The sequence below is a fragment of the Bacillus sp. BB081 genome, from assembly GCF_008368895.1.
GTDB classification, from domain to species: domain Bacteria; phylum Bacillota; class Bacilli; order Bacillales; family Bacillaceae_G; genus Bacillus_A; species Bacillus_A wiedmannii.
In genome coordinates this window covers 1-55,748 of the sequence record NZ_QOZX01000075.1, presented here as the reverse complement: position 1 = coordinate 55,748, position 55,748 = coordinate 1, and the positions used below count along the sequence as shown (strand labels likewise).

Annotated in this window: 61 protein-coding genes and 3 pseudogenes; 46 read left to right on the top strand and 18 right to left on the bottom strand. The window is 34.3% G+C overall.

Translation table 11 applies throughout. From position 1 onward, the window contains the following. The coding region (locus DN394_RS24245; protein ID WP_141545421.1) for a UDP-glucose--hexose-1-phosphate uridylyltransferase at positions 1 to 1,361 on the top strand (1,361 nt) is incomplete at its 5' end. Positions 1,362 to 1,649: 288 nt separating this feature from the next. Here the strand turns inward: DN394_RS24245 and DN394_RS24240 are convergent. Continuing rightward, positions 1,650 to 1,889, bottom strand: a pseudogene (locus DN394_RS24240) (ArsR/SmtB family transcription factor); the annotation flags it as partial. 108 nt (positions 1,890 to 1,997) lie between these two features. Between DN394_RS24240 and DN394_RS24235 the strand changes: the two are divergent. The 4 genes and pseudogenes from DN394_RS24235 to DN394_RS24220 all read left to right on the top strand — a co-directional run bounded on the left by DN394_RS24235 (position 1,998) and on the right by DN394_RS24220 (position 4,920). Next, complete coding sequence (locus tag DN394_RS24235) at positions 1,998 to 2,933, top strand: aldo/keto reductase (protein ID WP_149294324.1); 936 nt, start codon at positions 1,998 to 2,000, stop codon at positions 2,931 to 2,933. Positions 2,934 to 2,982: 49 nt separating this feature from the next. Beyond that, positions 2,983 to 4,158, top strand: coding sequence for an MFS transporter (locus tag DN394_RS24230; RefSeq protein WP_098705010.1), 1,176 nt, complete (start codon positions 2,983 to 2,985; stop codon positions 4,156 to 4,158). 48 nt (positions 4,159 to 4,206) lie between these two features. Continuing rightward, positions 4,207 to 4,414: pseudogene (locus tag DN394_RS29875) on the top strand (hypothetical protein). A 143-nt stretch (positions 4,415 to 4,557) separates the two neighbouring features. Beyond that, positions 4,558 to 4,920 (top strand): DUF805 domain-containing protein, encoded by a 363-nt coding sequence (locus DN394_RS24220; protein ID WP_001198797.1) that lies wholly within the window; start codon positions 4,558 to 4,560, stop codon positions 4,918 to 4,920. A 164-nt stretch (positions 4,921 to 5,084) separates the two neighbouring features. Here the strand turns inward: DN394_RS24220 and DN394_RS24215 are convergent, their stop codons facing one another. Together DN394_RS24215 and DN394_RS24210 are read right to left on the bottom strand one after the other, a co-directional pair. Continuing rightward, the gene (locus tag DN394_RS24215) at positions 5,085 to 5,309 is read right to left on the bottom strand and encodes a hypothetical protein (protein WP_000162604.1); all 225 of its coding nucleotides are present in this window, start codon (positions 5,307 to 5,309) and stop codon (positions 5,085 to 5,087) included. 84 nt (positions 5,310 to 5,393) lie between these two features. Continuing rightward, positions 5,394 to 5,741 (bottom strand): DUF4257 domain-containing protein, encoded by a 348-nt coding sequence (locus tag DN394_RS24210; RefSeq protein ID WP_000426318.1) that lies wholly within the window; start codon positions 5,739 to 5,741, stop codon positions 5,394 to 5,396. A gap of 171 nt (positions 5,742 to 5,912) precedes the next feature. Between DN394_RS24210 and DN394_RS24205 the strand changes: the two are divergent. The 5 genes and pseudogenes from DN394_RS24205 to DN394_RS24185 all read left to right on the top strand — a co-directional run bounded on the left by DN394_RS24205 (position 5,913) and on the right by DN394_RS24185 (position 11,027). After that, positions 5,913 to 6,440, top strand: a pseudogene (locus DN394_RS24205) (DinB family protein). A 182-nt stretch (positions 6,441 to 6,622) separates the two neighbouring features. After that, complete coding sequence (gene rsgA, locus DN394_RS24200; RefSeq protein ID WP_097916138.1) at positions 6,623 to 7,672, top strand: ribosome small subunit-dependent GTPase A; 1,050 nt, start codon at positions 6,623 to 6,625, stop codon at positions 7,670 to 7,672. A 206-nt stretch (positions 7,673 to 7,878) separates the two neighbouring features. Beyond that, the gene (locus DN394_RS24195) at positions 7,879 to 9,861 is read left to right on the top strand and encodes a HAMP domain-containing methyl-accepting chemotaxis protein (RefSeq protein WP_098705011.1); all 1,983 of its coding nucleotides are present in this window, start codon (positions 7,879 to 7,881) and stop codon (positions 9,859 to 9,861) included. Positions 9,862 to 10,056: 195 nt separating this feature from the next. Continuing rightward, complete coding sequence (locus tag DN394_RS24190) at positions 10,057 to 10,362, top strand: hypothetical protein (protein ID WP_000539573.1); 306 nt, start codon at positions 10,057 to 10,059, stop codon at positions 10,360 to 10,362. A gap of 296 nt (positions 10,363 to 10,658) precedes the next feature. After that, the gene (locus DN394_RS24185) at positions 10,659 to 11,027 is read left to right on the top strand and encodes a DUF3979 family protein (protein WP_000965083.1); all 369 of its coding nucleotides are present in this window, start codon (positions 10,659 to 10,661) and stop codon (positions 11,025 to 11,027) included. Between the two features lie 36 nt (positions 11,028 to 11,063). Here DN394_RS24185 and DN394_RS24180 read toward each other — a convergent pair whose 3' ends face one another. Next, a complete protein-coding gene (locus DN394_RS24180; protein ID WP_000370199.1) occupies positions 11,064 to 12,104 on the bottom strand; it encodes a YkvI family membrane protein in 1,041 nt (346 codons plus the stop codon). Positions 12,105 to 12,345: 241 nt separating this feature from the next. On the opposite strand from DN394_RS24180, the gene DN394_RS24175 reads away from it, so the two are divergent. From DN394_RS24175 to DN394_RS24165, 3 genes are all read left to right on the top strand, one after another. Further along, entirely contained in the window at positions 12,346 to 12,789 is a 444-nt protein-coding gene (locus tag DN394_RS24175; protein ID WP_000105195.1) for a Dps family protein, read from the top strand. 107 nt (positions 12,790 to 12,896) lie between these two features. Then, positions 12,897 to 13,352: a DUF3939 domain-containing protein gene (locus DN394_RS24170; RefSeq protein ID WP_000488201.1), complete on the top strand. Its 456-nt coding sequence runs from the start codon at positions 12,897 to 12,899 to the stop codon at positions 13,350 to 13,352. A 207-nt stretch (positions 13,353 to 13,559) separates the two neighbouring features. Next, positions 13,560 to 14,504 (top strand): alpha/beta hydrolase, encoded by a 945-nt coding sequence (locus tag DN394_RS24165; protein ID WP_097916140.1) that lies wholly within the window; start codon positions 13,560 to 13,562, stop codon positions 14,502 to 14,504. A gap of 44 nt (positions 14,505 to 14,548) precedes the next feature. Here DN394_RS24165 and DN394_RS24160 read toward each other — a convergent pair whose 3' ends face one another. Together DN394_RS24160 and DN394_RS24155 are read right to left on the bottom strand one after the other, a co-directional pair. Beyond that, positions 14,549 to 15,550, bottom strand: coding sequence for an LLM class flavin-dependent oxidoreductase (locus DN394_RS24160; RefSeq protein WP_000594033.1), 1,002 nt, complete (start codon positions 15,548 to 15,550; stop codon positions 14,549 to 14,551). A 105-nt stretch (positions 15,551 to 15,655) separates the two neighbouring features. Then, positions 15,656 to 15,847 (bottom strand): DUF3896 family protein, encoded by a 192-nt coding sequence (locus DN394_RS24155; RefSeq protein WP_046954965.1) that lies wholly within the window; start codon positions 15,845 to 15,847, stop codon positions 15,656 to 15,658. A gap of 324 nt (positions 15,848 to 16,171) precedes the next feature. Here DN394_RS24155 and DN394_RS24145 point away from each other — a divergent pair, with 324 nt between their 5' ends. Together DN394_RS24145 and DN394_RS24140 are read left to right on the top strand one after the other, a co-directional pair. Continuing rightward, complete coding sequence (locus DN394_RS24145) at positions 16,172 to 17,635, top strand: flavin monoamine oxidase family protein (protein ID WP_149294323.1); 1,464 nt, start codon at positions 16,172 to 16,174, stop codon at positions 17,633 to 17,635. An 84-nt stretch (positions 17,636 to 17,719) separates the two neighbouring features. Further along, positions 17,720 to 18,304: a GNAT family N-acetyltransferase gene (locus tag DN394_RS24140; protein ID WP_001068733.1), complete on the top strand. Its 585-nt coding sequence runs from the start codon at positions 17,720 to 17,722 to the stop codon at positions 18,302 to 18,304. Positions 18,305 to 18,328: 24 nt separating this feature from the next. On the opposite strand, the gene DN394_RS24135 is transcribed toward DN394_RS24140, so the two are convergent. Continuing rightward, positions 18,329 to 19,231, bottom strand: coding sequence for an aldo/keto reductase (locus DN394_RS24135; protein WP_098705014.1), 903 nt, complete (start codon positions 19,229 to 19,231; stop codon positions 18,329 to 18,331). A 165-nt stretch (positions 19,232 to 19,396) separates the two neighbouring features. Here DN394_RS24135 and DN394_RS24130 point away from each other — a divergent pair, with 165 nt between their 5' ends. Continuing rightward, a complete protein-coding gene (locus DN394_RS24130; protein ID WP_000613417.1) occupies positions 19,397 to 20,347 on the top strand; it encodes a CobW family GTP-binding protein in 951 nt (316 codons plus the stop codon). A 94-nt stretch (positions 20,348 to 20,441) separates the two neighbouring features. On the opposite strand, the gene DN394_RS24125 is transcribed toward DN394_RS24130, so the two are convergent. Both DN394_RS24125 and DN394_RS24120 read right to left on the bottom strand, forming a co-directional pair. Continuing rightward, entirely contained in the window at positions 20,442 to 20,912 is a 471-nt protein-coding gene (locus DN394_RS24125) for a GNAT family N-acetyltransferase (protein ID WP_000172417.1), read from the bottom strand. Positions 20,913 to 21,047: 135 nt separating this feature from the next. Further along, positions 21,048 to 21,998 carry a metal ABC transporter substrate-binding protein gene (locus tag DN394_RS24120; protein WP_097916146.1) on the bottom strand — a complete coding sequence of 317 codons (951 nt, stop codon included), beginning with the start codon at positions 21,996 to 21,998 and terminating at the stop codon, positions 21,048 to 21,050. Positions 21,999 to 22,265: 267 nt separating this feature from the next. Between DN394_RS24120 and DN394_RS29095 the strand changes: the two genes are divergently transcribed. From DN394_RS29095 to DN394_RS24110, 3 genes are all read left to right on the top strand, one after another. Beyond that, complete coding sequence (locus tag DN394_RS29095) at positions 22,266 to 22,415, top strand: hypothetical protein (RefSeq protein WP_000540925.1); 150 nt, start codon at positions 22,266 to 22,268, stop codon at positions 22,413 to 22,415. A 115-nt stretch (positions 22,416 to 22,530) separates the two neighbouring features. Next, complete coding sequence (locus tag DN394_RS24115) at positions 22,531 to 23,190, top strand: oxidoreductase (protein ID WP_001042750.1); 660 nt, start codon at positions 22,531 to 22,533, stop codon at positions 23,188 to 23,190. Between the two features lie 509 nt (positions 23,191 to 23,699). Then, entirely contained in the window at positions 23,700 to 24,191 is a 492-nt protein-coding gene (locus tag DN394_RS24110) for a DinB family protein (protein ID WP_098705015.1), read from the top strand. A 287-nt stretch (positions 24,192 to 24,478) separates the two neighbouring features. Here DN394_RS24110 and namA read toward each other — a convergent pair whose 3' ends face one another. Next, on the bottom strand, positions 24,479 to 25,516 hold the full coding sequence (gene namA / locus DN394_RS24105; RefSeq protein WP_149294322.1) for an NADPH dehydrogenase NamA: 1,038 nt from the start codon (positions 25,514 to 25,516) through the stop codon (positions 24,479 to 24,481). A gap of 133 nt (positions 25,517 to 25,649) precedes the next feature. On the opposite strand from namA, the gene DN394_RS24100 reads away from it, so the two are divergent. The 6 genes from DN394_RS24100 (at position 25,650) to DN394_RS24075 (ending at position 30,518) form a co-directional block, all read left to right on the top strand. Continuing rightward, complete coding sequence (locus tag DN394_RS24100) at positions 25,650 to 26,102, top strand: methylated-DNA--[protein]-cysteine S-methyltransferase (RefSeq protein WP_098705016.1); 453 nt, start codon at positions 25,650 to 25,652, stop codon at positions 26,100 to 26,102. 7 nt (positions 26,103 to 26,109) lie between these two features. Further along, the gene (locus DN394_RS24095; RefSeq protein ID WP_080345457.1) at positions 26,110 to 27,114 is read left to right on the top strand and encodes a DUF2628 domain-containing protein; all 1,005 of its coding nucleotides are present in this window, start codon (positions 26,110 to 26,112) and stop codon (positions 27,112 to 27,114) included. An 84-nt stretch (positions 27,115 to 27,198) separates the two neighbouring features. Further along, entirely contained in the window at positions 27,199 to 28,860 is a 1,662-nt protein-coding gene (locus tag DN394_RS24090; protein WP_098705017.1) for a peptide ABC transporter substrate-binding protein, read from the top strand. A 58-nt stretch (positions 28,861 to 28,918) separates the two neighbouring features. Then, the gene (fosB, locus tag DN394_RS24085; protein ID WP_098705018.1) at positions 28,919 to 29,335 is read left to right on the top strand and encodes a FosBx1 family fosfomycin resistance bacillithiol transferase; all 417 of its coding nucleotides are present in this window, start codon (positions 28,919 to 28,921) and stop codon (positions 29,333 to 29,335) included. A 12-nt stretch (positions 29,336 to 29,347) separates the two neighbouring features. Then, positions 29,348 to 29,893 carry a short-chain dehydrogenase gene (locus DN394_RS24080; RefSeq protein ID WP_046959205.1) on the top strand — a complete coding sequence of 182 codons (546 nt, stop codon included), beginning with the start codon at positions 29,348 to 29,350 and terminating at the stop codon, positions 29,891 to 29,893. A 13-nt stretch (positions 29,894 to 29,906) separates the two neighbouring features. Further along, complete coding sequence (locus tag DN394_RS24075; RefSeq protein ID WP_046959206.1) at positions 29,907 to 30,518, top strand: phosphoserine phosphatase 1; 612 nt, start codon at positions 29,907 to 29,909, stop codon at positions 30,516 to 30,518. 44 nt (positions 30,519 to 30,562) lie between these two features. On the opposite strand, the gene exsB is transcribed toward DN394_RS24075, so the two are convergent. Continuing rightward, positions 30,563 to 31,141: an exosporium protein ExsB gene (gene exsB / locus DN394_RS24070; protein ID WP_046959207.1), complete on the bottom strand. Its 579-nt coding sequence runs from the start codon at positions 31,139 to 31,141 to the stop codon at positions 30,563 to 30,565. Positions 31,142 to 31,322: 181 nt separating this feature from the next. On the opposite strand from exsB, the gene cotH reads away from it, so the two are divergent. The 8 genes from cotH (at position 31,323) to DN394_RS24030 (ending at position 39,111) form a co-directional block, all read left to right on the top strand. Beyond that, the gene (gene cotH / locus DN394_RS24065) at positions 31,323 to 32,399 is read left to right on the top strand and encodes a spore coat protein CotH (protein ID WP_149294321.1); all 1,077 of its coding nucleotides are present in this window, start codon (positions 31,323 to 31,325) and stop codon (positions 32,397 to 32,399) included. A gap of 106 nt (positions 32,400 to 32,505) precedes the next feature. Then, positions 32,506 to 33,123 carry an NUDIX hydrolase N-terminal domain-containing protein gene (locus DN394_RS24060; RefSeq protein WP_046959209.1) on the top strand — a complete coding sequence of 206 codons (618 nt, stop codon included), beginning with the start codon at positions 32,506 to 32,508 and terminating at the stop codon, positions 33,121 to 33,123. 104 nt (positions 33,124 to 33,227) lie between these two features. Then, entirely contained in the window at positions 33,228 to 33,830 is a 603-nt protein-coding gene (gene uptA, locus DN394_RS24055) for an undecaprenyl phosphate transporter UptA (RefSeq protein WP_000881203.1), read from the top strand. A 96-nt stretch (positions 33,831 to 33,926) separates the two neighbouring features. Further along, positions 33,927 to 35,306, top strand: coding sequence for a putative polysaccharide biosynthesis protein (locus DN394_RS24050; protein WP_002071458.1), 1,380 nt, complete (start codon positions 33,927 to 33,929; stop codon positions 35,304 to 35,306). A 184-nt stretch (positions 35,307 to 35,490) separates the two neighbouring features. Continuing rightward, complete coding sequence (locus tag DN394_RS24045) at positions 35,491 to 36,432, top strand: magnesium transporter CorA family protein (protein ID WP_000932392.1); 942 nt, start codon at positions 35,491 to 35,493, stop codon at positions 36,430 to 36,432. A 198-nt stretch (positions 36,433 to 36,630) separates the two neighbouring features. Further along, positions 36,631 to 37,527 (top strand): permease, encoded by an 897-nt coding sequence (locus DN394_RS24040; RefSeq protein ID WP_000418724.1) that lies wholly within the window; start codon positions 36,631 to 36,633, stop codon positions 37,525 to 37,527. 3 nt (positions 37,528 to 37,530) lie between these two features. Next, on the top strand, positions 37,531 to 38,409 hold the full coding sequence (locus DN394_RS24035) for a TIGR03943 family putative permease subunit (RefSeq protein WP_098110538.1): 879 nt from the start codon (positions 37,531 to 37,533) through the stop codon (positions 38,407 to 38,409). 195 nt (positions 38,410 to 38,604) lie between these two features. Next, complete coding sequence (locus DN394_RS24030; RefSeq protein ID WP_000141167.1) at positions 38,605 to 39,111, top strand: acyl-CoA thioesterase; 507 nt, start codon at positions 38,605 to 38,607, stop codon at positions 39,109 to 39,111. Positions 39,112 to 39,237: 126 nt separating this feature from the next. Here the strand turns inward: DN394_RS24030 and DN394_RS24025 are convergent, their stop codons facing one another. Next, the gene (locus DN394_RS24025; protein ID WP_000505094.1) at positions 39,238 to 39,324 is read right to left on the bottom strand and encodes a YjcZ family sporulation protein; all 87 of its coding nucleotides are present in this window, start codon (positions 39,322 to 39,324) and stop codon (positions 39,238 to 39,240) included. Between the two features lie 160 nt (positions 39,325 to 39,484). Here DN394_RS24025 and cls point away from each other — a divergent pair, with 160 nt between their 5' ends. The 4 genes from cls (at position 39,485) to DN394_RS24005 (ending at position 42,390) form a co-directional block, all read left to right on the top strand. Next, positions 39,485 to 40,669 carry a cardiolipin synthase gene (cls, locus tag DN394_RS24020; protein WP_141545422.1) on the top strand — a complete coding sequence of 395 codons (1,185 nt, stop codon included), beginning with the start codon at positions 39,485 to 39,487 and terminating at the stop codon, positions 40,667 to 40,669. A gap of 31 nt (positions 40,670 to 40,700) precedes the next feature. After that, a complete protein-coding gene (locus DN394_RS24015; RefSeq protein WP_098705020.1) occupies positions 40,701 to 41,159 on the top strand; it encodes a spore coat protein in 459 nt (152 codons plus the stop codon). 187 nt (positions 41,160 to 41,346) lie between these two features. Beyond that, positions 41,347 to 41,526, top strand: coding sequence for a hypothetical protein (locus DN394_RS24010; protein WP_001045960.1), 180 nt, complete (start codon positions 41,347 to 41,349; stop codon positions 41,524 to 41,526). 243 nt (positions 41,527 to 41,769) lie between these two features. Next, entirely contained in the window at positions 41,770 to 42,390 is a 621-nt protein-coding gene (locus DN394_RS24005; protein WP_000861616.1) for an NAD(P)-dependent oxidoreductase, read from the top strand. 25 nt (positions 42,391 to 42,415) lie between these two features. On the opposite strand, the gene DN394_RS24000 is transcribed toward DN394_RS24005, so the two are convergent. The 3 genes from DN394_RS24000 to DN394_RS23990 form a co-directional block, all read right to left on the bottom strand. After that, positions 42,416 to 42,898, bottom strand: coding sequence for a DUF456 domain-containing protein (locus DN394_RS24000; protein WP_046959211.1), 483 nt, complete (start codon positions 42,896 to 42,898; stop codon positions 42,416 to 42,418). Position 42,899: 1 nt separating this feature from the next. Next, complete coding sequence (locus tag DN394_RS23995) at positions 42,900 to 44,207, bottom strand: hemolysin family protein (protein ID WP_000353742.1); 1,308 nt, start codon at positions 44,205 to 44,207, stop codon at positions 42,900 to 42,902. A 208-nt stretch (positions 44,208 to 44,415) separates the two neighbouring features. Continuing rightward, positions 44,416 to 45,285: a hypothetical protein gene (locus DN394_RS23990; protein ID WP_098208718.1), complete on the bottom strand. Its 870-nt coding sequence runs from the start codon at positions 45,283 to 45,285 to the stop codon at positions 44,416 to 44,418. A 244-nt stretch (positions 45,286 to 45,529) separates the two neighbouring features. Here DN394_RS23990 and cbpA point away from each other — a divergent pair, with 244 nt between their 5' ends. The 4 genes from cbpA to DN394_RS23970 all read left to right on the top strand — a co-directional run bounded on the left by cbpA (position 45,530) and on the right by DN394_RS23970 (position 48,894). Next, positions 45,530 to 46,177 carry a cyclic di-AMP binding protein CbpA gene (gene cbpA / locus DN394_RS23985; RefSeq protein ID WP_001220512.1) on the top strand — a complete coding sequence of 216 codons (648 nt, stop codon included), beginning with the start codon at positions 45,530 to 45,532 and terminating at the stop codon, positions 46,175 to 46,177. 436 nt (positions 46,178 to 46,613) lie between these two features. Then, positions 46,614 to 47,951 carry a branched-chain amino acid transport system II carrier protein BrnQ4 gene (gene brnQ4, locus DN394_RS23980; RefSeq protein WP_422851000.1) on the top strand — a complete coding sequence of 446 codons (1,338 nt, stop codon included), beginning with the start codon at positions 46,614 to 46,616 and terminating at the stop codon, positions 47,949 to 47,951. A 66-nt stretch (positions 47,952 to 48,017) separates the two neighbouring features. After that, positions 48,018 to 48,347 carry a chaperone CsaA gene (csaA, locus tag DN394_RS23975; RefSeq protein WP_097916166.1) on the top strand — a complete coding sequence of 110 codons (330 nt, stop codon included), beginning with the start codon at positions 48,018 to 48,020 and terminating at the stop codon, positions 48,345 to 48,347. A 19-nt stretch (positions 48,348 to 48,366) separates the two neighbouring features. Then, a complete protein-coding gene (locus DN394_RS23970) occupies positions 48,367 to 48,894 on the top strand; it encodes a DUF1572 domain-containing protein (protein WP_097916204.1) in 528 nt (175 codons plus the stop codon). On the opposite strand, the gene DN394_RS23965 is transcribed toward DN394_RS23970, so the two are convergent. Both DN394_RS23965 and DN394_RS23960 read right to left on the bottom strand, forming a co-directional pair. Further along, a complete protein-coding gene (locus tag DN394_RS23965) occupies positions 48,867 to 49,172 on the bottom strand; it encodes a hypothetical protein (protein WP_046959217.1) in 306 nt (101 codons plus the stop codon). The genes DN394_RS23970 and DN394_RS23965 overlap by 28 nt on opposite strands. Positions 49,173 to 49,176: 4 nt before the next feature. Next, positions 49,177 to 49,473, bottom strand: a complete 297-nt coding sequence (locus tag DN394_RS23960) for a hypothetical protein (RefSeq protein WP_046959218.1) — start codon at positions 49,471 to 49,473, stop codon at positions 49,177 to 49,179. An 89-nt stretch (positions 49,474 to 49,562) separates the two neighbouring features. Here DN394_RS23960 and spoIIP point away from each other — a divergent pair, with 89 nt between their 5' ends. The 5 genes from spoIIP to DN394_RS23935 all read left to right on the top strand — a co-directional run bounded on the left by spoIIP (position 49,563) and on the right by DN394_RS23935 (position 54,322). Further along, positions 49,563 to 50,717 (top strand): stage II sporulation protein SpoIIP, encoded by a 1,155-nt coding sequence (spoIIP, locus tag DN394_RS23955; protein ID WP_097916168.1) that lies wholly within the window; start codon positions 49,563 to 49,565, stop codon positions 50,715 to 50,717. Between the two features lie 223 nt (positions 50,718 to 50,940). Continuing rightward, positions 50,941 to 51,438, top strand: a complete 498-nt coding sequence (locus DN394_RS23950) for a GNAT family N-acetyltransferase (protein WP_141542903.1) — start codon at positions 50,941 to 50,943, stop codon at positions 51,436 to 51,438. An 11-nt stretch (positions 51,439 to 51,449) separates the two neighbouring features. Next, a complete protein-coding gene (locus DN394_RS23945; RefSeq protein WP_098208716.1) occupies positions 51,450 to 52,190 on the top strand; it encodes a M15 family metallopeptidase in 741 nt (246 codons plus the stop codon). Between the two features lie 23 nt (positions 52,191 to 52,213). Then, positions 52,214 to 52,660: an NUDIX hydrolase gene (locus DN394_RS23940; protein ID WP_098208715.1), complete on the top strand. Its 447-nt coding sequence runs from the start codon at positions 52,214 to 52,216 to the stop codon at positions 52,658 to 52,660. Between the two features lie 186 nt (positions 52,661 to 52,846). After that, positions 52,847 to 54,322 carry an amidase family protein gene (locus DN394_RS23935; protein WP_097916175.1) on the top strand — a complete coding sequence of 492 codons (1,476 nt, stop codon included), beginning with the start codon at positions 52,847 to 52,849 and terminating at the stop codon, positions 54,320 to 54,322. 45 nt (positions 54,323 to 54,367) lie between these two features. Here DN394_RS23935 and DN394_RS23930 read toward each other — a convergent pair whose 3' ends face one another. Then, a complete protein-coding gene (locus DN394_RS23930) occupies positions 54,368 to 55,585 on the bottom strand; it encodes an MFS transporter (RefSeq protein ID WP_141542902.1) in 1,218 nt (405 codons plus the stop codon). Between the last annotated feature and the right edge of the window lie 163 nt (positions 55,586 to 55,748).

Below are 55,748 nucleotides of genomic sequence, written 5' to 3'. Positions count from 1 at the left end.
CACCCGCACCCGCACCCGCAAAGAAAGCAATTTCGGAGTTATTGGAAGAGTTAATTGAATATGCTTGTATGCATAAAGTCATTGAGGCAGTAATGGACGAGAAGGAGATTTTAGCAAGTGCAATTATGGATGTTTTTATGTCCAAACCGTCCGTTATCAATTCTCTATTTTATGAAAAATACGAACAAAATCCGAAGGCTGCGACAAATTACTTTTATGAGTTAAGTAAAAACAGCAACTATATCCAAATGAAGCAAATTGCCAAAAATATAAATTATAAAGTAAATACGGAATATGGACCCATTGATATAACGATTAACTTATCAAAACCGGAAAAAGACCCGAAACAAATTGCTAGAGAGAGAGTATTGGAAAGTACAAATTATCCAAAATGTTTACTCTGTATTGAGAATGAAGGATATAGAGGCAGAATTGGACATCCAGCACGCTCGAATCATCGTATGATTCGTATGAATCTTACAGATGAAAGCTGGTTTCTACAGTATTCTCCGTATATATATTTTAATGAACACTGTATTGTATTGTCTTCAGAACACCGTGATATGAAAATTGACCGTCAAACATTTTTACGTTTGTTAAAATTTGTAGAAAAATTCCCGCATTATTTCCTTGGTTCTAATGCTGATTTGCCTATTGTAGGAGGATCTATTCTAACGCATGACCATTATCAAGGTGGAAATTATGAATTTGCTATGGCAAATGCATCAAACGACCTAATTTTTGAACTAACTAACTTTCCAGAAATGCAATGTTCTATTATTAAATGGCCAATGTCAGTTATTCGCTTAAGAAGTAAAGACATTGAACAAATAGTAAATGCAGGGGAGTACATATTAGAGAGGTGGAAGGGATACAGTGATCCTTCTGTTCATACATTTGCATTTACGAATGATGTTCCACATAATACGATTACGCCGATTGCCCGTTACCGGAATGGTATGTACGAATTGGACCTTGTTTTGCGAAACAATCGTACAAGTGAAGAACATTCGCTAGGTATTTTCCACCCTCATGCGGAAATACAACATATTAAAAAGGAAAATATCGGACTGATTGAAGTAATGGGGTTAGCAGTACTTCCGGCGCGTTTAAAAACAGAACTTCAGGAAGTGGAAAAATTCTTACTTAACATTCCAAGTGATATTCCAACGCTTCATATACGATGGGCAGAACAATTAAAAATCAAATATTACAATCGGATACATGAACAAAATGTACAGGAGATAGTAAGAGCAGAATTAGGACAGAAATTTATACAGGCGCTTGAAGATGCTGGTGTTTTTAAACGAGATGACGAAGGGATATCGGCATTTAAACGTTTTATTCAGACCTTAAATTAGGAATGGACTTAGTAGTTATAGTAATTATAAAATGACCTAATTATATGATAAGGGAGGTAATAATATGGAGGAGTGTGAGCATAAGCAACTACAGGAATTGAAACAGATAGGCGGCCCTATATTAATGATGTGTATAAAATGTAATCAAATAATTAAAGTGTCCAAAGGATCCAGTACAAAAATAAAGTGAAAAAGAATGAAGCGTATATATTTCTAGTGCGTGATGAACAAATTTCCTTCTGATTAAAGTTGCATTTTATTAAAAGAATAAAACCATACTAAAAAACATCTCATTGAAATGAAACGCTGTGTTCCTTCAATGCGTGTATACATAACACCGGATTCCCGTAAAACCTTGAAATGGTGAGATAAAGTTGATTTCGCAATTGGAATGTTTAACGCACCACAAGATTGTTCATGTTTCTCTAGTAGCATCGTTACAATTTGTAAACGAATTTGATCGCTAAGTGCGTATAAAACAGAAGAGAATTGAATTTCTTCTCGATTTGGATGATAGAGAGTACGCATTTTTTCACCTGCTTGTATAAGTTAATATAGTTTGCACTATAACATATAAAGTGGTATATTTCCATTGTTCGAATATAATCGAACAATGGAAATATAGGGGGAGAAAAAATGAAATATACCAAATTGCAAAAGGCAGGACTAAATATTTCAAAGTTAGGGCTAGGGACAAATGCTGTAGGGGGACATAATTTATATGCTGATGTGAATGAGGAGGAAGGAAAACGATTAATAGAAGAAGCTATCCAGCAAGGGATTACATTTTTTGATACAGCAGATTCATACGGTTTCGGTAGATCAGAGGAATTAGTAGGAGAAGTATTGAAAGGAAAACGCCACGAAGTTGTACTTGCTACAAAAGGTGGAATACAGCCGTTATTAAATGGAGAGGTTTATATTAATAATGAACGAAGCTATTTAAGAAATGCTGTGGAAAATAGCTTAAGAAGATTACAAACTGATTATATTGATTTATATTATTTACATTTTACAAATCCAGAAACAAGTTACATAGATTCAATTGGTGAGCTTACTCGCCTAAAAGAAGAAGGGAAAATTCGTTCAATTGGAATATCTAACGTAAACGTAGAGCAATTAAAAGAAGCGAATCAGCACGGACAAATAGATGTTGTACAATCACCTTATAATATGTTAGATCGTGCTGCAGGGGAAGAACTTTTTCCGTATTGTATAGAATCAGGTATTTCATTTATTCCGTACGGACCTCTTGCCTTTGGGATACTAGGCGGAAAATATACAGAAGATTTTAAATTAAACGAAGGTGATTGGCGTCAAAGTGTAAATCTATTTGAAGAAAATACATATAAGAGTAACTTTAAAAAAGTTGAGAAGTTAAAAGGTTTAGCTAAAGAAATGAATCTTGAAGTATCACATTTAGCTTTAGCATGGCTATTAAATAAAAAAGGAATTGATACTGTTATTCCTGGTGGGAAACGAGCGGAACAAATAAGAGAAAGTGTAAGAGCGGTGGAAGTTTCATTGAATCAGAAGGTGATGAAAGAGATTGAATCTATTTTAGAAGATTAGTTGAAAAGAGGGGTACTTCCCTCTTTTTATATAAAAGGAGAAGGTTTAAATGAAAAGAGTACTAGCTGTATTCTTTACGATAATGTTTATGATAGGTACAGATACTTTCTTAATTTCACCACTTTTACCGATATTACAACAGGTGTATCATGTTTCAACTGAGCTGTCAGGGTGGATGGTGAGTTCATATGCTTTAGGATACGCTGGATTTGCACTTATTGCTGGTCCTATATCAGATGGCTTAAACAGAAAAAAAGTGATGGTAATAGGAATGAGTTTTTTTGCGTTAAGTACGTTTTTATGTGGAATGGCACCGAGTTTTCTATGGATGCTAGCATTTAGATTTTTAGCAGGTGTAAGTGCAGCCTTTGTATCTCCACAAGTGTGGGCATCTATTCCGCTCCTTATAGAGAAGGAGCAAATTGTAAAGGCAATTGGAATTGCAACAGCAGGGTTAGCAATCTCTCAAATTTTAGGGTTGCCAGTTGGATCGTATTTGGCGATGATACACTATACAACACCATTCTTCGTCATTGGTATATTATCAACACTACTTGTAATTGTTATCTATGTAGTATTACCAGAAATACAACCGGTTCATATAGGTGGAAGTAAAACAAACATCTTAAAGCGCTATAAACAATTACTTACAGATTCAAAGGTTTCAATTTCTTATTTTGCATATTTTGTTTTTCAAACTGGTAATTTTGCTGCATTTTCATTTTTTGGTGTATGGCTTTCCATTCAATTTGGCTTACAAGTTCATGAAGTAGGTACAGCTATGCTTATATTAGGATTAGGGAATTTAACTGGTAATATTTTTGGCCCTAGAATCGTAAATAAAATTGGTTATAACCTTTCTTTCTATGGTGGAATTATATTTACAGCAGTGCTATATGTATTACTTCCTCATGTAAAGAACATTATATTGGTGGAGTTATTGTTCTTTGTTTTGTTTTTTGTGACAGGAATTTTGTTTGTATTAATGATGAGGCACTTACAAAACATGTCTAGTGTAGCAAGAGGAACAGGAGCCGCGCTTGCTAATGCTTCTATGTATATTGGTCAAATGATTGGAGCGGCAATAGCAGGACTGCTATTTGCAGCATCTCACAATTTTATACTTATAGGTAGTTTTACTGCGTTACTATATATAGGAGCTTTATTTTTGTTTAGAAAAAGTGAAAAGCTTAATGAAGATAGTGAAACAGGAATTGCATCATAAAGCCTGTATAAATATTTCGCAAATCAGAATTAATAAGAGTGTGAATACATGAATGTGCTTTTAATTACAGTGGTTACTAAAAGTATAGAAATAGTAGAAGAAATGTATTGTAACAAAGTTATAAGGAATTCAAAAATAAAAAATCCCTACAAAGATAGGGATTTATATATCGGCATATAGTTCCTTGGAAAAGGATATATGTAGTTTAACATATAGAACTACTTATATTTGTGAAATAGATGTGAAAGTAATGTGAAAAATGCTGAAAGAAAAAACTATTTAAATAGAGGATAATTTAGATTAGGATATGGATTTTACATAAATGCTGTGTTATATTTCTACTTATCTGTTAATAATTACATGTTTTAATTTTATTGGGGATAAAAGGGAGAGATTTAAATGCAATGGTATTTGAAAGCTCTAAAGAATTATGGGAATTTTAGTGGTAGAGCTACGCGAAAAGAGTACTGGACTTTTAGTTTATCGAATATCGTAATTTTTTGGTTGCTGTTATTTTTATCATCATTTTCAGAGGTGTTAGTTGCTATTATTGCGTTGCTATTTATGTTAGTAATGATTATACCAAGTTTTTCGGTTGGTGCACGACGATTGCATGATATTGGGAAAACAGGATGGTGGCAACTATTAAATTTCGTACCGTTTGGTAGCGTTGTTTTACTTGTATTTTTTATCATTGAAAGTGAAGAAAATGACAATCAATACGGACCAAATCCGCATTCAGATTTAAAAGAAGCGATTTAATAAACCAATTGTTAAAATGGTTTGCACGGGCTAATATTATTAAGTTGATCTCTAGGCCTATATGACTTTTGAAACTGTAAAAATGGGAAGAATAAAGGCAGAGAGAATATAGCATGGCAAGAAGAAAAAATTCTAAATAAAAAGCACTGTTTTAGCTAATGTAACTAAAACAGTGCTTTTCTTTTTGATTGAACTGTTGCTGCATTTTCATCATGTATGCCTGCATCTTTAATAATTCGTTGTTTTGCTTTATTTAATAGATGGTCTACTGCTTCACCAAAATAATTAGCTTCGCTTTTTGTGCGGGCTTCTCGTAAACATTTATAGTTTTCTAGCAGTTCCTCTTTTTCAGTGTTTGTTAAGAAATCTTCTATTTTCTTTTTTGTCATACGAAACACCCTTTCTTCTGACAAACGACGCAATAGAAAATATTTATTGTTTATTATAGCAATAATTTTTAAAGAAAGTATAGACTAACGTCGTAATAATTTGTCAATTTCTTGAATCTTCTCATCAGCTTTCCCAATTTGTTTATTTTTAGCCTGCTCACCACCAAGCGCTTGGTGCAGTAAGAAAGTCTGACCGGAAATAGCAGTCACAATGGATACTTTTATAATTTCTTTTATTAAGGTGACATCGAATAGAACGAGTCCAAGAAGTGCAGCTAAGCTACCAGTGAAAATATCAGTCAAAAACCCAAAGTGAAAAAAAGTTTTCAAACGGCGTGGAAGCAATAACTTGCCTTGGTTATTGATAAGATGGGAAACGAAACCAGTAATGCCACCAACGAGAACAGCAGTTAGCCATTGATACATTTCCATCGAATCCACTCCTTTTAGTGAATAAGATTCGATTCTTTTATATTGATTCCTTTTAATATTTCATAGAAGCATATTGAGAAAGTTTGTTTGGGTTTATTACGTATTCAATTTAAATATAACAGAAAAATCCGATATATTTTAGTCTATTATATGAAGCGGTTATTCCTTAATATGAATATAGATTATCGAATAAGAAGTGTAGATGGTTATACAAAAAATATAGGGGAATTAGTAAGCATGCTGAAGCATACGAGGGCTGTAACATTACAGGAAATAAACGATCTATCTGTTGAGCAATTAGATTTCATTATGACGAGTGGAGGGAATTCCATCGGAGCGTTACTAAAGCATATAGCAGCTATAGAAAAAGCCCATCAACTTATTTCATTTCAAGAGCGCGACTTTACAAAAGAAGAATTAGAAATATAGGAAGACGCACTGTATTTAGGGGAAGCGGGGAGAACAATCCGTGGTAATGAAATACAGTATTATGTACAACTTCTACAAAGTGTTCGAGAAGAATCTCTGAAGTATTTGAGTGAACAAAATGATCAATGGCTTATGTCAGCAAGAAAGTGGCCTAACGGTGTAGTGTATAACCAACACTATCTGTGGTTTCATGTGCTAGAAGATGAGGTTAGTCACCGTGGACAAATTAGAATGATGAAAAATAAAATATTTGAAAATTGCGTTAAATAAGGTAGCTTTTTAAATGAATATTCCATATAATGAGAGTAATTAAAATGAGAACGGAGTGATGTATTATGGCGAAAATAACGTATATGAATAATAAACCAAATACAAAGGTGGATGGAAAGGGCGAGACTGTATAAGTGAGCGCACGATCCTTCCGCTTAGCTTAAACTAGGGAGGATATCAATTTGAATCAAAATATTTTAGAATCATTCGGCTGGGATTCTTTTTTTAAAGAACAAGCTGTAGAGAACTTTGAAGTAGGGCGTATTTTACTAGAGCATAAACATATATATCGAATTATTTGTAATGATGGTGAATATATGGCAGAGCTGTCTGGAAAGTTTCGGCATGAAGCAGTAACGAAGGGAGATTATCCAGCGGTTGGTGATTGGGTGTATATAAAGAAAATAGAGAATGAAAAGAAAGCAATTATTCATCGTATTTTTCAAAGAAGAAGCTCTTTTTCTAGACAAGAGGCTGGTAATCGAACTGAAGAACAAGTAATAGCAGCAAATGTAGATTATCTATTTTTAGTAAATGCACTTAACCATGATTTTAACGTAAGAAGAATAGAACGTTATTTACTATTAGCGTATGAAAGTGGTGCAATGCCTGTTATTGTTTTAACAAAGAGTAGCTTATGTGAAGACGTGGAACAGAAAATTGTTGAAACGGAAGCTGTGGCAATTGGTGTTCCGATCTTCGTCGTTGATAGTTTAGAGCATACTGGTATTGAATCGTTGCAGCAATTTGTTTCTTCAGGAAAAACAATTGCTTTAGTCGGGTCATCGGGGGTTGGAAAATCCACTTTGTTAAATGCACTCATAGGACTTGAAGTAGCAAAAACGGGAGATATTCGTGAGGAAGATAGTAAAGGAAGGCATACGACAACTCATCGTGAATTGTTCCGATTACCGAGTGGTGGTTTAGTTATTGATACTCCGGGTATGAGGGAGCTACAGCTTTGGGAGGGAAGCGATGCAATTCAAACAACATTTTCTGATATTGAAGAATTAGCAAAAACGTGCCGTTTTAGGGATTGTAAACATGAAAATGAGCCAGGGTGCGCAGTGCATAATGCAATTGATAACGGAATTATTACGATAAATCGTTTGCAAAGCTATAAAAAATTACAAAGAGAACTGGCGTATTTTATGAGAAAACAAGATGCTATTCTTGCGAGAGCAGAGCGTGATAAGTGGAAAAAGATTTCTAAACAGCATAAAAAAATATGAAAAGCCAAAGGGTGGTTCCCTTTGGCTTTTTTTGCAATTGTAAATTTTATAATAATATTATTCAAATATATAGACAAAGGGAATTTAATTGTTTAAACTTTACAAAGTATTCATTGTAATAGCTTATGAAAATAATAATTTAGGGATGGGAAATGTTTACAACTCGCTAGATTTAACTATTGAAATTGAAAAGCAGGAGGTTTGTAATGGGTAGACTATTAAATTGGTTTCGTGATATGAAAGTAGCAAAAAAACTACTAATTTCGTTTTTTGTCATTTTAATTGCGGCTGTCTCTATTATTGGAGGCATGTCTTATCAAACAGCTAAAAAGAATTTTGAATCACAAATTACGAGCAGTGCTCACGACAATATAAAAATATTAGATAATTTAATCAATCAAATGATTGAGGCGAAATTTAATGATGTAAATAATTTTGCACGGGTGATTCAAGGTAATATGTATCAAGGGGATAATCAAGATGAATTAAGAAAAATGCTATCTCAATATATTAATTTGAATAAAGATGTTGAACAAGTATACGTTGCTGGGAATGATAAGAAATTTGTGCAAGAACCAAATATACAAATGGCAGCAGACTATGATCCAACAGAACGTTCTTGGTATAAAGATGCAGTGGCAAAACAAGGTGGTATTGTCGTTACTGAGCCATATAAGGCGCAAGGAAATGGACATATTGTCGTAACGATTGCAAAACAAGCAGAAGATAAAAACGGTGTTGTAGCAATAGATTTAAGTTTAGATAATTTATTAAAAACAACAAAGTTAATCAATATCGGTAAAAAGGGATATGCTTTCATTTTAGATGGAAAACAAAAAATAATTGCACATCCTCAAGAAAAATCTGGGGAAAAAGCAGCTGATTCTTGGGCGAAGAAAATTTATGAGGATAACCATGGTGCTTTTTCATATATGTATGATGGCAGCGAAAAACAAATGGTATTTGCTACAAATGTAAAAACAGGTTGGAAAATCGGTGGAACGATGTACTCAAATGAAATAATTGAAGCTGCGCAGCCTGTATTTTATAATATGTTAATTGTTATGTTTATTTCATTAGTTATAGGCGGAGCACTTATTTATTTTGTGACACTTTCTATAACGAGGCCATTAAAAAGATTAGTTGCCACTTCTAAAGAAATAAGTGAGGGAGATTTAACGCAAACAATCGAGATTCATTCTAATGATGAAATTGGCCAACTTGCAAAAGGATTCAATGAGATGACAGATGCATTGCGAACGTTAATTGGAAGAATTAATACTTCGGCTGGACATGTTGCAGCAGCATCAGAAGAACTAACGGCAAGTGTAAGACAAGCGAGTGAAGCGACTGAGCAAATTACAATGGCAATGGATGAAATATCAAGCGGGGCAACAACGCAAACAACGAGCGTAGAAAATGGTGCAATGTTATTATTTGATGTAACAGAAGGAATTCAGCATGTAGCAAAAAGTTCATCATCAATTAATACGGCTTCTGCTCATACTCGTGAAAAAGCAGAAGATGGCGGGAAACTAGTAGGAAAAACAGTAAATCAAATGCAGTCTATTGCGGAATCTGTTTCACAATCAGATGAAGTTATTCAGTTACTAAATAATAAATCAAAACAAATTGGTGACATACTAGAAGTAATTCAAAATATTGCAGATCAAACGAATCTTCTAGCTTTGAATGCGGCAATTGAAGCTGCAAGAGCAGGAGAGCACGGAAGAGGATTTGCAATTGTTGCAGATGAAGTACGTAAATTGGCGGAGAAGTCTAGTGTATCTTCTAGTGAAATTAGTAAATTAATATGTGAAATACAAGATGACATGAGTAAGACGGTAAAATCTATGGGGCATGTAAATGAAGAAGTTCAATCTGGACTTGTTATTGCGAATGAAACGAAGCAAAACTTTACTGAGATTTTACTATCTACAAATGAAATTGCAGATCAAATTAAAACGATGGTTGAAACGGCTAATGGGATGTCAAAAGGTGCAAATGAAGTGTCTATTTCAGTAGGTCAAATTGCAATGACAGCACAGAACAATGCGACGAGTACTCAAAACGTTGCAGCATCAGCAGAAGAACAACTAGCGTCCATTGAGGAGATTAGTTCGGCGGCTGGTACATTATCTCAAATGGCTGAAGAGTTACAAGGGTTAATTGAAAGATTTAAAGTTTAACAGAGGACAGACTATCTCCAAAATAGCAGTATGCTATTGGAGTAGTCTGTTTTTATTATGTAAAATGAAATGAGATTGAGAGTATCTTTATAATATTTATAGGTATATTTTGTATGATATTTGTCGAAAAATAGAGGTATTTGTTTGCTTTGTGTATAATTATAATCGTATAAAATGCAAATAAAGGAGATTACTATGGGAGTTTATTGGGGTACCAAAAGACATTCTTGGCTTAGTTATGTCTCATTTTGGTTAAGTATTTCATTTTTTATTGTCTTTCTAATTGAAGTGTTTATTTTAAAAACACTTTCGAATAGTTCGGTGCAAATTGTTAAATATTTTTATTTTATACTTGTACCAGTAAACATCTTTCTTAGTTTAAAGTTACTCTTTAAGAAGAATGAAAAGAAAGCATTACCTATTTTTAGTTTCATTGTATCATTATTATTTACAATTTTAATACTAGTATTAGCGTTAGTAGCTACGGGGAAATTCTTTTAAGGGGAGTGATAAAAGTCACTCTTCTTTTTTGTTATTGTAAGGAAATACTAAGCGGAGGATGGACAAAGAGTGCATTTACTTATGTTTGATATGATTGGAAAGCGTTAGAAGCATATTAAGAAATATAATGAGAGACAATTCATATAATAATGAAGAGAATCAGGTGTTTTACATGCAATTATGAAGCAAATGAATACGGTAAAAACGACGATATATGGTACAATACATATGGATAGTGATAGAGATAAAGGGTATATAAAATACTCATCGTTTTTTAGTAAGAGAGGGGTTATCTTATGCTATACGAGGATTTGATGACATTATTTCAAGCAGCTCCGAAAGAAGAAGGTAGAGGCGGCTGGAAATATATAATCCAGGAACGAAATGATAAATATGAAATTGTTGATGAACTGTTGAAAAATCAAATGAGTGTTGAATTGTATTTTAATGAATATGATGAGGTGAAAATCACTTTATATAAAGATGGAATGCCTATTTCTACTATGCAAAGAATTGCGATTTCAAAAGTTGAATTAGACGAAGAGGAAGAAGGAATTCAATTCGTTTTAGAACGTATGCCTAGTCGGATGATTCGGTTGCAATTAAAGCCATATTTAGCACTCGAAATGGGGCCGTACTGGGAAGTATGCGATGATTGTGAATGAACATAAAAGAAGCATCCAATAACATGGATGCTTCTTTTATGTTTTTTGAAGTTGTTTAAAAGCAATAATTGGCAGTAAAATGATGCTGACCCATCCAATTATAGGATATAGAATGTGGAGTAATTCACTGTAACCAATGTAACTAAAGCAATAACTAATTAGTAAAATGAAGAAAATAATATTGTTACTTTTCCATCCGGTGATGGATTGCATTTGTTTTGTCATTCCGAACACATTACCAACTAAAGTTGTGAACACTTCACCGAAAATGATAAGAACAAAGAAAAAGTGAAAAGTTGCATTGAATTTTCTTATGACTTCAGCCATTGGGATATTATATTGATAAAATTGATCGACTGATAAAATAGCTAAATGGCTACATAATAAAATTAAAGAAAGTCCTGCACCGCCTAAAATACCGCCCCATAAAATGGCCTTTCGATCTTTTACTTCACTGGCTAACGGGACGAGAACGCTTTGGGCGAGAGAAAGATTTAAGGCGACATATGTAATAGGACTAGTAATCCACTTCATATTCCAGCTTTCTGCAGGAATAGTGTCACTAATAGGAGTTGTACCGTGAAAAAAAGTTGTAATAGCAAGTCCGATAATAAAAATCATCATAATAGGTACGACAAGTGTATTAACTTCAAAAACCCCTTGTAATCCGCGACTACCTATAATGAGACAGGCGATCAATATAATGAAAATACCAAGTTGTCTTGGTAAACGAAGTTGCTCTTCAAATACCGCCCCAGCTCCTGATAACATAACGCTCGTTACACCAAATAATACGAGTAATAATAGTGTGTTTACAACATTGCCAAATACATCCCCAAATAAATATTTGTTAAATTCTTGCGCTGAAAATGCACCGATTTGTGATGAAAGTAACATCATCTTTGTGCCAAGCCAAATAAAAAAAAATCCACTTACACATATGCCAATTGTTCCATATAATCCGTTCACTGTAAAAAATTCAACAATTTCTCGTCCAGTAGCAAATCCAGCTCCAACGACTGTTCCAATATAAGTAGCAGCGACCTTCTTTGCTACTTGCCATTGTTGATTGTCCATGTTATCCCTCTTTCTACTACGATGAGCTTGATTTACTATTATGCATATGTATGAGCTTGGACAATTAGACGTATGAAGTGTTTGAAAACATACATGAATTAAAAGATATTAGGGAAGTATTAAAGGTGTTAAAACTTTGTTACATATGAGCCAATCGTTCGAAAGGATAGGAAATGTATGGTAACATGTAACTATGTTATTAAAAGATAAACATTATGAAATGATAAGAGGAGTGGATTGTATGAGTACGAAAACAAATGTTGTTGAAGTATTAAACAAGCAGGTAGCAAACTGGAATGTGTTATATGTGAAACTACATAATTATCACTGGTATGTGACAGGACCACACTTCTTTACGTTACATGAGAAATTTGAAGAGTTTTACAATGAAGCTGGAACAAATATTGATGAATTAGCAGAACGTATTTTAGCGCTGGAAGGTAAACCGCTAGCGACAATGAAAGAATATCTTGCAACATCTAGTGTGAGTGAAGGGACAAGCAAGGAATCTGCAGAAGAAATGGTGCAAACATTAGTGAATGATTACTCTGCACTTATTCAAGAATTAAAAGAAGGTATGGAAGTTGCTGGCGAAGCTGGTGATGAAACATCAGCAGACATGTTGTTAGCGATTCATACAACATTAGAACAACATGTATGGATGCTAAGTGCGTTCTTAAAATAAATATAAGTATATTAAGAAAAAAGTCATTGAAAAATTCGTTCAATGGCTTTTTTTGTCATTTTTCAGTTTTCTTTTATGCTATAATATAGTAAAAAGGAGGCGATGCAATGTTTCGCTTTTTCAGAACTGGAAAAGAAGAGCGTGAAATTACGAAAGATGAATTAGAACAAGCGATGGCTAAGTTTCTAGAAACGAATGCTAATATTGTTTATACAGTATTAGTAAATGATGATTATACAGTAAATTATGATTTGTTAAAGCCGTATTTACTTGCATTTCCAACAAATAGTTTTCTTATTACGAAGGAAACGCTTGAGGTATTTGAACATACAGAAGAAAATCTAAACCTAGTTAAAGAAATTGATATCGTACAAAAAGCAGTAGATCAGTACGTAACAGAAAAAGAAATGTTTCCACTTGTTGAAGGTAGTGAAGAGCGTCTTATATGCGGGATAAAATTAGGACCATATTTGAAGCGTATATTAAAAAGAGACTTATATATTTCAGAAAAACATTATTTAGTTTCAAGTAAACCGGACAGAAAAAAACAAAAGAGTGGGTAGATGTATTGAGAACAACAATAAATATATTGTTGTCTTTTTTTGTTTTCGAAAATATTGATTTTTCTGTTTATTAAACTTTATAATAAACTTATTGGACGAAGAGAAGTAATGATTAAGCATTGTTAGCGTGAGTTATATACAGTGATTACAGAATGATACAAAGGTTTGAGAAATAAATATTATAAAAGATTATGGGGGAATAGGTGTATGAAAAATAGTATGACTTACATTCAATTATTAAATGAAACGTTACATTGTTACGCAAATAAAGGGAGTTTGGAAGCGTACACTTATATAATGGAGCATGCTAAAGGTGTAGTGGGGAATAAAGCGCAAATATATAATTTTAAATATGCGTTAGCGAGTGCAGCAGGGCTTGAAGAAGAAGCGTTACAGTTAATGAAGGAAGCTATTATAGACAATGGATTTTGGTACGGAAATGAGTATTTAATTTCGGACGATGATTTAACACCACTACATAAATTTGAAGAGTTTCATAAAATGGTTCAATTATGTAAAGAAAGAGAAGAATTAGCAAAGAAAACAGAACGAGCAGACGTGAAATATTTAGACAGCAATAAAGAAGGAAAACTATTTATTGCAATGCACGGGGATCAAGAAAATATAGAAATAATAGAACCATATTGGAAATCTGTTTTGACACAAGGTTATACGTTAGCTTTACCACAATCTTCGCAAATTCAGTTTTCAGATGGATTTGTTTGGGACGATATACATAGAGGGAAAGAGGAGTTAAAAGAGCATTACGTTACGTTTATAGAAAATCATACAGTAGAAAGTGTAATAATTGGTGGTTTTTCTGCTGGCGCAAGAGTAGCTTTGTATACAATTTTACAAAAAGATATAGATGTAGATGGTTTTATTTTTGTGGCGCCGTGGCTTCCAGAGATTGAAGAATGGAATAAGTTGTTGGGAGTGCTACAGGATCAAAATATAAAGGGATATGTAGTGTGCGGGGATCAAGATGAAGATTGTTTCGAATGTACGCAGCAATTTGTACAATTATTAAGAGATAAGAATATAGAACATGAGTTTAAAGTTGTACCCCATTTAAATCATGATTATCCTAAGGATTTTGATGAACTATTAAAAGAAGCTATTGAATATATAGACGACAAAAATAATAAGTAGTAAAAAGGGAGATGCATCATAATTGATGTATCTCCCTTTTGTCATTATAAATGAAAAGCATTTGCTAGTAAGCGATAAGAATTCAATTTATCTTCAAATCGATGAGTAATTGTGACAATCATAAATTCATCAGTATTGTACGCTTTGCTTAAGTTTACGATTTGTTCTTTCACAGAAGATGGATCACCGACGATCATACGTTGACGATTTTCTTTTATACGGAATAAATCATAAGCGCTGTATGAATAATTTTGTGCAGTTTCGATAGAAGGAGTACCAGTTGTACGCTTTCCTTGTTCTAGTAATAAGATTGATAAATCTAAACTAGAAGCAATTTTTTCCGCCTCTTCATTCGTTTCTCCGCAAATAACAAAAATAGAGACGATTGATTTTGGTTTATCTCCTAAATAAGAAGGTTGGAACTGTTCTTGATAAGCATTCATTACTTCAGGGCCACCGTATCCGTTAATGAACTGTGCGAATGCAAAAGAAGCACCTTGTTTTGCGGCAATCATTGCACTCTCTCCGCTAGAACCAAGCATCCACATCTCGGGAGATGTTGGAATGACAGGAGTAGCCTTTAAATTTGCATAATGATGGTTTTCTGGTACTTGATCATGTAAGTACATTGCAACATCTGCAATTTGTTCTGGGTATTGATCAAGTGAGACCATTTTGCCTTCTTGAAGTGCGCGAGTTGCAATTGGCATACCACCAGGTGCTCTGCCGACACCAAGATCAATACGATTTGGATAAAGCGCTTCTAAAACGCGGAAATTCTCAGCAACTTTATAAGGGCTATAGTGCGGTAACATAACGCCACCTGAACCAACTCTCATACGATCCGTTTTTGCTGCAATATGAGAAATAAGTATTTCAGGGCTTGAACCAGCAAGGCTGATGGAATTATGATGCTCAGATACCCAAAAACGTGTGAATCCTAATTTTTCAACTTCTTGTGCAAGTGTAACTGTATGTGAAAAAGCTTGGGCTGCTGTACTACCATCTGAAATAGGGGATTGGTCTAACACACTTAATTTAATCATAGAATATACCTCGCAATCTTAATGTACATCCTATTATATATTTACTTACGAAAAATGCGTAATAAAATGCTCAAAATAAAAAGTGGATAAACCACCTATCCACTTTTAACGAGGAAAGCCTCGTTCATAATGATTCATTTCGGCTAAATTTAATATATATTCGTAGTTATCAATCTCAAGTTTTAGTTGTTCACGCTCTTTTTTAGATAGTTGTTTACTACTAAGTTTGTTGCATAGTTGTTGTTTCTTTCCTTCTAAATACTTCTTTGTAGCGTTGTAGTCGTAAGTTTGTTTCATTTTCAACCACTCCTTCTTTACCGTTGCTATATTATACGTAGCGTGATGAGGTGTGAAAGCTAACTCTTATGTACTTTTAGTGAATATTCCACTTGCTATGTTGTTATGTTTATAGGAATTTATGAATAAAATGCACTAAACCACTAATGCCCATTTTATCCCGCATTAACGGGCAGTAAAACTCCCACCTCAAAATTCGGCTGGAGCAAAGAAGTTAGGTGGGAGATTAACTGTCCATAAAAGCCCGATTGGTTCAACTAATAATCAGTGGGGGAAGTACCCCCACTGATTATAGTTTCACTTTATGAAGTAAGGGGTGGAATTGTGCAGAAAAATATAATGTATAACACTGAGATGGATGAAGTGTTGAAAGTTATAAATAAAGGATTAAAGAAGACGACGAACCCGAAGCAAATTATTGTAGTAGGCGCAGGCATGGCTGGGTTGGTTTCGGCATCTTTATTAAAAGATGCAGGACATGAAGTGAAGATTTTTGAAGCAAACAACCGGATAGGTGGCCGCATAGAAACAGTTAGAATGGAAGATACCGGATTATATTTAGATGTAGGAGCAATGAGAATTCCGTATTCGCACACATTAACGATGGCATATATAAGAAAATTTGGGCTACAGGTGAGCCCATTTATTAATAGGAATGAGACTGATATCATTTTCGTAAATGGCCGGAAAACGACATTAAAACAATACGAAAAAGATCCAAGTATATTAAAGTATCCTGTAGAAATGAATGAGGTCGGGAAAACGTCTGAGGAGCTATTATTGCTAGCGGTACAGCCCATTATAAATTTTATAAAAAAGAACCCAGAGAAAAATTGGGATGTTGTAGTAAAGGATTTTGGGAGGTACTCTACAGGACAATTTTTAAAGTATCATCCTTATCAATATAATACTTACTTTTCACCAGTAACGATTGAGATGATCGGTGTTCTATTAGATTTAGAAGGTTTTTTAGAAAGGTCATTTGTTGAGACGTTACGCTTTTTATATATTATGCAAGAGGAGAGTGGATTTTGTGAAATTGTAGGAGGAAATGATAGATTACCAAAGTCCTTTTTACCACAATTAGAAGGAAATATTATATATAATCAAAAATTAATGAAGCTACATCAGCATGATAATGGTGTGACAGCTTTTTATCGAAACGAGGAAACTTTTGAATATAGTAGTATTACAGGGGATTTAGTTATTATTACAATTCCATTTTCGACAATGCGCTTTGTGGAAGTAGATCCATTTGATTCTATATCTCATGAAAAATGGAAAGCAATTCGTGAATTGCATTATATGCCAGCGACAAAAATAGGAATTCAATTTAAAAGTCGATTTTGGGAAGAACAAGGACAGTTAGGTGGCAGGATTATAACGGATTTACCAATTCGTTACGCCTATTATCCAAGTCACGGAATTGGAGAAAAAGGACCTGCTATGATGTTAGGCAGCTATACATGGTCTTATGATGCGTTGTTATGGGGTGGGTTATCAAAAGGTGATCGTATTTATTACACACTACAAAATTTAGCGACAATATTAGGCGGTCAAGTATATGATGAGTTCATGTCTGGCATATCAAAAAGTTGGACATTGGATCCATATGCACTTGGAGGGTTTGCGCTATTTCAGGCAGGGCAAGAATCCGAGCTACAACCAGCGATTATAAAACCAGAGGGGAGATTATATTTTGCAGGTGATCATACAACGTTATATCACGGATGGATACAAGGTGCAATTGAATCTGGAGTTCGTGTAGCGGTAGAGGTAAATGATTAAAATGTGTAAAATTCAGAAATTTCTTTACTGTATGGTTTGAGATGGATATTATTATATATAAAAGAATTAAAAGGAGTGTTGAAAGTGAATCCGTTATTATTCGATTTTCCTTCTGAATTTTATACTGATAGGCTATTTATTCGAATGCCGAAACCGGGTGACGGTAAAGCTGTATACGATGCAATTCAAGCTTCTATGAAAGAATTAAAACCTTGGATGGTTTTTGCACAAAAAGAGCAAACAGAGGAAGAAGTAGAAGTGAGCATTAGAAAATCGCATATTCAATTTTTGCAGCGTGAGGATTTAAGATTACTAGTTTTTTCGAAAGAAACAGGTGAATTTATTGCATCAGCTGGATTGCATCGTATTAATTGGGATATACCTCAATTTGAAATTGGGTATTGGATTGATTCAAGGTTTAGTGGAAAGGGTTATATGGTAGAGGCTGCAAAGGGTATAACGGATTATGCTTTTTCTGAGCTGAAAGCAAACCGCGTAGAAATTCGATGTGATTCTTTAAATAAGAAGAGTAGAGCGATACCTGAGAAATTAGGATTTAAGTTAGAAGGTACATTGGAAAGTGCGAGTGTAGCGGTAGATGGAAATGGATTAAGGGATATGTGTGTATTTGCCATGACTAGAAATACATATGAAAAAGAAGAGCTGTAAAGAAACAGCTCTTCTTTTTGTGTATTATGGTACAGGATGTCCATTAGAGCTTTCGAAAATTGTAAACCATTGTTGACGATCTAAATTAACTTTTGTAGCAAGAGCGGCTGTTTTAACACGATCTAGTTTACCAGATCCAACGATTGGCATCATGTTAGCTGGATGAGCAAGCAGCCATGCATACATAACTGTATCGATGCTAGTAACATCTAGTTCAGTGGCAACCTTTTGTAACGTTTCACGTACACGTACGGCACGTTCTGATTGACCAGTAAAGATTTCTCCGCCAGCAAGAGGCGACCAAATCATAGGATTGATTCGCTTTTCTTGGCATAAATCAATTGTCCCTTTTTCGAAATGTTCAAGCTGCATCGCAGATACTTCAATTTGATTTGTAATGAGCGGAAAATCTAAATAAGAACTTAACATATTAAACTGTGAAGGTAAAAAGTTAGATACACCGAAGTGACGGACTTTTCCTTCTTGCTTTAAGCGTGAGAACGCTTCTGCTACTTCATTTGGATCCATAAATGGATCAGGGCGATGAATGAGCAGTACATCAATATAATCTGTATGTAAGTTTTGTAATGAGTCTTCCGCGCTTTTTATTATATGTTCAGCACTCGTATTGTAGTGCGCAACATATCGCTCTGGAAATTTTGGTGATGGGGGAGCGATTCCACATTTTGTGATAATTTGCATGTCTTCGCGTAAGGAAGGCTTGAGTTGTAATGCTTCTCCAAATAATCCTTCACACGTATATCCGCCATAAATATCAGCATGATCGAAAGTAGTAATTCCCATATCCATACAAGCTTCCATAAAAGAAAGTAACTCTTGCTTTGGCATATTCCATTCTGCTAAACGCCAAAAACCTTGAATAATACGAGAAAATTCTAGTGTTTCGGCCATTTGAACTCGTTCCATTATAAGTACCTCCTTGATGAATGAATCATTTTTTGAAAAGGCTTTCTTGCTACATATTATTATATAGTTACAGTGTCGTACATACAATAAATATGTTTTGCTACAAAAACGATTTTCTCTATATGCTATAATGTAAAAACATATAGCTATAAGGAGATGTACGAAATGATTCCAGTAACAATATTAACTGGTTTTCTTGGATCAGGGAAAACGACATTATTAAATCGCATTTTATCAGAAAATCACGGTCATAAATTAGCAGTGATTGTAAATGAAATAGGGCAAATTGGTATTGATAATCAGCTGATTATGAATGTCGAAGAAGAGATTATGGAGATGACGAATGGATGTTTATGTTGTACTGTACGTGAAGATTTACTAGTCGCTTTAAAACAATTACTGGACGTAAAAGCAGAAGGTAAAATGGAATTTGATGGATTAGTAATTGAAACGACTGGTCTTGCAAATCCAGGTCCAATTATTCAAACATTCTTTTTAGATCCTGTGATTCAATCTGCATACCAAATTAACGGCGTTGTAACAGTAGTAGATAGTTATCATATACATAAACATTTTGAAAAAGGACTAGAAGCAAAGGAACAAATTGCATTTGCTGATGTCGTTTTAGTAAATAAATTAGATTTAGTGGATGAAAGTGAAAAGGAAAATCTATTGCAGGAACTGCAAGGTATTAACCCTACTGCAAAGTTAATCGAGGCGACTAACTGTGATGTAGATATTCCATCGTTACTACAAATTCAAACGTTTAAAACGAAAGATACGTTACAAATTTATCCTCATAAAGAGCATAATCATCTAGAAGGCGTAAAGTCGTTTGTACTACGCGAAGAGCGACCGTTAGATTTACAAAAACTAAATGAGTGGATGTCAGCTGTCGTTCAAGAGCTAGGGGAGTATTTATATCGCTACAAAGGAATTTTATCGATTGATGGAGTAGATAAACGTATCGTTTTCCAAGGTGTGCATACACTGTTTGCTGCATCATATGATAGAGAGTGGCAAGAGGGCGAAGAACGAGTAAGTGAAGTTGTGTTTATCGGAAAAGATATTAATAAAGAATGGTTCCAAGAACATTTCGGGGAGTGTGTGAAATAAGTCTGCATATAGTGCAGGCTTATTTTTTTTTAACTAAGTATTTTGTAGAAAAATGCTAGATTGCAAAAAACGAAGGATAATAAAAAGCCTGTTTTCACAGGCTTGTATGTTCATCTAATAGTAACTCCATTACAACACCTACAACTGGACCTTCGTCATCAATATCACCATTTAAACGGAAACCAAATGACTCGTATAATCCCATTGCGAGTTTGTTGTCTGGATGTAAACTTAAATAAATTATTTTACATTTAAATTTATCTTGTAAGAATTGAATGAGTATGCGAAGGAAACGTTTTGCATATCCTTTTCCTTGATATTGCTCGTCAATCATAAAGCGATCTAACCACACACTTTTACGTTTTTCCCAATACCATCCATACATTGCGTACCCTACAAGTGTTTCTCCATCATATAAACCTACTGACGTTCCGTTTCCCTCATATAATGATTCTGCTAGAGAAAACGCATTGCTTTCAATAAATTGCTGCTGGTCTTTTGTGACGTTTAAAGCAGCTACCGAACGCCAATTTTTTGCTGTTACTTCACAAATGTGAAGAGTCATAATTCCAACTCACCTTCTAAATTAATATAGCTTAAAAGCTAATATGGATAATTTTACTTGTTATTTTGGTCAAGTCAAGTAAGTACAAATAAAAAAGAAGCTGAATGACATATTCAGCTTCTTTTAAAAATTTGATTAGTTAGTAGCTTCTTTTAATGTATTTACGTTTTCTTCCATTAAAGTGAAATAATCTTTATTGCTCTTCGCATCATCTTCAGAAATAGTAGCAAGATGATTTAAGCGTAAAATTTTTGTACCCGTCTCTTTTTGAATTACGGACGCTACCTTTGGTGTAGAGAATGTTTCAAATAAAATATATTGTAGATTATGTTCTTTTACTGTTTTTGTAATGTCAGCAAGCTGTTTTTGAGATGGTTCATCAGAAGCTGAAATACCAGCGATAGCAATTTGTTTCAGGCCATAGCGTTGTTCCCAGTATCCATAAGCCGCATGAGAAACTAAAATGTCTTTCGTTTTTGCATTCGCAACAGCTGCTTTAAATTGATCATCTAAATCAGTAAATTTTGTTTGAAGTGCTGCGAAGTTTTTTTCGAACTCTTGTTTATGATCAGGCTGTAATTCTACAAGTGCATTTTTAATTTTTTCTGCCTGTTTCATTGCTAGAGTAGGGTCTAACCAAATGTGTGGGTCTTTATCGTGATGATGTTCATCCTCTTTATGGCCGTCTCCGTGTTCATGATGCTCTTCTTCAGTAGAAGTACGCAGTTCAATACCTTTTGATGCATTTACAATTTTAACATTTTCTTTTTGTAATGCTTTTTCCATTTTTTCAGCAAATGGTTCTAATTCAGCACCGTTATAAACGAATAAATCCGCTTTTGCAACTTGTACTGTTTGTTTTTGACTTGGTTCAAATGTATGTGAATCTGCACCAGGTGGGTAAATCGCTTCAACAGTTACATAGTCGCCACCAATTTTTTTTGCAAAATCTGCAAGAGGAAAAATAGTAGTATAAACAGTTAGCTTTCCGTCTTTCTTGGCATTACCTTCTTTTTTATTTGAGCAGCCAGTAAAAATTAAAGTGAAAATAAGTAAGAATGAAAATATAGTCAATCTTTTAGGCATGAAGTTCTCCTCTTTTCTTTTTTTACGGATATATTTTCCCCAATTATAGAAGAAAAATATCATTTTAATACAAAACGGAATAATTACGTTTTAGTTTGCGAACTTAGTATAATACATCTTTTATAAAGTTGCAATAAATAATAATCATTCCGATTTGTTTTTGTTATAAAGTTGTCAAATTTGGATGTATTATTTTTAGGAATGCATGCATATGTGACAACGCTACGTTCATATATTTGAAAGGAGGGTGCAGAGGGGGATGAGTGTTTGGGTTACTTAATGGAAGCTATTTTATTGATATTAGCGGTAGTATTACCATTAGCATTAGTCTTAATTTTTTTAAGAAGATTAATAAGTAATTTAGGAGATGCATCAACAGTAACAAAATTGCGAGAGAAAGATGAGAAAAAAGAGTGAGTAAAGCACTATGCGTACGCATAGTGCTTTACTTGTGGTAAAATGAGAGAAGGAAACTCCTAAAAGTTGTATTTTACTGAAGGAGAGAAAAGTAAAATAAGAGGTATATGCATATATGAATAAGCGAACAGCGTTAGTACTTGGTGCAAGTGGTTTAGTTGGACAAGAGATAACGCGTCTATTACTTGAATCAGATTACTACGATTCGGTTACTATTTTTGTAAGGGAACCAATGCAATGGCAACATGAAAAGTTACAGCAAAAACAAATAGATTTTTCGGTGTTAGAGGAATATAAAGAGTTTTTTGCTGTAGATGACGTATTTAGTTGTCTAGGAACAACAATCAAAAAAGCAAAAACAAAGGCAAATTTCAAAAAGGTAGATTATGAATATACGTTACGAGCTGCTTGTTTAGCTGAAAAACAAGGGGTACAAAATTTCCTTGTTGTGTCTTCAATGGGAGCAAAACCTAAATCGTTTTTCTTTTATTCGCAAGTTAAAGGGAGAATGGAAGAGGAATTACAAAAGTTAGTCATTGGTGGTATTCATATTTTTAGGCCATCTCTATTAGTAGGAAATCGACAAGAATTTCGTTTCGGTGAACGAATGGCTGAAAAGTTATCTCGTATCATTCCTTTTATATTTAAAGGGGCTTTCAAAAAGTATAAACCAATTTCAGCGAAAGATGTGGCGAAAGGGATGTATATCACTGCATTGAGAGAAGAAACGGGTATTTATATTTATAACTCAAATGAAATTACAACGATAGAATAAAAAACGAGAAAAATGGCATGTATTAAAAATCAAGTTTGAATCTTGAATGAATAGTAAATACATGTAGTTTAGCAATTATAAGAAAGTAAAAAAGGAGTGGGGAGCCCACTCCTTTTTTACGATAATTTATTATGCAAATCGCATTTTTATCCCGCTATTTGTGGACAGCAAAACCCCCGCGGATTAAAGTTTCACTTTATACGTCTCCAACACTCTTGATCTTGTACGACAAGTGACCTCGTTTATTGCAATGCTATTTTTAGAGCCGTATTATACTAACGGATGATTTCGTGTTATAAGAATGTTTCACCTCGTTTGAAAATATACTACTATCATATATCCATTGTTTGTAATGCCAATAAATCAAATAGAATATACTTTCTATTTGGAAATAATTTGTTTTTATATCTGTTTGAGTAAAATCTGAAGGGAATTGGGTTCCGAAGATATAAAAGTCCTATATGTACTACTCCGTATTTTGGGGAGATTTGCAAAAGGAGGATATAAGAATGAGTAAAAAAGCAATGTTGCAAAATGGAATTAAGCAAGTGTTTTACGAAGAAGAATGGTATCCACCTTTATCAGACGCGTTAAAGGACCTTACTGCTGCGCAAGCATGTTGGCAACCAGAAGGAGAGGCTAGTAATACGATTTGGGAAAATGTAAACCATTTACTTATCTTTAAAGAACGCTTACTTGCCCGCTTGCATCAAGATGAAACATTTGTGGCGCCACAAAATAATGATGAAACGTTTGTCCAAGGTGGACGTAATGATGAGGGGGCTTGGCAACAAACAGTGTTGCGAACAATTAAAGTGCATGATGCCTTACAATCTGCATTAATATCCCTTCAAGAAGCAGAACTTAATCAATTAACTCCTTCTCTACCAATTTGGCAACAATATATGAACATCCTTTTGCACGATGCTTATCATACAGGACAAATTGTACAACTTCGCAAGCTTCAAGGTTCATGGCCAGCGCATCGTTCTTATTTGTAAATGATACTTAAAATTGTTGGAGTTTCAAACTAAACAAACGAATTAATATGTAGAATACTACTATATCAAAAAACAATTTCTCACTTAATCTGAGAAATTGTTTTTTTTTTCGTAATCACGATTGTGGAATTCGATTTTTAACCCTGTCACATATTCAGAAAGGGAGATCAATACATAAAAAAATAGGTGTATTGATCTCCCTTAAAACGATATTATGAAATAACATACGTTATCTTATAGTATATTTTTTATTCCTCTAGATTCAGTAGTACATATTATTCTCGGTTTTATTTATTCGTATGGATTTTCCCCGGTGCTCGTTTGTATTGATACGGTTCTTCTAACTCAAAGCTAAGTTCATTGGCGGCTATTCTTGGGAAGTAAGGATTGCGAAGTAACTCACGTCCGATAAAAATTAAATCTGCTTCGTTATTATTTAAAATTTGTTCTGCCTGTACTCCAGTCGTAATCAAACCAACAGCCCCAGTTGCAATGTTAGCATGTTCTTTAATATGTTTAGCATATTGCACTTGATACCCGGGATATACATCGATGTGTGCCGGAACAACAGCTCCAGAACTACAATCAATTAAATCTACTCCTTGTTCTTTCATCCAGTTTGTATATGGAACGTAATCTTGAACCGTTAAACCGTCAGGATGATAATCGTTTGCTGAAATACGAACAAATAACGGTCCGTTCCAAACTTCATTTATTGAGTCAATGATTTCACGTAAGAAACGATAGCGATTTTCAGGTGAACCTCCATATTCATCAGTCCGTTTATTAGAAAGTGGAGAAAGAAATTCATTAATAAGATAACCGTGAGCGCCGTGTATTTCAATAACGTCAAATCCAGCTTGTTTGGATCGTATTGCAGCCTCTTGAAAAGCTAATATGGTCTTTTTTATTTGCTGTATACTCATTTCTACTGGGATTTTCATAGTTTCATTAAACGGAATTGCGGATGGAGCGAGAGCATCCGTTTCTAATTCAGCTTTTCTTCCGGCGTGAGCAAGTTGAATGGCGGCTTTTGCGCCGTTATCATGTATAAAAGTTGTCGTTTTATGTAAGCCTTCAATTAAACTGTCATCCCAAATACCTAAGTCTTTATTAGAAATTCGCCCTTCAGGTAACACGGCTGTTGCTTCAATCATTACTAAACCAACTTGACCGGCAGCTCTTGTTCCATAATGAATGAGATGGAAATTAGTTACTTGGCCATCCTCGTTATCTGCTGAATACATGCGCATAGGTGACATAACGATACGGTTTTTTAATGTAACGTCCTTAATTGTATAAGGTGAAAAAAGTTCGGAATGCATCAAATAGCCTCCTTGATCGAATTTTCTTACATTGTATCATTCTCTTTTTTGTTTCTCTAATAAAACGCTTATACGAAAAATTTTGTCTATTCGTGTTACAATAATTAATATGAATTGAATTGGAGGATGACATATGTACCAGGCTTATTATGAAAGTGAATTAGGCTTGCTGGAAATTACAGCGAACGATAAAGGAATTACGTCTGTTATATTTGTTGATGAGAGACAAGAAGAACATAAAAATGAAATAATAGATCAATGTATAAATGAGCTAGATGAATATTTTAAGTGGAAAAGAAAAGAGTTCACAGTCCCGCTGTCTGCTGAGGGAACAGTATTTCAAAAAAATGTATGGGATGCGCTTTATACTATTCCTTATGGTGTAAGTGCTTCATATTTAGATATTGCAGAGAAGGTCGGAAATACGAAAGCTGTACGAGCAATAGGAGGAGCAAATAGTCGTAATCCAATTTCAATAATCGTTCCATGTCACCGTGTAATAGGGAAGAGTGGAAAGCTTGTTGGATATGCTGGTGGTTTATGGAGAAAAGAGTGGTTATTAAAACACGAAGGTATTTTGAAATGACGTATGGATGGGAAGAGGGATTGTTTTGAAATGTATAAATTGTGGAAAACCTTGCGAGGAGGAACAGTTAAATTGTGCAAGTTGTCAGCGAAACTTGGATAATGAACAAGATGAAGGTAGCTCGTTAATAGATAAAGAATTAGAAGTATATGTAGGGAGACAATATCCGTATTACAAAAGGAAATGGGAGCTTGAGAATAAGCGGATTGCTAGGTGGAGCTGGAATGGTTGGGCTGCTATTTTCAATATAGGTTGGCTAGGATATCGTAAGTATTATGTACCAGCTGCTTTATTTATGTTGTTATTAGTAGCGTGTGATGCATTTTCGTATTATATGGGATTTAATGTAGCGTTGCCAATCATTAATATGGTACCTCTTACGTTTTTATTACTTATTTTTATTTTGTTTGGAATGGGGATTTTTGCAAATGGATTATACTATCAATTTGCGGAAAGACGTATATATCGAATAAAAGCAAGAGAAATAAAAAATGAATCAGTTGCAAACTATCTCATCCATGATAGTGGCGGAACGAGCAAAATGGGAGCGACAATTGTTACTATTTTAGCAGTTGCTAGCATATTTTTTAGCCATTTCTTTTTTCCGACTGATCGAGACGTTATTCAAAAAGTTCGTACAAGCTCGCTTTATGAATATCCTTTCTTTTCAATAGGTGAATCCTTCGAAAATTATTTTCAAAATTCAGGTTGGATATATTATCGTGGAACGGAAGGGTTAGAATTAGTAGAATTCCAAGGATATAACGCCGGAACGCCAAGACAAAAGGTGACGATTCAATTTGTTGTCGATTATAAATTGGGTGAAGTGGAACCATACTCACTTATGGTTAATGGTGAATCTAAAACTGAAGAAGAGTTTTTGAAGATGATGGACGAAATATTTAAGGTTCAAAATCCATTTGATATAGAGGATGGATTACAAGTAAATGCTATTCAAGAAAGCGGCTGGAAAGAAATTTCCGATCGCTTTTTTCTATGTTTGTTAAAATAAATATTTAAAATAATCAGAATCTTTTGTATAATGAAATATATTATATAGGATTTAACTTATACATATAGATTGGGGGAAGGAAGAATGAAGAGAAAGACAACAACAATTGCTGCACTTGCGTTAACGACGAGTGTACTGGTTGCAGGATGTGGGAATGGTGAGAAGGCTTCGACAACGAAGAAAGAATCGAATAAGGGGATGGCAGATAAACAAGTTTTAAATTTGCTAGAAACAGCTGAAATTCCTTCAATGGATACATCTAAATCAACGGATTCTGTATCTTTCCGTGTATTTGTAAATGCAATGGAAGGTTTATATCGTCTAGATAAAGATAATAAACCAACACCAGGCATGGCAAAAGATGTGAAGATTAGTGAAGATAAAAAGACATATACATTTGAATTACGTGATGCGAAATGGTCAAATGGTGATCCAGTTCGAGCACAAGATTTTGTATATGCATGGCAACGTACATTAGATAAAGCAATAGCGGCAGAATATGCATTCATTTTATTTGATGTGAAAAATGCACAGAAAGTAAATAAAGGAGAATTACCATCAGATCAATTGGGTGTTAAAGCGAAGGATGATAAAACGTTAGTAGTAGAATTAGAGCAACCAGCACCTTATTTTCTTGAACTTACGTCCTTTCCTACATTTTTCCCATTAAATGAAAAATATGTGAAAGGACAAGGAGATAAATACGGATTAGAAGCAGATAAATTATTATATAATGGACCATTTACAATGAGTCAATGGAAACATGAACAAAATTATCAGTTGAAGAAAAACCCTAATTATTGGGATAAAGATACTGTAAAGTTAGACGAAATTAATGTAAGTATTGTGAAGGAAACAAGCACGGGAGTAAATTTATATGATAGTGATCAAGCAGATCGAGTTATTTTAACTTCTGAATTTGTTGATAAATATAAAAAGAATAAGCCAGATGAATTTAAAACGAAGTTAGATCCACGTATGTATTTCTTGCGTTTTAACCAAAAAAATGCAACATTTAAAAACCAAAAAGTACGTGAAGCGATTGATTTAGCATACGATAAAAAAGGAATTGCTGATGTTATTTTAAATGACGGTTCATTGCCAGCATATTTCTTAGTACCTGAAAAATTCACGACAGGTCCAGATGGAAAAGACTTCCGCTCTGTAAATAAAAACTTCCGTGATAGTAAAGATAATGCAGAGAAAGCAAAAAAATTATGGGAAGAAGCAAAGAAAGAGCTTGGTCAAGATACAATTACGGTTGAATTACTAAACGATGATAACGGTAGCCGTAAAAAAGTAGGCGACTTTATTAAAGAAGAACTAGAGAAAAACTTGCCTGGTATTAAAGTGAATTTGAAACAGCAACCATACAAGCAGAAGCTAGATTTAGAAAAGAAATTCCAATATGAATTCTCATTATCTGCATGGAGCCCTGATTATCCGGATCCAATGACTTATATTGATATGTTTGTTACTGGAAGCTCATTTAATGAAATGGATTATTCTAATCCGAAGTATGATGATTTAGTAGCGAAATCAAAAGGAGAGCTATTAAAAGATGATAAAGCACGCTGGAATGCACTTGCGGAAGCTGAAAAAATCTTAATTGGTCAAGATGCAGCAATTTCTCCTACGTACCAACAAAGTACAGCTTATTTAGAGAAGCCATTTGTAAAAGGTATTGCTAATCATACGTTTGGTGGGGACTTCAGTTATAAATGGGCATATATTACAAAAAAATAGTACAATAAAAGATGGGTGAATATTCGCTCATCTTTTATTGTATAAGGAGGAATTATAGTTGTTAAGGGGAATCAATCATATTTGTTTTTCGGTATCTAATTTAGAAAACTCTATTATGTTTTATGAAAAAGTATTAGAAGGAGAATTATTAGTTAAAGGGAGGAAATTGGCGTATTTTAACATATGTGGAGTATGGATAGCGCTTAATGAAGAGACACATATTCCGAGAAATGAGATTCATCAATCGTATACGCACATTGCATTTTCTGTTGAACAAGAAGACTTTAAATGTCTAATACAGCGATTAGAAGAAAATGATGTTCATATTTTACAAGGAAGAGAACGTGATATAAGAGATTGCGAATCTATATACTTTGTTGATCCTGACGGTCATAAATTTGAGTTTCACTCAGGGACACTGCAAGACCGACTTAATTATTATAGGGAAGATAAACCTCATATGACATTTTACTAAGGGGAGAAGAAGTTGCATGCGCTAGTAATTGGTGGAACAGGAATGCTAAAGAGAGTTTCTATGTGGCTTTGTGAGCAAGGATTTCATGTTTCTATTATTGGACGAGATGAAGTGAAATTAGAAAATGTTAAGCGAGAGAGTGCTGCGCCAGAAAGTATCACATGTCTTCCGTTAGATTATCATAATGACGACGATGTAAAGCTAGCTATTAAAAGCACAATTGTGCAGAATGGCCCAATAACATTAGTTGTCGCATGGGTACACGCAAGTGCGAAGGATACGTTGTCATTCATTTGTAGAGAAGTGGATTTGTCGTCTGAAACATACAACGTTTTTCATATTTTAGGTAGTAAAGCGTCGCGTATACCCGCACAAAAAATAGGTGGTACACGATGTAGTTATCATAGAATTATATTAGGTTTTATATTAGAAGATACATATGCAAGATGGCTTACTCATGAAGAGATATCAGATGGGGTAATAAAGGGGATTGATAGTAAATACGTTGAATGGGTTGTAGGACGAGTAGAACCGTGGGAATTGCGGCCAAAATGGTAAGGGGGAATGTGAAATGAAAACAACTGTATATGTAACAAGGCACGGTGAGACGGAATGGAATGTATCGAAACGAATGCAAGGCCGGAAAAATTCTGCTTTAACTGAAAATGGTATGTTACAAGCTAAGCAATTAGGAGAGCGAATGAAAGATTTATCTATCCATGCGATCTATAGTAGTCCAAGTGAAAGAACCCTACATACTGCAGAGTTAATAAAGGGCGAACGTGATATACCGATAATAGCGGATGAGCATTTTTATGAAATTAACATGGGTGAATGGGAAGGACAGACAATCGATGATATAGAAAGGCAATACCCAGACGAAATACAATTGTTTTGGTATGAGCCACATCTTTTCCAGTCAACATCGGGAGAAAATTTTGAGGTTGTTCATAAAAGGGTAATTGATGGGATACAACTTCTTTTAGAAAAGCATAAAGGAGAAAGTATATTAATTGTTTCCCATGCGGCAGCGGCAAAACTACTTGTAGGATATTTTGCGGGTATTGAAATAGAAAATGTGTGGAATGATCCATTTATGCATAGTGCTAGTCTAAGTATAATAGAATTTGAAGGAGATAAAGGTGAAGTGAAGCAATTTGCAGATATAAGTCATTTTCAATGAACGTAAAAAAGGCCGCAAAACGGCCTTTTTTGTAGGCATAAAAACTAGCAATTACGTTTTTTATACCAGAAGTGATCGAATTTCTTGTTTTTGCAAGATGGGAATTTATGTCCGCCTTTGCAATCATTCCATTTGTGCCCGTCATCGTGACAGTCTTTACCATGATCACAATCATCATCGCAAGATCTACCGTGTCCGTGAGGGAAGAATTCACATTTTTTACAGAAACTGCGTTTTGTCCAGAAAAATTTCTTTTCAAAGCGTATGCATTTTGTAACGAAAGTACAATGCTTTCTGCGAGTACGTTTTGTAACTAAAACGCATTCTTTTCTACGTGTTACTTTCGTAACGAACGTCCATTTTTGAACGCGTACACGAGTACATTTCGTAACAAATGTCCATTTTTTTACATGCGTACATTTTGTAACGAACGTACAATGTTTTACGCGAGTACATCTTGTTCTTGGACATTTACCCCCAGTTGTACATTTACATCCAGTTGTACATTTATGATGAGAGAATTTATCATCATCGCATTCAAAAGTACTTGGATCTTGATGTAAGAAATCCTCCATCCCAGCACTTTTGATTTCTTCAACCGCTTTTCTAATATCACGTTTCATAGAAATCCTCCTTATCATGTATTAAGTTGAAAAGGTATTCTTTTTCCTTAACATGATATGAGATATGACGTCTTTCTGAACAGGACAAGAGTGTAATTTTATATAAATGGATGATAGCGGATGTATGGACAAGACAAGGTGCATACATTGAATGAAGAGAACTGAGAAGGGATGAGAAAATATGCTACCTTCATATGATTTTTTTATTCATCCAATGTACTTAGTGGAATTAAAAAAAGACATTTGGTCAGATAGTCCAGTGCCGGCAAAATTAACTTATGGAAAAAAGAAGTATGATATTGATATCGTATACCGGGGTGCTCATATTCGTGAATTTGAGAAAAAGTCTTATCATGTTATGTTTTATAAACCGAAAAAATTTCAAGGTGCGAAAGAGATTCATTTAAATTCTGAGTTTATGGATCCGTCTCTCATACGAAATAAATTATCTTTAGATTTTTTTCATGATATTGGTGTACTTTCACCAAAATCACAACATGTATTTATAAAAATTAATGGTCAAATTCAAGGTGTATATTTACAGTTAGAATCAGTTGATGAAAACTTTTTGAAAAATAGAGGATTACCAAGTGGTTCTATTTATTATGCGATAGATGATGATGCGAATTTTTCTTTAATGAGTGAGAGAGATAAAGATGTTAAGACTGAGCTCTTTGCGGGTTATGAATTTAAATATTCGAATAAAAATAGTGAAGAACAGCTGAGTGAATTTGTATTTCAAGCGAATGCTTTGTCGAGGGAAGCTTATGAAAAAGAAATTGGAAAGTTTTTGCATGTTGATAAATATTTACGATGGTTAGCTGGCGTTATTTTTACACAAAACTTTGATGGTTTCGTTCATAACTATGCACTATATCATAACGATGAAACAAATTTATTTGAAGTGATACCGTGGGATTATGATGCAACTTGGGGGCGAGATGTACAAGGGAGACCACTTAATCATGAGTATATTCGCATTCAAGGCTATAACACGTTAAGTGCAAGATTGTTAGATATACCTGTATTTAGAAAGCAATACCGAAGTATTTTGGAAGAAATATTAGAAGAACAATTTACCGTTTCGTTTATGATGCCGAAAGTTGAAAGTTTGTGTGAATCGATTCGTCCATATTTAATACAAGATCCATATATGAAAGAAAAATTAGAAACATTTGATCAAGAAGCTGATATAATCGATGAATATATAAATAAAAGAAGAAAGTATATACAAGACCACTTACATGAATTGGATTAATTTTGAAAGAGATTGGAACATTATCAATCTCTTTTTTTGTATAATAAAGATGTATCAACAAAACTGACTTACTATTCACTTAAAAGAGTATGGGGGATGTGGAAACATGACGGTAAAATGGATTGATTGGGTAAAACAAATACAAGCTATAGCTCAAGCGGGTTTAACGTATTCTAAAGATGTGTATGATATAGAGCGTTTCCAACAATTACGGGATATTTCCATTTCAATGATGTCACATTACACAAAGACAGATTGGGAAATAGTAGAGAAGTTATTTGCAAGTGAGACAGGCTATCAAACACCCAAAGTTGATATAAGAGCAGTCATTTTTCAAAATGAAAAACTATTATTTGTGAAAGAAAAAAGTGATGGGAAATGGGCATTGCCAGGTGGATGGGCCGATATCGGTTATACGCCAACAGAAGTAGCAGCAAAAGAAGTTTTAGAGGAGACGGGTTATGAAGTAGATGATTTTAAGCTACTCGCTATATTTGATAAAGAAAAACATCAACCATCTCCTTCAGCAACACACGTATATAAAATTTTTATTAGCTGTAAGATTATTGGTGGCGAAAAGAAAACTAGTATTGAAACAGAAGATGTGGAGTTTTTTGGTGAGAATGAATTGCCTAATTTATCGATTGCTAGAAATACAGAAGAGCAAATTAAAGAAATGTTTGCCTACATGAAAGAACCTCAAAAAGAAACATTAATAGATTAATTATGCTTATGCCGATAATATTGTTGAAATGAAGATATTGGCATAATGCGACCTTTATGTAATAATGGGATGGTATGTTAAGAAAAAAGGAGATAGAAAATAAAATGTTAGCAAGCATAATAGATCAGTTATTGCAATTTTTTGCAAGCTTAGGTTACTTTGGAGTAGCGCTAGCTTTAATGATTGAAATTATCCCGAGTGAAATTGTACTTTCGTATGCTGGATTTTTAGTAGCGGATGGTAAAATTAGTTTTGTTGGTGCAGTTATCGCCGGAACTATTGGTGGTACTTTAGCCCAAATCTTTTTATACTGGCTTGGATATTACGGAGGGCGTCCGGTTGTAGAGAAATATGGGAAATACCTACTTATTAATAAACACCATTTAGACATAGCAGAAGGTTGGTTTAAGCGTTACGGGGCAGGAGTGATCTTTTCTGCACGCTTTATCCCAGTCGTACGTCATGCAATCTCTATTCCAGCAGGATTAGCTAAAATGCCGTTAAAACTATTTACACTGTATACAGTAGTTGCGATTATTCCATGGTCAATACTATTTATATACTTAGGTGAAAAGCTTGGTGGAAATTGGCGACACATTAAAGAGTATGCATCTGATTACACACATTACATAATTATAGGAGCTGTTCTCTTTGTTGCTCTATACTTCGGTTTAAAGTATTTAAAAAAGAAAAAAGCAGCGCGTTAAAGTCAATGATTTTTCATTGGCTTTTTTATTTGTTTCGGTTCTAAAAAAAAGGAGTTGTCCATAATGTGTAATAATAAAGCGTAGCGGAGGAATGTGATGAAAGGGTCACCGTTTATACGTGGAACGATATTTTTAACGATGGCAACGATGATATCTAAAATGTTAGGATTTATATATGTTATACCGTTTACAGCAATGGTCGGTACGAGTGGGTACGTTTTATACACGTATGCTTATCGCCCATATACGATTATGCTCAGCATTGCGACGATGGGACTACCACTTGCCGTTTCAAAAATGGTATCAAAATATGATCAACTGAATGATTATCATACGGTTAAGAGAGTGCTAAAGAGCGGTATCTTTTTTATGTTAATAATGGGAGTAATCTCATGTTTTACGCTATATATATTAGCTCCACATTTAGCTAAACTTGTAATCGATGGAAATGATCAAACAGGGAATAGTGTAGCAGCGGTCACTACTAATATCCAAATTGTAAGTTTTGCGTTAATACTTGTACCGGTAATGAGTTTATTAAGGGGATTCTTTCAAGGGTTTCAATCGATGGGGCCTTCTGCTTTAAGTGTAGTTGTTGAGCAATTTTTTCGGGTCTTAACCATTTTAATAGGAAGCTTTGTCGTTTTATATATTTTAAAAGCTTCTATCTCGCTAGCTGTTGGTATTTCAACGTTCGGTGCTTTTATGGGAGCGATAGGTGGATTAACAGTTTTAAGCGCGTATTACATAAGAAGGAGAAAGCACTTAAAGAAAAAAGAGATGGCAAGTATACCGCAAACAACGAAATCTTTCTTCTCACTGTATAAGGAGCTCTTTACATATTCAATACCGTTTGTTGTGGTTGGTTTAGCAATTCCGTTGTATCAGACGATTGATACATTTACAATTAATAAACTACTTATACAAATAGGGTATATGCAAGGAGAAGCGGAGAAGATAAATGCAATAATTGGTCTTGTTCAGATGGTTGTACTCATCCCAGTTTCCGTTGCGACTGCTTTTAGTATGTCTCTCGTACCTGAGATGACAAAAGCCTATACAGCAGGGAATGTGAAGTTACTGTACAAACATTTTACGAGAACGAATGTATTAGTAGTAGGTATTACGGTACCAGCAGCGATTGGAATGATGTTGTTAGCAAAACCAGTATATACTCTTTTATTTGGTGCCGGAAATGATCCGGAGATGGGGAGAGTTATTTTACAGTATTATGCTCCTGCCTGTATACTATTTTCGCTTTTTACAGTAACAGCTGCGATGTTACAAGGAATTAATCAGCAACAGAAAACAGTGCTAGGATTAGTAATTGGCATTATTGTAAAGATAGTTTTAAATATCGTATTGCTTCCGTATTTCGATTATGTAAGTTTTATTATTTCAACATACGCTGGTTATACGATTTCAGTTGGCTTTAACTTGTGGATGCTTTCTAAATATGTTATAAAGGCAACATAAGCTTTTTAAGGCAGAGAGCACTCTGTCTTTTTCTTTGTTTAGAATATTTTTCTTATAAAAACGTTTTCAAAATAATTTTTCTATTGAAATTTAAACGTATGTTTCATATGCTGAGAATGGCGGTTCAAAAACTGTTATGTAAGAGAGGTAGATTCCTACATGTAAAAAGAATCGGGGTGATAGTATGTTAAATATTTATTTAACAGACCGAAACGGAAAACTACAAGAGGTTGAGGAAATGCAAAAGGGTTGCTGGATTAATGTACTTCATCCAACGGAAGAAGAAATTCAATATCTAGTACAAACTTTAAATGTAGACTTAGATTTCATTAAAGACCCTTTAGATGATGAAGAACGCTCTCGTATTGAAAAGGAAGACAATAATACCTTAATAATCGTGGATATTCCAACAGTTAGACATGATGAAGAAGGAAATTCGATTTATGACACGATTCCAATAGGTATGATTGTAATGCCAGATTGCTTTGTGACAATTTGTTTAGAAGAAAACCCAATTTTCGAACGCTTTATTAATCAACGTATTAAAGAATTTTATACGTTTAAAAAGACACGCTTTGCACTTCAGCTCTTATATACAATTTCTACTTATTATTTAAGATACTTAAAGCAAATTAACAGAAAAACAATCGATTTAGAGCATCAATTAAATAAGTCGATGAAAAATAAAGAGATTTTCACATTGCTAGGCCTTGAAAAAAGTTTAGTTTACTTTACAACATCATTAAAGGCGAATAAAATTGTAATTCAAAAATTAATGCGTAACAGTACATTTTTAAAAATGTATGAAGACGATCAAGATTTATTAGAAGATGTATTAATTGAAAATAAACAGGCTATTGAAATGGCGGAAATATATAGTCACATTTTAAGTGGAATGATGAATACTTTTAGCTCCGTTATATCAAACAATTTAAATAGTGTTATGAAACTGTTAACGTCTATTACAATCATTTTATCGTTACCAACGATGGTTTCTAGTTTCTTTGGAATGAACGTAAAGGTTCCGTTTGAAGGGGAAGCACATGGTTTTGTAATTGTACTCATAATATGTGTAACACTATCTTTCACGTTAGCGTTTGTTTTTTGGAAGAAACGTTACTTTTAACGAGAAGAAAGCTGCTCTAGCATAGTTATATAACTGCGCTAGAGCAGCTTTTTTGCTATGAAATCGAAAGTTTTGAATAGAATATAACTTATAAAATGTAATGTATATGAAGGAAGTGAATTCCGTATAAGCCTTGTCCAATTCATAAAATGGGGTTAAAATTACATATTGTTAATGAAAAGTTGGAGGAAATACATCATGGAATTGTTTCAATTACCGAAAGCATTCCTGCAAATGAATACAATCTTTATCTCCATATTGATCGAAGCACTTCCTTTTGTGCTCATTGGTGTATTTATTTCAGGATTCATTCAAATGTTTGTGACAGAGGATATGGTAGCAAAATGGATGCCGAAAAACCGTTTTCTGTCTGTTTTAATGGCTACTTTTTTAGGTATGATGTTTCCAGGTTGTGAATGTGGAATTGTTCCGATTGTAAGACGGTTAATCGGAAAAGGGGTTCCGCCATATGCCGGGATTGCATTTATGTTAACTGGACCAATTATTAATCCAGTCGTATTATTTGCAACATACGTTGCTTTTGGAAGTAGTATGCACATGGTATGGTATCGTTCTATTGTAGCGATTATCGTAGCAATTATCGTTGGAATTATATTATCATTTATGTTTAAAGAGCATCAATTACGAGATGATCACTTCCCAGAAGTGAATCATAAGCGTCCATTACGTAAAAAAATGTGGGATGTATGTACGCATGCTGTTGAGGAATTTTTCTCGATGGGAAAATATTTAGTATTAGGTGCGTTAATTGCAGCAGCAGTTCAAACGTTCGTACAAACTTCAACACTTCTTGCTATAGGACAAGGGCCGTTTTCTTCACCAGCTGTTATGATGGGGCTTGCTTACATTTTATCACTTTGTTCAGAAGCGGATGCATTTATTGCTTCGTCATTCCAAAGTACATTTTCAACAGCATCACTTGTCGCGTTCCTCGTATATGGACCGATGGTGGATATTAAAAATATGTTTATGATGCTTGCGACATTTAAAACAAAATTTGTAATTGTCGTTACTGTTACAGTTACACTTGTTGTTTATGCAAGCTCACTACTCATTTATGCGATGGGGTGGTAGGTTATGTTTCGAGCATATATATTATTAGGTTTTACAATCTTAATCGCGCAGCTTCATATTTCCGGTAATATTACGAAGTATATCAATATGAAGTATGCTTATTTATCAACAACAGCAGCTATTATTTTAGGGTTTTTAACGGTCGTTCAAATTATTATCGTATTCCAAAAAGAACATCAGAAAGAACAAGAAAAACAAGAAAAACAAGATTGTAGTTGTGATCATAGCCATTGCGGGCATGATCATTCAAAAGATGAGAATACATGGTGGAAAAAAGCATTTTCGTACTTATTGTTTTGTTTTCCGATAGTCTCAGGATTATTTTTCCCAATTGCAACGTTAGATTCAGATATCGTTAAAGCGAAAGGATTTCACTTTCCAGTTGCGCAAGCAGAAAGTAAAGATCCGTTTATGACAAGGCAATTCCTAAGACCAGACACAAGTATTTATTACGGAAAAGAAGGATACCGTGGTGTAATGGAAAAAGGGAAGAAAGAGTTTGTTACGAAAGATAATATTACTTTAAACGATGAAAATTTTCTTAAAGGAATGGAAACAATTTATAATTATCCTGGCGAGTTTACTGGGAAAAAATTATCTTTTAAAGGGTTTGTTTTCAAAGATGACTCTTCTCAAAAAGAACAATATTTCTTATTCCGTTTCGGGATTATACATTGTGTAGCGGATTCTGGTGTATATGGTATGTTAGTGAAAAAACCAGAAGGGGTAGAATGGAAAAATGATGATTGGATTCAAGTTGAAGGAGAAATATCAACGGAATTTTATCAGCCATTCCATGCGAATATCCCTGTATTAGAAGTAACGAAATGGAATAAGGTTGAACCGCCAAAAGAACAATATGTATTTAGAGGAGCCGATTGATAACTTCGGTTCTTTTTTGTGGACTAAGAGTTCTGAATGTTGTTAATATTAAACGTGTAGTGATAGTAAGCTCATACCGTTCTAGTGTTAATGGGAAATGTAACTCTTACCGAACTTCTTTGCTCCAGCCGAATTTTGTGGTGGGAGTCTTACTGTCTGCAAATAGCGGGTTAAATAATCAAAGAGGTGATAACAATGACTGAAGTAAAAGGGAAAACAGCTAATGAGTCTAGAGTGTTTAAAACGAGCCGAGTATTTCCAACAGATTTAAACGATCATAATACGCTATTTGGTGGGAAGATATTAGCCGAGATGGATATGGTTGCTTCTATTTCAGCAACGAGGCATGCAAGAAAAGAATGTGTCACAGCATCTATGGATTGGGTAGACTTCTTACATCCTGTTCGCTCTTCAGATTGTGTTAGTTATGAATCTTTTGTAATTTGGACGGGTAGAACTTCTATGGAAGTATTTGTGAAGGTAGTAGCAGAAGATTTAATTTCGGGTGAGAAACGTATAGCAGCAACGTCATTTGTTACTTTTGTTGCGCTTAGTAAGGAAAATAATCCGGTTCCTGTGCCGCGAGTTATCCCTGAAACAGAAGAAGAGAAAGAATTACATCGCATTGCAGTGTTACGTGCAGAACAACGTCATATACGTAAGGCAGAGAGTAAGAAAGTAGCTACATTATTAACTTTTTGAGTTGAATATGTAGTCGTTAAAGGTACAATAACAAACGGAAATGTTTTTCATATGAAAAGCGGACACCTAAAAATAGGTGTCCGCTTTTATAGTTTTTTCATCCACATATCATATGACGATAACTACTTAGCAGAAGCAAGCAGCACCGACGATGATTAAGAGGATAAATAATACGACTAATAGCGCGAATCCATTACCATGTGCGAAGCCCATTGTTATTTCCTCCTTTTATTTTAAGATACAACATACAATATGCAAATGAGCTATCGTTTGATATGGACATATATCATGTAATGACATATTTTCTTGAATGATATTGTATTAAAAAAGGGAAGATATAGAAATAACAGTAAGTGGAGGAAGGAAAATATCCATGAAACACTTTTTCGTTGTAATCCTTTGTTTAATAGGTGTATTCATTTGGATGAACATCGATGTGGAAATGGGGAAAAAAATGGCTAGTGAATATGAATTAGGACAAGTTCAATTAGGTGAATTTCAACTATATACGAACGGTGAAGAGTTATATACGAAATTGTTTGAGGATATACGCAATGCAGAAAAGTACATATATATCCATTTTTATATTGTAGGTAAAGATGAAATAAGCAAAGAATTTTTGCAGTTGCTTGAGAAAAAGGCATCGAGTGGAGTAGAAGTAAAATTGTCAGTTGATCGAATAGGTGGATATAAGCTGAAGAAAAGGATAATTCGTCAACTAAAAAGCAATGGTGTCCAGTTTACGTTTAGTAAAAAACCTAAATTGAAACATTTATTCTATTCGTTGCATCAACGAAACCATAGACGCATTGTTACGATTGACGGAAAAGTATCATATATCGGCGGCTTTAACATTGGAAAGGAGTACCTTGGACAAAATTCGAAATTTGGCCCGTGGCGTGATTATCATGTACGAGTTAAGGGGAATGGCGCCACGGATATGGAAAGAAAGTTTGCTGCTGACTGGAAAGAAGATACGGGAGAAAAAATGCCTATACATAAAAGTCTACCTGCAATTGGGCATGTAAAATATCAATATTTATTTTCAGATGGAAAAGGGTTATGGGAAAAATATGGAGCGCTTTTAAAGCAGGCTAAAAAGTCTTTAATTATTGCTACGCCATATTTTGTACCAAGTAAAGAAATGATGAAAGAGTTAAAAGGTGCATTAAACCGAGGTGTCAATGTGAAAATTCTCGTACCATTTAAAAGCGACGCAGTATTGTTAAAACAAGCTGCCTATCCGTATTTGAGAGAGATGAACCATGCTGGAGCGGAGATTTATCAATATCGGAATGGTTTTTTTCACGGGAAAGTAACAATCATTGATGGAGAAATTGTTGATATAGGTACAGCGAATTTTGATAATAGAAGTTTTTATTTAAATTGTGAATCTAACTGTATCATATATGATACAACAGTTGTTGCTGACGTATGGAACCGATTAAAAGAAGACTTTCATAAATCAAAAAGATTTTCAGAAGAAGACTTTGAGAAAATTAGTAAGTGGGATTGGTTTTTAGCAAGAATAGCAAATGTTATAGCATCATATTTATAACATATAGACAAAGGAGAAGGGAGGTATTTTCATGGATTGTATGAAAGAATTAATGAGGTATAGTTATATGCTTATTTATAAGGTTGGGGAGTATACAGGAGAGGTAAGAGACGAAGAATTAAAAGAGCTATTACAGCATCATTTACCATATATGTTGCAAGCGTATAATGAACAAGTGAATTTTCAAGAAGGAGAGAATGTACAGCATATAACTTGTGAACCAATTTCATTTCATTTTCATGAAATGGAAAAGGAAACTGATAGTAAATATACAGGGGATATCCGTATTGCAACTTGTTATATTTCGCATTTAAAACAGTTAGCACTAAAGTTCGCTCAAGTGGCAGTTGAAGTTGCGAATCCAGAATTCCGCTCGTTTTTAGAAAATTGCTTCCTGAAAATGAATCGTTATGCCTATAGTGTATGGCAATATGTTGTGAAGAAAGAGTATAAGATTAAACATGTATATGAAAATGAGAAGTTTGCATAAGAAACTAAGGTGGAAAGATAGGCGCCTTAGTTTTTTACTTTTCATGGAGAAAAAAAGACTAGGTGTCCATATTTATTATTAAAAAATTTACAAATATTTACCGTTTATTTACTATTTTTCAATCTTTCCTTTAAAAATAGAGAGTAATATGGGATTGTACATATTCTATCTAAAGGAGGAAACGCAAATGAACAAATGGGTTAAATCATTAACTGCTATGGCACTTGCAAGTTCTTTATTAATGGTAGGTTGTAGTAAAGGTGAGGACAAGAAGAAAGAAGACGATACAACAACACAACAAGAGGACAAAAAGGATAAAGAAACAAGTGGAACTGAGAAGTCTACAGATTCTAAAGAAAAGAAATAAAGTGAAACTTTAATCAGTGGGGCATCCCCCACTGATTATTAGTTGAACCAATCGGGCTTTTACGGGCAGTTGATCCCCATCTAACTTCTTTGGTTTTACTAAATTTTGGGGTGGGGTCTTACTGCCCGTTAAAGCGGGGTAAAATAATAATAGAGCTTCCTCTTATATATGAGGAAGCTTTTTTGTTGAAAATTGATTAAAATTATTAAAAAATAGAGAAAGAATGAAAAAGGGGGAAAACAAATGAAAGTATGTATATTAGGAGCAACAGGTCGAGTAGGTTCAAATATAATAAAATTAGCATTAAAGGATGCAGCTGAAGTAACTGCATTAGCACGTGATTTAAATAGAATAGAAATACAACATGAAAGGTTACGAGTAATAGAAGGTAATGTACTAAATGAAAATGATATAAAGAAAGCGATAGAAGGAAGCGATATAGTAATAAGTGCACTTGGTACGGATCGAAATGGAACGTTAGCGAAGAGTATGCCACAAATTATAAAGCAAATGGAAGAAGAAGGGGTACATAAAATCATTACAATAGGAACAGCAGGTATTTTACAAGCAAGAACAAATCTAAATTTATATCGTTTTCAATCAGCTGAATCAAAAAGGAAAATGACAACAGCAGCAGAAGATCATTTAGCTGCATATAAGATACTTAGTAGTAGTAATTTATGTTGGACGGTCGTTTGTCCGACGCATTTAATAGACGGTGATGTGACAGGAGTGTATCGAACTGAAAAAGATGTATTACCAGAAGGGGGAGCGAAAATAACAGTTGGTGATACAGCGCAATTTACGTGGAATCTGTGTAGTGAAAACAAATATGAGAATAGTCGAGTAGGTATTTCATATTAAAAAAACCATCCCGAAATTGGGATGGTTAAAAGATGATATAACATACAAATATGAGAATCATAATGATTTGGAGAATAGCTTTCGCTACTGTGCTGCTTAAAAAACCAACTACAGTAGCAACTCCTACTAGAAAGGCGTCTTTTGGCGCTTTTTTATGCATGAGTTCTGTAATAAATACCGATAAGAACGGTATGATAATTAAACCGAATGGTGGGAAGAAGAAAGATCCGACAATGATAGAAATCATACCGACACGTTCTCCCCATTTAGAACTTCCGTATTTCTTTAAGAAATATCCATTTGCAATAAAATCAGCCACGAAAATAAATAGTGTGAAAATGACTTGAATAATCCAAAAGGAAGTTGTTAGTTCTCCGCCATTTATACCAAAATGGTAAATGAAATATCCAGCCCAAACAGCAAGGATGCCTGGAATGATAGGATAAATAAAGGCGAGAAATGAAACAATGAAACAGGCAATGATACAGATTGTTAATAATACTGTCACTTTATAACTCCTTCTTCGTGTCTAATTTATGTACCGCAATTTTTTTCACTTGATGTCCATCAAGTTCTAGTGCTTTAAATTGAAAACCGGCAAATTCAATGGAATAACCAGCTTCAATATTTAAATCAACTGCTTGAGAGAGGAGCCAGCCTCCAATTGTATCTAAATCGCTATCATCAATATGTAGGCCAAACATATCATTTACTTCAGAAATGAGCACCTTCCCATCTAAAACAGTAAGCTTCGGCGTACGTTTTTCAATCATAGGTGATTCATCCGCATCAAACTCATCTTGAATTTCTCCAATGATTTCTTCAAGAATATCTTCCATTGTTAAAAGTCCAGCAGTACCACCATATTCATCCATAATGATTGCCATCTGAACGCGATTCTTTTGTAGATGTACTAATGTTTTGCGAATTGGAACAGTTTCAAATACAGTTAGTACTGGATGTATGTAAGATTCAAGTGGTTTATGAATGCCTTTCGTTTGATCGTGAAATACTTCTTTCGTATTGATCATACCGATAATATCATCTTTATCTTTTTCGATGATCGGATAGCGTGTATACTTTTCAGTTGCTACGATATCCATATTCTCTTCTAACGTATTTTCAGTAGATAAGCAAATCATTTCTGTACGAGGGACCATAATTTCTTTCGCGACCCGGTCGTCAAATTCAAAAATATTATTTACATATTTATATTCGGTTTGGTTTATTTCGCCGCTTTTGAAACTTTCACCTAAAATGAGTCGTAGTTCCTCTTCAGAATGGGCAAGTTCATTTTCTTTCGCAGGCTCTAAACCGAGTAGTTTTGTGAAAAAGATTGCCGTACTATTAAGTAGCCAAATGAATGGATACATAATTTTATCAAATAAAATAAGTGGTCGTGCAAACTTAAGTGTGATTGCTTCTGCTTTTTGAATGGCGAAAGACTTTGGAACTAATTCACCTAATACAACATGGAAAAATGTAATAACACTAAAAGCAATAATAAAGGATAAAGTATTTGCCATTGTTCCAGTAATATTAATCTTTTCAAAGAGCGGTCGTAGTAAATGTTCCACAGTCGGTTCACCAAGCCAACCAAGCCCTAAAGAAGTAATCGTAATCCCGAGCTGACAAGCTGATAAATAAACATCTAAATTAGATAGGACACTTCTTGCAGCTAAAGCTTGTTTATTGCCTTCATTTGCAAGTTGGTCAATGCGACTTTTTCGTACTTTTACAACAGCGAATTCTGATGCAACGAAAAAGCCGGAAATAAGGATGAGCACAAAGATGAGAAAAATATTTAATATGTCCAAGTGTGTTCTCTATTCCGTAGTTTGGAATAAAGATGTCACCTCCTGCGATTATGTTATACTTTTATAATAAATCCAAACGAAAAGAATAGTCAAAGAAAAAGGGTAAATATTGGTATGTTTCTGCAATAGTTTTTGAATTTGCTGTTATTTTGTCCGCTATACAAAAGGAATAACCCCCTACTTTCAGATTATAGAGGGTTATTTCAAATTAAGGTTTTGGAATACTTCTCGTTAAAGCGTATGATTGTTGTTTAACGTGATTTGTCGTCCATAGCGTTTGAAGGAAAGAGAGTATGCAATACGGGATATACAAAAGTAATAAGCTAATTGTAACAATAACAGGTGCATTTCCGCCGAATTGAACGATAAATTGCAATAGTCCGCTTGCATGAAAAACGCATTCCATAAAAACAAATGAAAGAATAATGGAACCTAGAATAGATTTATGATTTGAAGTAAGCGCTAAAAACAATGTATCTACAAGGAAAGAAGATTGTTTTATTTCATATTCATTGATGTTACTTAAGAAAGGAACCCACTTTTTTATTGCTTGCATAACGATAATCATGGAAGTACTACAAACGATGATAAAAGATGAGTAGTAAGGAAGCTTTATCAATTTTGCGATGTATAGGAGTAGTAATAAGACTGAACATTGTAATAATACAGTACAAAAAGAGTACGGTATCCATTTTAATAAAGAAGTGAACTTCTTAACCGATTGAGGTGCTTTAAAAAATAAATGGCCGATCCCTAAGCTGATAAAGAATCCAATTGCAAGAGTAAAGGTAAAACGAACAATCGATAAAAAATATATTTCCCATATGTAAGGGAATAACGGTGTTGAATGATTAGAAGTATGAACCATTTGATTCGCTGAGAAAAAGATAGATTCGTGCATCCAATCAATCTTTGGAATTGTCATAGAAGAAAGTTGTGCGAAGTTATGAAAAATGCTTATAAAGCCAGTTATGTATGAGTATTTATGTGTAATGAATAATGCAGGAATAGGACTAATGATAAATATAATGAGAACACCAACAATAAATTTACATATATGTGAGCGCAATAAAGACATGTAATCACCTGCTCTTAGAATATTCAGAAAATTCTTATTCTTATTTTAGCTTTTTTCGGCGTAAGTTACAATATATTTTTCTTAAAGAAATTTAGTATTGTAGGGGATATAAGTGAATGAAACGTGAATAAATTATGACAAGAAAATGAATAATTTTCAGAAAAGTAAAATAAATTATTTATTTTTTTCTGAAAATATAATATAGTTATGGCACAGAAAGTATTTTAACATAAGGAGGCTGTTTATGAGGATTAAAGGGAATTATGTGCCGAAAAGGGAAGTTTTATTTTGCTCAAGTTCAATTACGATAGGGGAAGCACTGGAGCATTTAAATAAAACTGGATATCGTTGTGTACCAGTTTTAGATGAAAAAAAAGAGAAATATTTAGGGAATGTATACAAAGTAGATATTTTAGAATATAAAGGTTCGCTGGAAGAGAGTGTAGTACAATTATTAAATGATAAAGAAGGTTATGTTAGAGAAGATTCTTCGTTCTTTAAAGTGTTTTTTACAATAAAAAAATTACCTTATTTATCAGTAGTTGATGAAAATGGAGTCTTTCTTGGAATTTTAACGCATAAAAAGGTTTTCGAGTTATTAGAAGATGCTTGGGGCGTTCATTCTAGTAAATATTCTGTCATGATTGGGACACAAGATTATAATGGGGCCATTCAAAAATTATCGACAGTATTAAAGAAATATACAGGTATCCAAAGTTTAATGACTTTTGATAATGACGCCTTATTAGTTCGGAGAATTATGTTTACATTAGGAGAAGAGTTTAACGACGGTGAATTAGAGACGTTACTGAAAGATTTAGAAGATCACGGATTTAGAGTTGTGTATGTGGAAGAGATGAAAAATCCACGCGAAGTTGAAACGATAGAGTAACATGCAAAAGCCATCTAATTATGTTGGATGGTTTTTGTTATGTTACTTGAATAAAGTTATTTAAAAATAATGATAGGATAAAAGTCGAGATTGTAACAATATTTGTGTAAAAGAATAAAAAATGTAGATAATTTTGATTTTCAAAAAAATCAATTTGAAAATATGTTTTTATTTTGCAACTAAATATGTTACTATATGTGTGATAAAAACAAAGAGGTCTGACAACTATACTCCACGCAATACCACTCTAATGAGTTAAAAATTCAAAAAAATCAAAAATTAATAATTAGAGTAAAAATAAGGGGAATGGAGAAATTATGGAGAAAGACACTGCTTTGTAAGGGGCATATTTTATCAGCTTGAGCAGAGAGGAGGATGCATAGCATATTGTGAAAATAGAGATAAACAATGAAAAAGTGCTATGTAAATGAAAAGTATGAAGGGACGTTTAAGGCCAGGTGATACGGTAGCAATCGGTTTAATGTTATTTGCACTATTTTTAGGAGCAGGAAATTTAATTTTCCCACCAGTTTTAGGGCAACAAGCTGGAGAGAATGTTTGGATTGCTACAATTGGATTCCTTGTGACGGGAGTCGGATTACCCCTATTAGCTGTAACAGCTGTCGCGTTTGTAGAGGGGGACTTGAAAGCGCTATCTTCTAGAGTTCACCCAATATTCGCGTTTATTTTCCCATTGATTAGTTATTTAGCAATTGGACCATTTTTCGCGATTCCGCGTACTGGAGCCGTTTCATTTGAAATGGGTATGAAGCCATTTTTATCAGAGGCATTGGTTTCCGAATGGTACATGCTATTTCTTTTCACGATAGTTTTCTTCGGAATAACTTGGTATTTATCATTAAATCCATCTAAATTAGTGGATTGGTTCGGAAAATTTCTTACACCATTGTTAGTATTGATTGTTGCTGTTATTGTTGGAAAGGCAATTGTTGATCCAATTGGAGAACCAGCTGCGCCGCTAGCAGCATACAAAGAAAATGCTTTCTTTGGTGGATTTATACAAGGATATTTAACGATGGATGCAATTAGTGCGCTTGTATTTGGAATTGTCGTTGTACAAGTTATCCGTTCTAAAGGAATAAAAGAAAGTAGTCAAGTTGCAAAAATAACAGTAGTATCAGGTATTATTGCAGTACTTGGTTTAACGTTAATTTATTTATCACTTGCTTATCTTGGTTCAACAAGTACATCACTTGGTGTATCAGAGAATGGTGGACTTATTTTAACGAATGTTGTAAATGAGTTATATGGAACAAGTGGTAAAATTTTATTAGGGCTCGTTATTATACTCGCTTGTTTAACAACTTCTGTTGGATTAACATCAGCTTGTGCTGGCTTCTTTACAAACTTATTCCCTAAACTTTCGCATAAAGCGATTGTAACGATGGTATGTGTGTTTAGTTTACTTGTATCTAACCTAGGTTTAACACAATTAATCACAGTTACTTTACCAGTGTTAATGATCATTTATCCAGTTGCAATCGTATTAATCGTACTTTCTTACTTCCATAAATGGATTGGGAAGCGTAATACCATTTATATTGGAGCTATTTTAGGCGCATTGTTAATTAGTTTCTTTAACGGTTTAGAAAGTGCGAACATTAAAATTGACGCGATTTCTAACGTACTACAAATGTTACCATTATATAATGAAGGAATAGGATGGTTAATCCCATCATGTATTGGCGGGATTCTTGGTTTCTTCTTCTATAAATCAAATGAATCAAGTGAACTACAAAAGAAAGGTGCTTAGGCGCCTTTCTTTTTTTAAAGGGGATTTTATTGTTTTGTCTAAGTAATAAATGGGAGGAATGATAAAATGGCTAATTTTGAAGATTTTTTAGCTTTGGATTTACGAATTGGAACTGTAACACATGCAGAGGAATTTAAAGAAGCGAGGGTTCCAGCGATTAAACTAGAAATTGATTTTGGAGAGCTTGGAATTAAGCAGTCAAGTGCTCAAATTACGAGAAGATACAGTCCAGAAGGGTTAATCGGTCAGCAAATCGTTGCTGTTGTAAATTTCCCGCCAAAACGTGTAGCTGGATTCAAATCAGAAGTGCTTGTTTTAGGAGGAGTACCTGAAGCGGGTGATGTTGTGTTACTTCAGCCTAATATGGAATTGCCAAATGGAACAAAAATTAGTTAACGTGAAGGTAGGGGCTAATATGGATATCGGACGAGAATATTTACAATGTGCGATTTCGAATTTTAAAGCAACAAAGAAGCAAGGAGAAAGGGTACTTTCTCAATTATCATATGAACAAATTGAATGGTCTTCTCATGAAGCAACAAATAGCATAGCGGTTATTATAAAACATCTGCATGGTAATATGCGTTCTAGATGGACAGATTTTTTAACATCTGACGGTGAAAAAATGGATCGTAACCGAGATGCTGAATTTGAAGATGGTTATCATTCTAAGGAAGAGGTTCTGGCAGCATGGAATGAAGGATGGGAATATGTTTTTAAAACGATGCATGTAATAACGCCGGAACATCTATTAAAGACGGTATACATTCGTGGTGAAGCACATACTGCCATGCAAGCAATTGAAAGACAAATTTCTCATTATGCTTTGCATATTGGACAAATGATTTACATCGGTAAAATGTTAAAAGAAAATGAGTGGGAATGTTTAAGTATTCCTAGAGGGCAGTCTGCACGTTATGTAGAGAAAAAACGTTCAACATAATAATAGGAGAGAAACCGATATAGAATAGGAAACAAAAAAATAAGCCAAATGATAGATGGTTCCGTGAACATAAGGATGCTGCCGAAAATAAGTCCATATATAATAAGAAAAAAATTAAAAACCGTATTTACGGGGATAAATCGTGAGATGAACACTTGCTGTCGTTTAAAGCAATCACTGTGAAATAAATAAAAGCGGAAATACGATGTGGCAGTAATAAGATCTTTCTTTCGCACAATTCTTTTTTTGCATGTATGACAGATGAATGGTGGTTGCATTTTATTACGCTCCATTTTTTATTTTCGTAATAATGTAAGACAAGATTAAGTGCAAGGTGTATATCCCTATATACGCTCCTGATATAAGAAAAAATGGATTTAGTAAAATTCCATGAATGCTTGTCATAAAAACTAAATCTTGTATTAAAACGTCATATATATGAATAGAAATAATTGTTCCGAGTACATAAAGTGCGAAGTAAGCTGAAATATGTAACGCGACACGGATTGTAGGATGCTTAGTAAGCCAATAAAAAATAAATGATAGTACAATGGGTAATGTTCCTATTAGTAGCTTCAATTCATTTCACCTCATTAACAATATAGCCGGAATTTAGACGGTCTATTCTCTAGAGCTTGTACATAACTTGAAATAGAGAGGGTGATAGTATGAATCGAGGCTTTTTTTATGTGAAGTTCACAAGTGTACGTAAGTTAGTTTTATTTATTATTACTACAGTACTAGCGACTTTTTTTCTTATTAGTATGATGGTAACCTCTATGAAAGAGACAAAGTCAACGTATTTATATAATTGGTTAAATGAGCTATCGATGAATGGTTACATGTACGTTCTTGGGAAAGAGAATCATTATTTTACACAGGAGTATCGAAATTTAAATCAAGATTTTTCAATTTCTTCGTTTCTCTTTTCTATGGCTACGAATATTCGTTTTAATGATGTACGCAGTTTTGTCGGAAAAGAGCTACCTGGTTTTGGAAAGTACGATACAGAAATTGTTATTGCGGGTGAAGGGACGAATTATTCTAACTTACCGATAGAGTCGAGCGTTCCGCTTGAAGAAGTAGTAAAAGAACGGACTGGTGAAGGTGGACAGGCTCAAAAGCCGGATACGAACAAAGAGAAAAAGCAACCGGCTCAAACAACAGGAAAAAGACAAGTTGCGCTTATTTATCATTCGCATAGTTGGGAATCTTATTTGCCGTTACTAAATTTAGCAAACGATTCAAATCCGAATAAAGCAACAAGTTCCGTCACTAATATTTCAATAGTGGGCGATCGATTTCGTGAACAATTAGAAAGTGAAGGGATAGGAGCTACTAACGACAAGACTGATGTCGGCCAAAAGTTGATTAGTAAAGGGTTAAATAGTAATAGTTCTTACAAAGTTTCACGGGAAATTGTACAAGAAGCAATGACAGGCAATAAAGAACTGCAGTACTTCTTTGACTTGCATCGGGATAGTGCTCGGAAAAATGTCACGACAAAAGCAATTGGAGATAAATCATATGCAAAGCTTGCTTTCGTAATAGGGAAAGGCAATAAAAATTATGAAAAGAACTTACAATTAGCAACAGCTCTTCATGAGGAAATTAATAAGAAATATCCAGGAGTGAGTCGTGGTGTCATTCAAAAAGGATTCCAAACAGGAAATGGTGTCTACAATCAAGACTTATCAGGGCAAGCGATATTAATTGAAGTTGGTGGCGTAGATAATACAGAGGAAGAACTAAATCGATCAATTGGTGTACTTGCTAAAGCGTTTGGTGAATATTTCTGGCAGGCAGAAAAAGTGAATGGATAAAGTGAAACATAAATGAATGGGAGAGTCTGAAAAAACGTGAGTGTAATGCTTACGTTTTTTTGTCATGATGAGACGTCACAGAATAGACATAATTTTTCGTTGCTATAGTAATATCGAAATTTGTCAAATTATACTGGGAGATTTACAAAGGGATTTTCGGGAAAGTAGAGAAAATCTTTTTACAAGGAAAACTTTTTATTATGAAACTGGTAGGGTGATTGAAGTGATTAGGGAGATCAAAATAGAAGATGCAGCACCATTTTTGCAATTAAGTAAGCAACTAGATGAAGAAACGAAATTTATGTTATATGAACCAGGAGAAAGAAAATTTACAGCCGAGCAACAAGAACAAATGATTCATCGCTTTATAGAAAATGAATATGCAGCAATATTTGTAGCAGTTGAAGAAGAAAGTATAGTAGGGTTTATTTTAGTGAATGGAAATAATATTCAAAGAAAGAGACATGTAGCAGGTATTGTAATTGGTATTTTGCAAGAGTATAGCGGGCGAGGTATTGGGACGAGATTGTTTAAAGAGGTTGAGAAGTGGGCAAGATTACATGATGTATGGCGTTTAGAATTAACGGTAATGGCCCACAATACAAGAGCTCAGGCACTATATAAAAAAGCTGGATTTGAGAAAGAAGGTGTCAAAAGAGCTGCTCTTATTATCGATGGTGAGAACATCGATGAGTATGAAATGGCCAAATTATTAAACTAAGAGGTCGTTATATGAAAAAAAGATGGATACTACTTGGTATCGTAGCGTCGATACTCATTGTTGGAGTAGCGGGAATCAATTATAAAATGTATAAGGATAAGCAGGCACGCGAGGTAAATGTAAATAGCATATTTCCGAAAGCGAAAGAAACGATTGCGAATATGGATGGTGATATTGCGGTAATTAGTAATCCGAATTCAATGCTTGTGCTTGTGAATAAAAGTAGGCGTTTACCAGATGGGTATAGACCGCCAGATTTAGTTATTCCGAAAGTGCGCTACTCAAGTGAAAGTGATCAAGAAAAGAAAAAAATGAGGAAAGAAGCAGCAGGGGCGCTAGAGGAAATGTTTCAGCAAGCTGATAAGGAGCATATTTTCTTATTTGCAGTATCGGGATTTAGATCTTTTGATCGACAAAAAGCATTAAATACGATGTATAAAAAGCAAGATGGAGAAGTAAAAACAGCGATGTCGAGTGCGGTTCCTGGTACGAGTGAACATCAAACAGGGCTTGCTATGGATATTACATCTCAAGCTGCTAAGTTTCAGTTAGAGACAGTTTTTGGTGAAACGAAAGAAGGGCATTGGCTTTCTGAAAATGCTCATAAATTTGGGTTTGTCATTCGATATACAAAAGAGAAAGAATCGCTTACGGGCTATCGATATGAACCATGGCACGTAAGGTATGTGGGGAACCCACAAGCTACATATTTATATGAAAATCAACTGACGCTTGAAGAAGTAACGCAGTGAACAATTGAGGGGAGAGAAGGATTATGACGGTGTTATATAAGAAAAAAGTACACGCATATGTGACAAGAGAAAAAGAAGGAGTTATGCAACTGCTTGTTTTTAAACATCGTGATAAACCTGAAGCTGGTATACAAGTACCAGGGGGAACAGTTGACGAAGGGGAAACGTTAGAAGCAGCAATTTTACGTGAAGTACAAGAAGAGTCTGGATTACGTCATTTATGCATAGAAAGATTCCTAGCCGATTACATCATACTTGTGAAAGAGCAAAAGGAATATCAAAAGCGCCATTTTTTCCACGTAACTTTACTAACAGATGTAAAAGATGATTGGGAACATATTGTAAGTGCTGGTGAGGAAGATGAAGGTTTAGTATTTTGCTACGAATGGATTGATATTGCAAAATGCCCTGAATTAGCCGGGAAACAAGGTGAGTTTTTACATTTGTTAGATGAGGTATATGTAAAATAATAAAAGAGTCTGAAGCGGAAGTTAATTCGTTTCAGACTTTTTTTATTTTTCAGGAAATAAAAGGTTTTTACATTGGTAAGTTGAATTCTTTGAAAGGGATTGTAGTTGTATATGCGAGGAGCGGAGAAAATGAAAAAGTAATAGATACACGTTATCAATAAAAACTTTTACAGGAGGAGAATGAAGATGGAGATTCAGTTCAATGCACGATTACAAAAAGAATTAACAATTCATGATATACAAGTAGCGATGGAAGCTGGGCAATTAACTTCAAAAGAATTAGTTATGTATTATCTTCATAGAATCGCGAAATACGATCAAGAAGGACCAAAAATCAATTCTATTTTAGAAATCAATCCAGACGCTATTTTTATCGCAGAAGCGTTAGATTATGAAAGAAAGACAAAAGGTGGACGGGGACCATTACATGGTATACCTATTTTACTTAAGGACAATATTGAAACGAATGACTCTATGCATACAAGTGCAGGTACGATTGCCCTGGAACAAAATATTAGTAGTGAAGATGCATTTCTCGTTACGAAACTGCGAGAAGCAGGAGCAGTGATAATAGGAAAAACAAATATGACAGAATTAGCAAATGGAATGTCTTTTGACATGTGGGCTGGATATAGTGCAAGAGGTGGGCAAACAATAAATCCATACGGTACAGGTGAGGATGATATGTTTGTTGGAGGCTCAAGTACAGGGTCTGCGATTGCAGTTGCCGCTAATTTTACAGTAGTATCTGTTGGAACGGAAACAGATGGTTCTATATTGAGTCCAGCTGTTCAAAACTCTGTAGTAGGTATTAAACCGACTGTTGGTCTAATTAGTCGTAGGGGAATTATTCCGCTTACTTATTCACAGGATACAGCGGGACCATTTGCTAGAACGGTAACAGATGCGGCTATTTTGCTAGGGAGTTTAACTGGGTTAGACGAGAAGGATGTAGCTACTCATAAAAGTGAAGGTAAAGCAGAACATGATTATACAAAGTATCTTGATGACAATGGTTTAAATGGAGCAAAGATTGGTGTATATAGCAATGCACCAAAAGATTATTATGAAACTGGTGAGTATGATGAAAAATTGTTTAAGGAAACGATTGAAGTATTGCGTAGTGAGGGAGCGACAGTAGTAGAAAATATTGATATTCCATCTTTTCATAGGGAATGGAGCTGGGGAGTATCGCTATATGAACTAAAGCATAGTCTAGATAACTATCTTTCTAAATTACCTTCAACTATTCCGGTACATTCTATTTCGGAATTAATGGAGTTTAATGAAAATATAGCAGAAAGAGCTTTGAAATATGGACAAACTAAATTAGAAATAAGAAAAGATTTTCCTAATACGTTAAGAAATCCTGAATACTTAAACGCAAGATTAGAAGATATATATTTTTCTCAAGAACAAGGTATTGATTTTGCGTTGGAAAAATATAATCTTGATGCGATACTGTTCCCTTCTTATATAGGTTCTACTATAAGTGCGAAAGCAGGTTATCCGTCTATAGCGATACCTGCGGGATACATGGATAACGGCAGACCGTTTGGAATTACTCTTGCAAGCACTGAATTTCGTGAGGGAACTTTGATTAAACTAGCATACGCTTTTGAACAAGCGACAAAGCATCGGAAAATCCCTAACTTATCATGAATAAAATAAATAGGACAGGGATTCCTGTCCTATTTATTTTGTTAATTAGAGTGAAATATTTTTCTGCTCTGTCTTATCATATTTTAATAAGTTAAAGGATAAACAAGCAGAGCATAATATAAGGATTGAAGCGAGAATATAAATCGTACGAACACCGAACAAATCGGTAATAATTCCAACGCTAAGCATAGAAAGACCAGAAGCTGTCGAGATGAGAGCGCCATGAGCTGTATACATTTTTGATAGTAAAGAAGGAGCGATGCTGGATTGTAAAACCGTCGTTTGAGAAATATCTCTAATTTGATAACATGGACCCATTAGAACACATAGAAAAAGCGCAATAAACCCGCGACTTGTCATACCATATAAAAATGTAAGAATACTAAACATAAGAGAGCCTATTGCCATGGAGCGTATTAAATTGTTTTGAATGTATGTACTCATTTTCCATGCTAATATCCCGCCAATTAACGTCCCAACATAATAACTTGTATTAATATATCCCCACCATTCTTCTCCTTTATGAAGAACAGTCGTTACATAAGCCATCGTAATAGCACCGATCCATATCGTCCCTGCGAAAGTTTCAATTAAGTCCATACATGTAACGATACGGAGAGAAGGGTTTTGAAATAAGAGTTTCCAACCTTCCAATAAAGCAGCGCCTTTTGAAGAAGAAGGCTCTATTACTCGTTCAGTATGTATGGAACGTAATGAAAGGTGTAGTGCAAAACATCCAAAAATCATCAAAATGTTATTCATCATGAGTGTAGAAGTAGCACCGATAAGAAGAACTATAACACTTGTAAATGAATAAGCAGTGGCTTGCGCAATTTGTGTGGAAAAGGAAAAAATACTATTTACTTTCACTAATTGTTCTTTTCGTGTAAGGCGAGGAAGGATACCGTATAATAATGGCGCGCTCCAACCGCTACATAATGAAATGAAAAAAATGAAAATGAATAATGCTACAATGTTTGTGGACAGGGATGGGAATAAGATCACTAATAAAAATAATAGAGCAGTTTTTGTCCATTGTAGTGTAAAAAGTAAGGAATAAGATGAAAAACGATTCATGATAAGTGGTGCAGATGTATTTGCTATAAGATTAGTTATGACTTGGAGTAATGGAAACAGAGCAGTTAATGTAGCTGATTTCGTTGTGATATACATATGGGTTGTAATAATCATGATGTATACGATATCAGCGAGAGTAATGCATATTTTCGATCCTAAATAGTAAGTTAATGAACGATTTTGCAATAAGTACACAACCTTCCTGAGGAAAAACATTCCAATAGTTAGAATAATTATAATTTGAAAGTTGGAATTGTGAAAGAATTTAATTTTTTGTCATTTTTTGAAAGGAAATGTCATGTATAATGAAGAATATATTAATATAGTATTTTATTAATACTTTTTATAA

Coding starts and splice junctions, on each gene's coding strand:
- DN394_RS24230 (WP_098705010.1), top strand. CDS start 2,983: ATGAAAAGAGTACTAGCTGTATTCTTTACGATAATGTTTATGATAGGT.
- DN394_RS24130 (WP_000613417.1), top strand. CDS start 19,397: ATGATTCCAGTAACAATATTAACTGGTTTTCTTGGATCAGGGAAAACG.
- DN394_RS24155 (WP_046954965.1), bottom strand. CDS start 15,847: ATGAAACAAACTTACGACTACAACGCTACAAAGAAGTATTTAGAAGGA.
- DN394_RS24045 (WP_000932392.1), top strand. CDS start 35,491: ATGTTAAATATTTATTTAACAGACCGAAACGGAAAACTACAAGAGGTT.
- DN394_RS24040 (WP_000418724.1), top strand. CDS start 36,631: ATGGAATTGTTTCAATTACCGAAAGCATTCCTGCAAATGAATACAATC.
- DN394_RS24235 (WP_149294324.1), top strand. CDS start 1,998: ATGAAATATACCAAATTGCAAAAGGCAGGACTAAATATTTCAAAGTTA.
- namA (WP_149294322.1), bottom strand. CDS start 25,516: ATGCATTCCGAACTTTTTTCACCTTATACAATTAAGGACGTTACATTA.
- DN394_RS24120 (WP_097916146.1), bottom strand. CDS start 21,998: ATGCCTAAAAGATTGACTATATTTTCATTCTTACTTATTTTCACTTTA.
- DN394_RS23970 (WP_097916204.1), top strand. CDS start 48,367: ATGGATATCGGACGAGAATATTTACAATGTGCGATTTCGAATTTTAAA.
- DN394_RS24195 (WP_098705011.1), top strand. CDS start 7,879: ATGGGTAGACTATTAAATTGGTTTCGTGATATGAAAGTAGCAAAAAAA.
- DN394_RS24160 (WP_000594033.1), bottom strand. CDS start 15,550: ATGATTAAATTAAGTGTGTTAGACCAATCCCCTATTTCAGATGGTAGT.
- DN394_RS24115 (WP_001042750.1), top strand. CDS start 22,531: ATGAATAAGCGAACAGCGTTAGTACTTGGTGCAAGTGGTTTAGTTGGA.
- DN394_RS24095 (WP_080345457.1), top strand. CDS start 26,110: ATGGGAAGAGGGATTGTTTTGAAATGTATAAATTGTGGAAAACCTTGC.
- DN394_RS24170 (WP_000488201.1), top strand. CDS start 12,897: ATGTTTCGCTTTTTCAGAACTGGAAAAGAAGAGCGTGAAATTACGAAA.
- csaA (WP_097916166.1), top strand. CDS start 48,018: ATGGCTAATTTTGAAGATTTTTTAGCTTTGGATTTACGAATTGGAACT.
- cbpA (WP_001220512.1), top strand. CDS start 45,530: ATGAGGATTAAAGGGAATTATGTGCCGAAAAGGGAAGTTTTATTTTGC.
- DN394_RS23965 (WP_046959217.1), bottom strand. CDS start 49,172: ATGCAACCACCATTCATCTGTCATACATGCAAAAAAAGAATTGTGCGA.
- DN394_RS24075 (WP_046959206.1), top strand. CDS start 29,907: ATGAAAACAACTGTATATGTAACAAGGCACGGTGAGACGGAATGGAAT.
- spoIIP (WP_097916168.1), top strand. CDS start 49,563: ATGAATCGAGGCTTTTTTTATGTGAAGTTCACAAGTGTACGTAAGTTA.
- DN394_RS23990 (WP_098208718.1), bottom strand. CDS start 45,285: ATGTCTTTATTGCGCTCACATATATGTAAATTTATTGTTGGTGTTCTC.
- exsB (WP_046959207.1), bottom strand. CDS start 31,141: ATGAAACGTGATATTAGAAAAGCGGTTGAAGAAATCAAAAGTGCTGGG.
- DN394_RS24050 (WP_002071458.1), top strand. CDS start 33,927: ATGAAAGGGTCACCGTTTATACGTGGAACGATATTTTTAACGATGGCA.
- DN394_RS24010 (WP_001045960.1), top strand. CDS start 41,347: ATGAACAAATGGGTTAAATCATTAACTGCTATGGCACTTGCAAGTTCT.
- DN394_RS23945 (WP_098208716.1), top strand. CDS start 51,450: ATGAAAAAAAGATGGATACTACTTGGTATCGTAGCGTCGATACTCATT.
- DN394_RS24220 (WP_001198797.1), top strand. CDS start 4,558: ATGCAATGGTATTTGAAAGCTCTAAAGAATTATGGGAATTTTAGTGGT.
- DN394_RS24185 (WP_000965083.1), top strand. CDS start 10,659: ATGCTATACGAGGATTTGATGACATTATTTCAAGCAGCTCCGAAAGAA.
- DN394_RS24165 (WP_097916140.1), top strand. CDS start 13,560: ATGAAAAATAGTATGACTTACATTCAATTATTAAATGAAACGTTACAT.
- brnQ4 (WP_422851000.1), top strand. CDS start 46,614: ATGAAGGGACGTTTAAGGCCAGGTGATACGGTAGCAATCGGTTTAATG.
- cls (WP_141545422.1), top strand. CDS start 39,485: ATGAAACACTTTTTCGTTGTAATCCTTTGTTTAATAGGTGTATTCATT.
- uptA (WP_000881203.1), top strand. CDS start 33,228: ATGTTAGCAAGCATAATAGATCAGTTATTGCAATTTTTTGCAAGCTTA.
- DN394_RS24180 (WP_000370199.1), bottom strand. CDS start 12,104: ATGGACAATCAACAATGGCAAGTAGCAAAGAAGGTCGCTGCTACTTAT.
- DN394_RS24175 (WP_000105195.1), top strand. CDS start 12,346: ATGAGTACGAAAACAAATGTTGTTGAAGTATTAAACAAGCAGGTAGCA.
- DN394_RS24210 (WP_000426318.1), bottom strand. CDS start 5,741: ATGGAAATGTATCAATGGCTAACTGCTGTTCTCGTTGGTGGCATTACT.
- DN394_RS24090 (WP_098705017.1), top strand. CDS start 27,199: ATGAAGAGAAAGACAACAACAATTGCTGCACTTGCGTTAACGACGAGT.
- DN394_RS24005 (WP_000861616.1), top strand. CDS start 41,770: ATGAAAGTATGTATATTAGGAGCAACAGGTCGAGTAGGTTCAAATATA.
- cotH (WP_149294321.1), top strand. CDS start 31,323: ATGCTACCTTCATATGATTTTTTTATTCATCCAATGTACTTAGTGGAA.
- DN394_RS24030 (WP_000141167.1), top strand. CDS start 38,605: ATGACTGAAGTAAAAGGGAAAACAGCTAATGAGTCTAGAGTGTTTAAA.
- DN394_RS24215 (WP_000162604.1), bottom strand. CDS start 5,309: ATGACAAAAAAGAAAATAGAAGATTTCTTAACAAACACTGAAAAAGAG.
- DN394_RS23935 (WP_097916175.1), top strand. CDS start 52,847: ATGGAGATTCAGTTCAATGCACGATTACAAAAAGAATTAACAATTCAT.
- DN394_RS24190 (WP_000539573.1), top strand. CDS start 10,057: ATGGGAGTTTATTGGGGTACCAAAAGACATTCTTGGCTTAGTTATGTC.
- DN394_RS24125 (WP_000172417.1), bottom strand. CDS start 20,912: ATGACTCTTCACATTTGTGAAGTAACAGCAAAAAATTGGCGTTCGGTA.
- DN394_RS24100 (WP_098705016.1), top strand. CDS start 25,650: ATGTACCAGGCTTATTATGAAAGTGAATTAGGCTTGCTGGAAATTACA.
- DN394_RS24015 (WP_098705020.1), top strand. CDS start 40,701: ATGGATTGTATGAAAGAATTAATGAGGTATAGTTATATGCTTATTTAT.
- DN394_RS23940 (WP_098208715.1), top strand. CDS start 52,214: ATGACGGTGTTATATAAGAAAAAAGTACACGCATATGTGACAAGAGAA.
- DN394_RS24135 (WP_098705014.1), bottom strand. CDS start 19,231: ATGGAACGAGTTCAAATGGCCGAAACACTAGAATTTTCTCGTATTATT.
- DN394_RS24060 (WP_046959209.1), top strand. CDS start 32,506: ATGACGGTAAAATGGATTGATTGGGTAAAACAAATACAAGCTATAGCT.
- DN394_RS24025 (WP_000505094.1), bottom strand. CDS start 39,324: ATGGGCTTCGCACATGGTAATGGATTCGCGCTATTAGTCGTATTATTT.
- DN394_RS24110 (WP_098705015.1), top strand. CDS start 23,700: ATGAGTAAAAAAGCAATGTTGCAAAATGGAATTAAGCAAGTGTTTTAC.
- DN394_RS24035 (WP_098110538.1), top strand. CDS start 37,531: ATGTTTCGAGCATATATATTATTAGGTTTTACAATCTTAATCGCGCAG.